Annotated in this window: 60 protein-coding genes and 4 pseudogenes (1 of these 64 only partly in view); 35 read left to right on the forward strand and 29 right to left on the reverse strand. The window is 55.5% G+C overall.

What is annotated here, in order from left to right; translation table 11 throughout:
* Positions 1 to 307, forward strand: a pseudogene (locus tag AB1E33_RS27165) (IS5/IS1182 family transposase); the annotation flags it as partial.
* Between the two features lie 212 nt (positions 308 to 519).
* Here AB1E33_RS27165 and AB1E33_RS27170 read toward each other — a convergent pair.
* Positions 520 to 1,275 (reverse strand): sulfite exporter TauE/SafE family protein, encoded by a 756-nt coding sequence (locus AB1E33_RS27170; RefSeq protein WP_372580356.1) that lies wholly within the window; start codon positions 1,273 to 1,275, stop codon positions 520 to 522.
* An 82-nt stretch (positions 1,276 to 1,357) separates the two neighbouring features.
* The gene (locus AB1E33_RS27175) at positions 1,358 to 2,578 is read right to left on the reverse strand and encodes an MFS transporter (protein ID WP_372580357.1); all 1,221 of its coding nucleotides are present in this window, start codon (positions 2,576 to 2,578) and stop codon (positions 1,358 to 1,360) included.
* Here AB1E33_RS27175 and AB1E33_RS27180 point away from each other — a divergent pair.
* A complete protein-coding gene (locus AB1E33_RS27180; protein WP_372580358.1) occupies positions 2,519 to 3,448 on the forward strand; it encodes an AraC family transcriptional regulator in 930 nt (309 codons plus the stop codon). The genes AB1E33_RS27175 and AB1E33_RS27180 overlap by 60 nt on opposite strands.
* On the opposite strand, the gene AB1E33_RS27185 is transcribed toward AB1E33_RS27180, so the two are convergent.
* Complete coding sequence (locus AB1E33_RS27185) at positions 3,438 to 4,274, reverse strand: nitroreductase family protein (protein WP_372580359.1); 837 nt, start codon at positions 4,272 to 4,274, stop codon at positions 3,438 to 3,440. The two genes, AB1E33_RS27180 and AB1E33_RS27185, sit on opposite strands and share 11 nt — an antisense overlap.
* A 216-nt stretch (positions 4,275 to 4,490) precedes the next feature.
* Here AB1E33_RS27185 and AB1E33_RS27190 point away from each other — a divergent pair, with 216 nt between their 5' ends.
* The 7 genes from AB1E33_RS27190 to AB1E33_RS27220 all read left to right on the forward strand — a co-directional run bounded on the left by AB1E33_RS27190 (position 4,491) and on the right by AB1E33_RS27220 (position 10,984).
* Entirely contained in the window at positions 4,491 to 5,219 is a 729-nt protein-coding gene (locus AB1E33_RS27190; protein ID WP_372580414.1) for a succinate dehydrogenase/fumarate reductase iron-sulfur subunit, read from the forward strand.
* Positions 5,212 to 5,544: a succinate dehydrogenase gene (locus AB1E33_RS27195; protein ID WP_372580360.1), complete on the forward strand. Its 333-nt coding sequence runs from the start codon at positions 5,212 to 5,214 to the stop codon at positions 5,542 to 5,544. Before AB1E33_RS27190 ends, AB1E33_RS27195 begins: the two co-directional genes overlap by 8 nt.
* Positions 5,541 to 5,882, forward strand: coding sequence for a succinate dehydrogenase, cytochrome b556 subunit (sdhC, locus tag AB1E33_RS27200; protein WP_372580361.1), 342 nt, complete (start codon positions 5,541 to 5,543; stop codon positions 5,880 to 5,882). The genes AB1E33_RS27195 and sdhC overlap by 4 nt, the downstream gene beginning before the upstream one ends.
* Positions 5,883 to 5,885: 3 nt before the next feature.
* Entirely contained in the window at positions 5,886 to 7,649 is a 1,764-nt protein-coding gene (locus AB1E33_RS27205) for an L-aspartate oxidase (protein WP_372580362.1), read from the forward strand.
* Positions 7,646 to 8,605 (forward strand): fumarate hydratase, encoded by a 960-nt coding sequence (locus AB1E33_RS27210; RefSeq protein WP_372580363.1) that lies wholly within the window; start codon positions 7,646 to 7,648, stop codon positions 8,603 to 8,605. The genes AB1E33_RS27205 and AB1E33_RS27210 overlap by 4 nt, the downstream gene beginning before the upstream one ends.
* Positions 8,602 to 9,270 (forward strand): fumarate hydratase C-terminal domain-containing protein, encoded by a 669-nt coding sequence (locus AB1E33_RS27215; RefSeq protein ID WP_372580364.1) that lies wholly within the window; start codon positions 8,602 to 8,604, stop codon positions 9,268 to 9,270. Before AB1E33_RS27210 ends, AB1E33_RS27215 begins: the two co-directional genes overlap by 4 nt.
* 76 nt (positions 9,271 to 9,346) lie before the next feature.
* Positions 9,347 to 10,984, forward strand: a complete 1,638-nt coding sequence (locus tag AB1E33_RS27220; RefSeq protein ID WP_372580365.1) for a thiamine pyrophosphate-binding protein — start codon at positions 9,347 to 9,349, stop codon at positions 10,982 to 10,984.
* Between the two features lie 19 nt (positions 10,985 to 11,003).
* On the opposite strand, the gene AB1E33_RS27225 is transcribed toward AB1E33_RS27220, so the two are convergent.
* Both AB1E33_RS27225 and AB1E33_RS27230 read right to left on the reverse strand, forming a co-directional pair.
* On the reverse strand, positions 11,004 to 11,747 hold the full coding sequence (locus tag AB1E33_RS27225; RefSeq protein ID WP_372580366.1) for a sulfite exporter TauE/SafE family protein: 744 nt from the start codon (positions 11,745 to 11,747) through the stop codon (positions 11,004 to 11,006).
* A 4-nt stretch (positions 11,748 to 11,751) separates the two neighbouring features.
* Positions 11,752 to 12,645: a LysR family transcriptional regulator gene (locus AB1E33_RS27230; RefSeq protein WP_372580367.1), complete on the reverse strand. Its 894-nt coding sequence runs from the start codon at positions 12,643 to 12,645 to the stop codon at positions 11,752 to 11,754.
* Positions 12,646 to 12,805: 160 nt separating this feature from the next.
* On the opposite strand from AB1E33_RS27230, the gene AB1E33_RS27235 reads away from it, so the two are divergent.
* The 7 genes and pseudogenes from AB1E33_RS27235 (at position 12,806) to AB1E33_RS27265 (ending at position 21,481) form a co-directional block, all read left to right on the forward strand.
* A complete protein-coding gene (locus AB1E33_RS27235; protein WP_372580368.1) occupies positions 12,806 to 13,777 on the forward strand; it encodes a Bug family tripartite tricarboxylate transporter substrate binding protein in 972 nt (323 codons plus the stop codon).
* Positions 13,778 to 13,849: 72 nt separating this feature from the next.
* Entirely contained in the window at positions 13,850 to 14,341 is a 492-nt protein-coding gene (locus AB1E33_RS27240) for a tripartite tricarboxylate transporter TctB family protein (RefSeq protein ID WP_372580369.1), read from the forward strand.
* Entirely contained in the window at positions 14,338 to 15,861 is a 1,524-nt protein-coding gene (locus tag AB1E33_RS27245) for a tripartite tricarboxylate transporter permease (protein WP_372580370.1), read from the forward strand. The genes AB1E33_RS27240 and AB1E33_RS27245 overlap by 4 nt, the downstream gene beginning before the upstream one ends.
* A gap of 409 nt (positions 15,862 to 16,270) precedes the next feature.
* Positions 16,271 to 17,073, forward strand: a pseudogene (locus tag AB1E33_RS27250) (IS5 family transposase).
* A gap of 399 nt (positions 17,074 to 17,472) precedes the next feature.
* Positions 17,473 to 18,420, forward strand: a complete 948-nt coding sequence (locus AB1E33_RS27255) for a 1-phosphofructokinase family hexose kinase (RefSeq protein ID WP_372580371.1) — start codon at positions 17,473 to 17,475, stop codon at positions 18,418 to 18,420.
* Between the two features lie 407 nt (positions 18,421 to 18,827).
* Positions 18,828 to 20,102, forward strand: a complete 1,275-nt coding sequence (locus AB1E33_RS27260) for a TAXI family TRAP transporter solute-binding subunit (protein WP_372580372.1) — start codon at positions 18,828 to 18,830, stop codon at positions 20,100 to 20,102.
* Positions 20,103 to 20,719: 617 nt separating this feature from the next.
* Positions 20,720 to 21,481, forward strand: coding sequence for an SDR family NAD(P)-dependent oxidoreductase (locus tag AB1E33_RS27265; RefSeq protein WP_372580373.1), 762 nt, complete (start codon positions 20,720 to 20,722; stop codon positions 21,479 to 21,481).
* 3 nt (positions 21,482 to 21,484) lie between these two features.
* Here the strand turns inward: AB1E33_RS27265 and AB1E33_RS27270 are convergent, their stop codons facing one another.
* The 8 genes from AB1E33_RS27270 to AB1E33_RS27305 are packed head-to-tail and all read right to left on the reverse strand — an operon-like array spanning position 21,485 to position 28,525.
* Positions 21,485 to 21,802 carry an L-rhamnose mutarotase gene (locus AB1E33_RS27270; protein WP_372580374.1) on the reverse strand — a complete coding sequence of 106 codons (318 nt, stop codon included), beginning with the start codon at positions 21,800 to 21,802 and terminating at the stop codon, positions 21,485 to 21,487.
* Between the two features lies 1 nt (position 21,803).
* Positions 21,804 to 22,619 carry a sugar phosphate isomerase/epimerase family protein gene (locus tag AB1E33_RS27275; protein WP_372580375.1) on the reverse strand — a complete coding sequence of 272 codons (816 nt, stop codon included), beginning with the start codon at positions 22,617 to 22,619 and terminating at the stop codon, positions 21,804 to 21,806.
* Positions 22,620 to 22,656: 37 nt separating this feature from the next.
* A complete protein-coding gene (locus tag AB1E33_RS27280; RefSeq protein ID WP_372580376.1) occupies positions 22,657 to 23,502 on the reverse strand; it encodes a fumarylacetoacetate hydrolase family protein in 846 nt (281 codons plus the stop codon).
* A gap of 26 nt (positions 23,503 to 23,528) precedes the next feature.
* Positions 23,529 to 24,275, reverse strand: coding sequence for an SDR family NAD(P)-dependent oxidoreductase (locus tag AB1E33_RS27285; protein ID WP_372580377.1), 747 nt, complete (start codon positions 24,273 to 24,275; stop codon positions 23,529 to 23,531).
* A 24-nt stretch (positions 24,276 to 24,299) separates the two neighbouring features.
* Positions 24,300 to 25,589 carry an L-rhamnonate dehydratase gene (gene rhmD / locus AB1E33_RS27290; RefSeq protein WP_372580378.1) on the reverse strand — a complete coding sequence of 430 codons (1,290 nt, stop codon included), beginning with the start codon at positions 25,587 to 25,589 and terminating at the stop codon, positions 24,300 to 24,302.
* A gap of 41 nt (positions 25,590 to 25,630) precedes the next feature.
* Positions 25,631 to 26,608: an ABC transporter permease gene (locus AB1E33_RS27295; RefSeq protein WP_372580379.1), complete on the reverse strand. Its 978-nt coding sequence runs from the start codon at positions 26,606 to 26,608 to the stop codon at positions 25,631 to 25,633.
* Positions 26,605 to 27,429: an ATP-binding cassette domain-containing protein gene (locus AB1E33_RS27300; RefSeq protein ID WP_372580380.1), complete on the reverse strand. Its 825-nt coding sequence runs from the start codon at positions 27,427 to 27,429 to the stop codon at positions 26,605 to 26,607. Before AB1E33_RS27300 ends, AB1E33_RS27295 begins: the two co-directional genes overlap by 4 nt.
* The gene (locus tag AB1E33_RS27305) at positions 27,410 to 28,525 is read right to left on the reverse strand and encodes a sugar ABC transporter substrate-binding protein (protein WP_372580381.1); all 1,116 of its coding nucleotides are present in this window, start codon (positions 28,523 to 28,525) and stop codon (positions 27,410 to 27,412) included. The genes AB1E33_RS27300 and AB1E33_RS27305 overlap by 20 nt, the downstream gene beginning before the upstream one ends.
* Positions 28,526 to 28,697: 172 nt before the next feature.
* Between AB1E33_RS27305 and AB1E33_RS27310 the strand changes: the two genes are divergently transcribed.
* The 3 genes from AB1E33_RS27310 (at position 28,698) to AB1E33_RS27320 (ending at position 30,298) form a co-directional block, all read left to right on the forward strand.
* A complete protein-coding gene (locus tag AB1E33_RS27310) occupies positions 28,698 to 29,735 on the forward strand; it encodes a LacI family DNA-binding transcriptional regulator (protein WP_372580382.1) in 1,038 nt (345 codons plus the stop codon).
* A gap of 7 nt (positions 29,736 to 29,742) precedes the next feature.
* Positions 29,743 to 29,937, forward strand: coding sequence for a hypothetical protein (locus AB1E33_RS27315; protein WP_372580383.1), 195 nt, complete (start codon positions 29,743 to 29,745; stop codon positions 29,935 to 29,937).
* A 166-nt stretch (positions 29,938 to 30,103) separates the two neighbouring features.
* A complete protein-coding gene (locus AB1E33_RS27320) occupies positions 30,104 to 30,298 on the forward strand; it encodes a hypothetical protein (RefSeq protein ID WP_372580384.1) in 195 nt (64 codons plus the stop codon).
* On the opposite strand, the pseudogene AB1E33_RS27325 reads toward AB1E33_RS27320, so the two are convergent.
* Positions 30,298 to 30,717: pseudogene (locus AB1E33_RS27325) on the reverse strand (transposase); the annotation flags it as partial. The gene AB1E33_RS27320 and the pseudogene AB1E33_RS27325 sit on opposite strands and share 1 nt — an antisense overlap.
* Positions 30,718 to 30,868: 151 nt before the next feature.
* On the opposite strand from AB1E33_RS27325, the pseudogene AB1E33_RS29635 reads away from it, so the two are divergent.
* A pseudogene (locus AB1E33_RS29635) lies at positions 30,869 to 31,158 on the forward strand (transposase); the annotation flags it as partial.
* A gap of 401 nt (positions 31,159 to 31,559) precedes the next feature.
* Positions 31,560 to 32,081, forward strand: coding sequence for a hypothetical protein (locus tag AB1E33_RS27330; protein WP_372580385.1), 522 nt, complete (start codon positions 31,560 to 31,562; stop codon positions 32,079 to 32,081).
* Positions 32,082 to 32,292: 211 nt separating this feature from the next.
* On the opposite strand, the gene AB1E33_RS27335 is transcribed toward AB1E33_RS27330, so the two are convergent.
* A complete protein-coding gene (locus tag AB1E33_RS27335; RefSeq protein ID WP_372580386.1) occupies positions 32,293 to 32,505 on the reverse strand; it encodes an IS66 family transposase in 213 nt (70 codons plus the stop codon).
* 128 nt (positions 32,506 to 32,633) lie between these two features.
* Here AB1E33_RS27335 and AB1E33_RS27340 point away from each other — a divergent pair, with 128 nt between their 5' ends.
* The 3 genes from AB1E33_RS27340 to AB1E33_RS27350 all read left to right on the forward strand — a co-directional run bounded on the left by AB1E33_RS27340 (position 32,634) and on the right by AB1E33_RS27350 (position 34,685).
* Complete coding sequence (locus AB1E33_RS27340; RefSeq protein WP_372580415.1) at positions 32,634 to 32,717, forward strand: hypothetical protein; 84 nt, start codon at positions 32,634 to 32,636, stop codon at positions 32,715 to 32,717.
* Positions 32,718 to 33,030: 313 nt separating this feature from the next.
* Entirely contained in the window at positions 33,031 to 34,257 is a 1,227-nt protein-coding gene (locus AB1E33_RS27345; protein WP_372580387.1) for a multicopper oxidase family protein, read from the forward strand.
* Positions 34,258 to 34,346: 89 nt separating this feature from the next.
* Positions 34,347 to 34,685, forward strand: a complete 339-nt coding sequence (locus AB1E33_RS27350; RefSeq protein ID WP_372580416.1) for a hypothetical protein — start codon at positions 34,347 to 34,349, stop codon at positions 34,683 to 34,685.
* Between the two features lie 116 nt (positions 34,686 to 34,801).
* Here AB1E33_RS27350 and AB1E33_RS27355 read toward each other — a convergent pair whose 3' ends face one another.
* Positions 34,802 to 35,020 carry a GDCCVxC domain-containing (seleno)protein gene (locus AB1E33_RS27355; RefSeq protein WP_372580388.1) on the reverse strand — a complete coding sequence of 73 codons (219 nt, stop codon included), beginning with the start codon at positions 35,018 to 35,020 and terminating at the stop codon, positions 34,802 to 34,804.
* 429 nt (positions 35,021 to 35,449) lie between these two features.
* Here AB1E33_RS27355 and AB1E33_RS27360 point away from each other — a divergent pair, with 429 nt between their 5' ends.
* Both AB1E33_RS27360 and AB1E33_RS27365 read left to right on the forward strand, forming a co-directional pair.
* Positions 35,450 to 35,554 (forward strand): MerR family DNA-binding transcriptional regulator, encoded by a 105-nt coding sequence (locus AB1E33_RS27360; protein ID WP_372580389.1) that lies wholly within the window; start codon positions 35,450 to 35,452, stop codon positions 35,552 to 35,554.
* Entirely contained in the window at positions 35,511 to 35,822 is a 312-nt protein-coding gene (locus AB1E33_RS27365; RefSeq protein WP_372580390.1) for a MerR family DNA-binding protein, read from the forward strand. The genes AB1E33_RS27360 and AB1E33_RS27365 overlap by 44 nt, the downstream gene beginning before the upstream one ends.
* 106 nt (positions 35,823 to 35,928) lie before the next feature.
* On the opposite strand, the gene AB1E33_RS27370 is transcribed toward AB1E33_RS27365, so the two are convergent.
* The 6 genes from AB1E33_RS27370 to AB1E33_RS27395 all read right to left on the reverse strand — a co-directional run bounded on the left by AB1E33_RS27370 (position 35,929) and on the right by AB1E33_RS27395 (position 39,005).
* On the reverse strand, positions 35,929 to 36,405 hold the full coding sequence (locus tag AB1E33_RS27370; RefSeq protein WP_372580391.1) for a DUF411 domain-containing protein: 477 nt from the start codon (positions 36,403 to 36,405) through the stop codon (positions 35,929 to 35,931).
* Positions 36,406 to 36,498: 93 nt separating this feature from the next.
* Positions 36,499 to 36,990 carry a c-type cytochrome gene (locus tag AB1E33_RS27375; protein WP_372580392.1) on the reverse strand — a complete coding sequence of 164 codons (492 nt, stop codon included), beginning with the start codon at positions 36,988 to 36,990 and terminating at the stop codon, positions 36,499 to 36,501.
* Between the two features lie 4 nt (positions 36,991 to 36,994).
* On the reverse strand, positions 36,995 to 37,894 hold the full coding sequence (locus tag AB1E33_RS27380; protein ID WP_372580393.1) for a cytochrome C: 900 nt from the start codon (positions 37,892 to 37,894) through the stop codon (positions 36,995 to 36,997).
* 9 nt (positions 37,895 to 37,903) lie between these two features.
* Complete coding sequence (locus AB1E33_RS27385) at positions 37,904 to 38,482, reverse strand: c-type cytochrome (RefSeq protein ID WP_372580394.1); 579 nt, start codon at positions 38,480 to 38,482, stop codon at positions 37,904 to 37,906.
* 55 nt (positions 38,483 to 38,537) lie between these two features.
* Positions 38,538 to 38,843 (reverse strand): hypothetical protein, encoded by a 306-nt coding sequence (locus tag AB1E33_RS27390; RefSeq protein ID WP_372580395.1) that lies wholly within the window; start codon positions 38,841 to 38,843, stop codon positions 38,538 to 38,540.
* A gap of 36 nt (positions 38,844 to 38,879) precedes the next feature.
* Positions 38,880 to 39,005 (reverse strand): hypothetical protein, encoded by a 126-nt coding sequence (locus AB1E33_RS27395; RefSeq protein ID WP_372580396.1) that lies wholly within the window; start codon positions 39,003 to 39,005, stop codon positions 38,880 to 38,882.
* Between the two features lie 1,206 nt (positions 39,006 to 40,211).
* Between AB1E33_RS27395 and AB1E33_RS27400 the strand changes: the two genes are divergently transcribed.
* The 3 genes from AB1E33_RS27400 (at position 40,212) to AB1E33_RS27410 (ending at position 42,230) form a co-directional block, all read left to right on the forward strand.
* Positions 40,212 to 40,889: an ankyrin repeat domain-containing protein gene (locus tag AB1E33_RS27400; protein WP_372580397.1), complete on the forward strand. Its 678-nt coding sequence runs from the start codon at positions 40,212 to 40,214 to the stop codon at positions 40,887 to 40,889.
* A gap of 162 nt (positions 40,890 to 41,051) precedes the next feature.
* Entirely contained in the window at positions 41,052 to 41,561 is a 510-nt protein-coding gene (locus AB1E33_RS27405) for a nucleoside deaminase (RefSeq protein ID WP_372580398.1), read from the forward strand.
* A 342-nt stretch (positions 41,562 to 41,903) separates the two neighbouring features.
* Positions 41,904 to 42,230 (forward strand): nuclear transport factor 2 family protein, encoded by a 327-nt coding sequence (locus AB1E33_RS27410; protein ID WP_372580399.1) that lies wholly within the window; start codon positions 41,904 to 41,906, stop codon positions 42,228 to 42,230.
* A 377-nt stretch (positions 42,231 to 42,607) separates the two neighbouring features.
* Here AB1E33_RS27410 and AB1E33_RS27415 read toward each other — a convergent pair whose 3' ends face one another.
* The 4 genes from AB1E33_RS27415 to AB1E33_RS27430 all read right to left on the reverse strand — a co-directional run bounded on the left by AB1E33_RS27415 (position 42,608) and on the right by AB1E33_RS27430 (position 47,330).
* Complete coding sequence (locus AB1E33_RS27415) at positions 42,608 to 43,450, reverse strand: outer membrane protein (protein ID WP_372580400.1); 843 nt, start codon at positions 43,448 to 43,450, stop codon at positions 42,608 to 42,610.
* A gap of 15 nt (positions 43,451 to 43,465) precedes the next feature.
* Positions 43,466 to 44,989: a sulfatase-like hydrolase/transferase gene (locus AB1E33_RS27420; protein WP_372580401.1), complete on the reverse strand. Its 1,524-nt coding sequence runs from the start codon at positions 44,987 to 44,989 to the stop codon at positions 43,466 to 43,468.
* Between the two features lie 139 nt (positions 44,990 to 45,128).
* A complete protein-coding gene (locus AB1E33_RS27425; RefSeq protein ID WP_372580402.1) occupies positions 45,129 to 46,835 on the reverse strand; it encodes a sulfatase-like hydrolase/transferase in 1,707 nt (568 codons plus the stop codon).
* 60 nt (positions 46,836 to 46,895) lie between these two features.
* Positions 46,896 to 47,330 carry a hypothetical protein gene (locus tag AB1E33_RS27430; RefSeq protein WP_372580403.1) on the reverse strand — a complete coding sequence of 145 codons (435 nt, stop codon included), beginning with the start codon at positions 47,328 to 47,330 and terminating at the stop codon, positions 46,896 to 46,898.
* Positions 47,331 to 47,538: 208 nt separating this feature from the next.
* Between AB1E33_RS27430 and AB1E33_RS27435 the strand changes: the two genes are divergently transcribed.
* Positions 47,539 to 48,441, forward strand: coding sequence for a LysR family transcriptional regulator (locus AB1E33_RS27435; RefSeq protein ID WP_372580404.1), 903 nt, complete (start codon positions 47,539 to 47,541; stop codon positions 48,439 to 48,441).
* A 228-nt stretch (positions 48,442 to 48,669) separates the two neighbouring features.
* Here AB1E33_RS27435 and AB1E33_RS27440 read toward each other — a convergent pair whose 3' ends face one another.
* A complete protein-coding gene (locus AB1E33_RS27440; protein ID WP_372580405.1) occupies positions 48,670 to 49,146 on the reverse strand; it encodes an Lrp/AsnC family transcriptional regulator in 477 nt (158 codons plus the stop codon).
* 119 nt (positions 49,147 to 49,265) lie between these two features.
* On the opposite strand from AB1E33_RS27440, the gene AB1E33_RS27445 reads away from it, so the two are divergent.
* Positions 49,266 to 49,652 (forward strand): RidA family protein, encoded by a 387-nt coding sequence (locus AB1E33_RS27445; RefSeq protein ID WP_372580406.1) that lies wholly within the window; start codon positions 49,266 to 49,268, stop codon positions 49,650 to 49,652.
* Positions 49,653 to 49,938: 286 nt separating this feature from the next.
* Here the strand turns inward: AB1E33_RS27445 and AB1E33_RS27450 are convergent, their stop codons facing one another.
* Positions 49,939 to 51,366 (reverse strand): MFS transporter, encoded by a 1,428-nt coding sequence (locus tag AB1E33_RS27450; protein ID WP_372580407.1) that lies wholly within the window; start codon positions 51,364 to 51,366, stop codon positions 49,939 to 49,941.
* A 73-nt stretch (positions 51,367 to 51,439) separates the two neighbouring features.
* On the opposite strand from AB1E33_RS27450, the gene AB1E33_RS27455 reads away from it, so the two are divergent.
* Positions 51,440 to 51,844, forward strand: a complete 405-nt coding sequence (locus AB1E33_RS27455) for a helix-turn-helix domain-containing protein (RefSeq protein WP_372580408.1) — start codon at positions 51,440 to 51,442, stop codon at positions 51,842 to 51,844.
* A gap of 343 nt (positions 51,845 to 52,187) precedes the next feature.
* Entirely contained in the window at positions 52,188 to 52,352 is a 165-nt protein-coding gene (locus AB1E33_RS27460; RefSeq protein WP_372580409.1) for a single stranded DNA-binding domain-containing protein, read from the forward strand.
* A 552-nt stretch (positions 52,353 to 52,904) separates the two neighbouring features.
* On the opposite strand, the gene AB1E33_RS27465 is transcribed toward AB1E33_RS27460, so the two are convergent.
* Positions 52,905 to 54,302, reverse strand: a complete 1,398-nt coding sequence (locus AB1E33_RS27465) for a tetratricopeptide repeat protein (RefSeq protein WP_372580410.1) — start codon at positions 54,300 to 54,302, stop codon at positions 52,905 to 52,907.
* An 81-nt stretch (positions 54,303 to 54,383) separates the two neighbouring features.
* Here AB1E33_RS27465 and AB1E33_RS27470 point away from each other — a divergent pair, with 81 nt between their 5' ends.
* Both AB1E33_RS27470 and gntH read left to right on the forward strand, forming a co-directional pair.
* A complete protein-coding gene (locus tag AB1E33_RS27470) occupies positions 54,384 to 54,692 on the forward strand; it encodes a hypothetical protein (RefSeq protein ID WP_372580411.1) in 309 nt (102 codons plus the stop codon).
* A gap of 3 nt (positions 54,693 to 54,695) precedes the next feature.
* Positions 54,696 to 55,074, forward strand: the 5' end (the start) of a protein-coding gene (gene gntH / locus AB1E33_RS27475) for a guanitoxin biosynthesis MBL fold metallo-hydrolase GntH (RefSeq protein ID WP_372580412.1). 1,076 nt of this gene lie beyond the right edge of the window; the window shows 379 of its 1,455 coding nt (coding positions 1–379); its start codon is at positions 54,696 to 54,698; the stop codon falls past the right edge of the window.

A 55,074-nucleotide genomic window follows, 5' to 3' on the forward strand; every position in this document is an offset into this window, starting at 1 on the left:
CTCGTGGCGCCCATGCCGTCATTCCGCCGCGAAAAATGCCAAACCCTGGAAGCCCACTAGCGCCGGGGCCGTCGCCCGAAATGAGGCAGTGCGAGCGACAAAATACTTGGGCCGCGCCCTGTGGCGAAGATTGACCGGGTATCACCGCTGAAGCCGCGTCGATACGAAGATGCATTGCGTGAAGCTGATGGGCCAAAGCCTTATGGCGAGGGACTTCGACCGGCAGGTCGCGGACCTCCAAATCCGCGTCACATTCCTCAACCGCTACACCGCCCACGGAGTACTTGTCACAGAGGCCGTAGGATAAATCCGTCCGGGGATAGGCGAAGCACGTTCTTCACCGGATTTGTACAACAAAGCTGACTGGCGTTTGAAAATCAGGGTGACCAGATGCCAGCTTACTTGCAAGCGCTATGCGCGCGAAAAAGATCGTGCCAGACGCCCCTCTGCTGGAACGAAACGCCGCCCGCCCGAAGACCTGCGCCAGCGTTTGAAATATTGGGCCGAAATAGCGGTTCATCACATCAGAGCGCGTCTGATCATATTCAAACCCATCAGGAGAAACACAAAGAGAAACAGTCTGCGGAAGGTTTGTTGATCGATGCGCGCCCTGAGCATTTCGCCCAGCTGATATCCGATGAAGGTCGGCACAAGCAGAAAGGTTGATAGGGCAAGCATTTCGGCATCCGTCAGATTCTGCGCGATGTACCCGCCTGCCAACGGCAGGCTTCCGAAAAAAATCAACAGGCCGGTGGCGCGCACAAACTCCTGCTTCTCGACGCGGCGGGCCGACAAATAGATCACCATGGGCGGCGCCCAAACTGCCGTCAGGCCGCCCATGACGCCCGCAATCGCGCCCAGAATGATCTGTGTTTGGGGGGCAAGGCGTTCCGAGACATAGGGCACCCAGTTGGCGGTGCTGAACAGGACGAACACGACCACAACAAATCCCAGGATCGCCAGAAGCGTCTGTTCGGAAACACTGTGTGTAAGGTTGATCGTCAACCAGACGCCGATGACCAAAGCGGCAATAAACGGCAGGTATCGGACGAGCGCCGCTCTGATTTCTCCCGAACGATAAACCTGCCAGGCGTTCGAGACAATCATGGGAACCAGAATGAGAGCGATGGCATGTCTGGGTGTCGTTGAAAATGTCAGGATTCCCAAAGCCGTCGTCGGCAGGCCAAGACCGATAGTACCTTTGACTGCGCCAGCCAACAGAAGTGCCAGAACGGGAACGATCAAAACCGTCAGGTCGTTTGCCAACGAGGTCATGCGGTCGACATTTAGCAGGTGGTCGAGTGTTGTCCACCGCGCGGATATGCGGCGTGTTCAATGCTCATGTTCAACAGTCGTGTTACGTGGTCGTGGAAATCCGTTTGGATTTGGCGTCCGTAGGCAGAAGGCTAACGACAGCAAAAACGGCAGCAGCCGTTGCCGCCAGTATCCAGAACAGCCTGTCAAAGCCCCAGTGCGCGTGGATCCAGGCAATCAGCGGCAAAGACAGCGCCAAAACCGAAAACGACACCACATAGCGAACGCCGTATACACGCGCCCGATACGGCCCGGTTGCAAGTTGTCCGATCAAGAAATCGTTGATCGGGATCTGACCGAACACGCCCAGCATGAATCCCAGCGCCACCGCGTATGCGGCCCATCCCTCAAGCCCGGGCATGATCAGAAACAGAACGCATTGGAATGCCGCCACCGCCTGAAACACAATGCGGGTCTGGAACCTGTCCAGCGAGAGGCCGACCAAAAGCTGCGCCAGCGAAGCGCAGGCAAAAACCAGAAATGTAAGCCCTCCAATCACTGCGGCGGCCTCTGCTCCCAGATGCCCAGCCAGTCCCCTTGAAATTGCGTCAAGCCGTTCGTCGAAAACCTTGGGCAGCGCAAAGGTGGTTGATTGAAAGGTGATGCTGCCGAGCGCAGCTGAAACGAAGATAATGGCCGACACTCGCTTGATATGCCTGACAAATACGCCGGCGGTCTTGCGCGCGCTGGTTGCGGTTGGCGTGATGTTCGAGACCGCCGCCGCGACCCTCAGGTACAGCAGCCCGGTCAGGATCGCGAAGACTCCGGGCAGGATAAACGCTGCGCGCCAGTTCACGGTCGAGATCAGAATCCCTGTCAGCAGCGCCGCGCCGCCGACGCCTAGATTTCCCCAAACACCGTTTACCGCGATGCGCATACCGATGTTTTTCCATCGTAAGGTCACGATGGCCAACCCGACCGGATGGTAGATCGCGCCAAAGAGGCCGACCAGCAACAGGCCCACGCTGATTTGGACCGGAGATTGCGCAAGCCCGCACAGGATGGACGAAACGCCAATTCCGAAGAAGAACAGGCACATCATCCCGTCGCGGCTCCATTTGTCGGCCAGCCAGCCCGCAGGTAACGCGCCCACGCCAAAGGCGATAAAGCCGGGCGTGGCGTAGGGGATCAGTTGCGCATAGCTCATCTGCCACTCTCCGGCCAAGGCCAGCGCGGCGGCCGTTGCGAAGATCAGCATGAAGAAGTGATCGAGAAAGTGACCAACGTTCAAAAGCAGAAAATAGGAACGGTTGGTTCCCGTCATTGCGACATCTCCTTGACGGGAACTATGCTTGTTACCAAAAATCTATGTCAGGACAAAAACTGTAGAAAAATGGACAAAGTTACTTCCAACCTTCGCAGCACCGATGCCCGCGATTTTCAGCATGTGTCGCCGCGCGTTTCGGCTATGGCCAAGGACATTCCCGACGGGCACGTGATCGCCGGGCATTGTCATCCGCGTGATCAGCTGTTGTTTGCAGTAGCTGGCGTCATGCGGGTAGAGACCGCGCGAAACGCCTGGATCGTGCCTCCGGATCGCGCGCTTTTTCTGCCCGCAGAGGAAATGCACGCGGTCGAGGCGCGCGGAAATCTGAAAATGCGGACCCTGTACATCACCCACGATGCGGATTCGGAACAGCAGGTCAAGGTTCTGCGGGTAACGCCGCTGATGCGCGAGTTGATTTTGGCCCTAATCCAAAATCCGGTGGATTACTCCGGCAATTCCCGGGCCGAGCGGATCGCCGATCTGATCCGGCTGGAGATGGAAGCCGCCGAAAGCCTACCCGCGAACATCCCCCTGCCCAGTGATCCGCGCCTTCAGAATCTTTGCGCCCGCGTTCTGAGGGATCCGTCGGACGTGTTGTCCATGGATCTATTTGCGGCTGGTACCGGTGCGTCGACAAAGACCTTGGCCAGACTGTGCCAGTCCGAACTAGGAATGACCTTTGGCGCATGGCGTCGGCGCGTAAGATTTGCCGCCGCTGCGGAACGTCTGGAACAGGGCGTGCCGATCAAGATCGTAGCCCGCGATGCCGGATATCGAAGCAGCAGCGCGTTTGCCTATGCGTTCCGTCAGTATTTCGGACTGACCCCGTCAGAGTTTCGTTCCGGGTTAACAGTGGTCAGAATTTGAAGCCCTTCGAGCGGATGAATCCCCCGAAACCAGCCCTTTCGGACATGCTGTATTGGCGGGCTTTGTCCAGGCTCCAGCCATAGGTGTCGGTTTTTCCATAGTCATCTGACAGGCGCTGGTGCGTGTAGGGTTGTTCCGCCTCCCGCCGTCGGTCGTAGTCCTGTACTTTGTCCCGCAGGCCGTCTTCGCAATACCGGTCGGTGTGCACGGTCAGTGGCAGCGGCAACCTGCGGCTGTTGGTCCGCGAGCCCGGCATAGGGTATCCAAGGGCAAGTCCCGCAAAGGGGAAAACATGATCGGGTAGCGCAAGAAGATCGCTTACTGTCGCCGCCTGATCGCGAAAGGCGCTGATCGGGCAGCAGCCAAATCCCAGCGCCTCGGCTGCGGCGACAAAGGCGGACAGCGCGATGGCCGCGTCAGCGGTGGCGTTAAAGAAGGCATCCAGATGATCATTGGCAAACTCAAACCCGTGCCAGTCATGCAGCAAGCGCTGCCGTCGATTGTTGCCGCAGAAGATCAGCAAATGGGGGATATCCTTTGTCCAGCCCTGATGCCGGACCACCGACAACAGGTCGGATCTGAGCGCCGGGTCTTCGATGACGATGATGTCGCGTTGCTGAAGATCGCTTTTGGTTGGCGCGGCCATGGCTGTGGCGCACAGGATGTTGATCACTTCGGACGGAATCGTGTCGGAGATAAAACTGCGGCATGATCCCCGGTCAGCCAGCGCCAAAAGCGGAGACAGGTCCACCGGTGCGGTTGTTGGCGTAATGTCGACACCGAATTTGATCTTCAGGGCCTGTAGAACGTTTTGATTTCGGTTCATGGTTTCTGATTGTTCTGGTTGAGGTGGCGTTTCCGGCGATTGCGTCGGTCACATGGATTGTAGCGTAAACGATCCATTCCGCATCAGGGATTTGTCAGGCTTAATAGTAAGCGGAACTTAACCATGAGATTAGAATTTATCTCTTTCAGTTAGAAAAACTCATGATGTAAAGAATGTGTCGAGCTAGTTTGAATCCAAGAGGCAACATTGGAACAAGTGGAACAAAAGCTTCTGGAGGTGACCATAAGACGTGGTGGCCCGGATGAAAGCAAGGACGAGGTTTTTAGAGTTCCCGCTCAGGAAAATCAGACAATCCTTGATGTTGTTTCATGGATTCAGCAATACAGCGACCCGACATTGACCTATCGGTTTGCCTGTCGCGTGGGCATGTGCGGCAGTTGTGCGATGATGGTCAATGGTGAGCCGCGCTGGACTTGTCGGACCCATGTGAAAAAGGTTCTGGACGGTGACAAGGTTCATATCGCGCCTTTGCGCAACTTGCCTGTGATCAAGGATCTGGCTGTCGATATGGACCCGTTCTTTGACAAATGGGTCGCAGCGGAAGGCAAACATCATCCAACCCAGACCCGCAATGACCCGATCCAGCAGATCGACCCTGAAAGTGCCGAACGATCCGAGGCGAATGCCGGGATCGAATGTATTAACTGCTCTGTCTGCTATGCGGCTTGCGATACAGTTGCGGGAAGTCCCGATTATCTGGGTCCGGCGGCACTGCAACGGGCCTGGACGTTGTTCAACGACACCAAGAACGAGAACCAACAGGCGATACTGGACGCCGTCTCCGGCACCGGGGGATGCCACAACTGCCATTCGATGGGCAGTTGCACGCATTACTGCCCGAATGAACTGAACCCGCTTGCGGCGATCGCCGGGTTAAAACGCGAGACCGCCAGTTCCTTTTTCAAGAGGCGCAAGAATGCTTGATCTGAGACTTTACTTGGCGCAGCGGATCAGCGCGATGGTCATGGTACCCTTGGTTCTGGGGCATATCGCCGTGATGATCTATGCCATTCAGGGCGGGTTGAGTACGGCTGAAATCCTGTCGCGCACACAAGGGTCCGTGTTCTGGTTCCTGTTCTATGGTATTTTTGTGATTGCAGTGTCGATACATGCGGCCATCGGTTTGCGGGTCGTTGCGCATGAGTGGTTTCGGATGTCCGGCTTCTGGCTGCATGCGCTGACCTGGTCTGTCTGTCTTGTGCTATTGTTCATGGGGGCGCGTGCCGTATCGGCCGTGACGATGTTGTGAAACGTCCGCCGCGTTCGCACCCGCTGTGGCTGGCCTTTGTCGTGCATCGTTTGTCTGGCGTTGCACTCGCCCTGTTTCTGCCCGCACATTTCTGGGTGCTGTCGATGGCACTGACCCAGCCCGAGCGATTGGACGGGTTTTTGCAGTTTGCGGAGAACCCGATGGTGAAACTGGCTGAGTTCGGTCTTGTGTTCCTACTGTCGGTTCACATTTTCGGCGGGCTGCGTTTGCTGGCGCTGGAGTTTCTGCCTTGGAGCAACCGGCAAAAAACATTGGCCGCGGGCGCGGTCTGCCTATCCCTTTTCGTGTCTGGAACCTTCTTTCTGCAAGCGATATGAGCCATGCCCCTGAAATCCAATATTGACAGACATGACACCGATATCTTGATCCTCGGCACCGGCGGAGCGGGCTTGTTTGCTGCTTTGCACGCTCAGCAATCTGCCCCGGCGGGCACAAAAATCACCATTGCGGTCAAGGGTTTGATCGGCAAATGCGGGTGCACCCGCATGGTGCAGGGCGGCTATAACGTGGCGCTTGGCGGCGGTGATACGGTCGAGCGGCATTTCATGGACACGATCCAGGGCGGCAAATGGCTGCCCAATCAGGACATGGCCTGGCGTTTGTGCGAGCAGGCCGTAGTCCGGGTGCGCGAACTAGAGAACGAGGTCGGCTGTTTCTTTGACCGCAACCCGGATGGAACGCTGCACCAAAAGGCCTTTGCCGGGCAGACTGCGGATCGAACTGTGCACAAGGGCGACCTGACCGGGATCGAGATCATCAACCGCCTTATGGAGCAGGTGCTTTCGCGCCCCATCGAAAAGTTGCAGGAACACCGGGCCATCGGGTTAATTCCGACAAAGGATGGCTCGGCGCTGGCCGGCGTGCTGACGATCGACATGCGCACCGGCAATTTCCGATTTGTGCGGGCCAAGACGGTGTTGATGGCAACTGGCGGCGGTCCGACCATGTACAAATACCACACGCCCTCGGGCGATAAGACAATGGACGGGCTGGCCATGGCTCTGCGCGCGGGGTTGCCCCTGCGCGACATGGAGATGGTGCAGTTTCATCCTACGGGCCTGCTGGCGGGCGATCACACCCGCATGACCGGAACCGTTCTGGAAGAAGGGCTGCGCGGGGCGGGGGGGCAGTTGATCAGCCACTCGGGTCAGAGGTTCATGTTTGACTATGACGGTCGTGGCGAACGCGCCACCCGCGACGTGGTCAGTCGTGGCATCTATGCCGAAATGCGCAAGAACAATAACCCCGAACAAGAAGGCGTGTTCATCTCGATGGCCCACCTGGGACCTGACAATGTGCGCAAAAAGTTCAAGGGCATGGTCAATCGCTGCGCCGACAGCGGTTTTGATCTGGCCGCCGGCAAAGTCGAGGTGGTGCCAACCGCGCATTATTTCATGGGCGGCGTGATTGTTGATGTCGACACGCGGACCGCGCTGGAAGGTCTCTATGTTGCGGGCGAGGATGCGGGCGGGGCGCATGGGTCGAACCGGCTGGGTGGCAACGGGGTCGCCAACTCTACCGTTTATGGCGGGATTGCGGGGGACACTATGGGGATGGATATCCGCAAGATGGAGGCTCTGCGTGATCCGGACGAGGATGTTCTGAGCTCCGAGATCGATCGCGCGCGCCACCCGTTAACAAAGCCGCCTGCGCTGGTTCAGCCGCTGCGGCAGAAACTGCAAGAAGTAATGTGGGACGACGTGGGCGTAATGCGCAACGAGATCGGGATGGAGCGCGGCCTGAAGCGGATCGCCGAAATTTCCGACGAGTTGACGGAGATCGGCGTCGCCCCCGACAACCTGGCCTTTAACTTGACCTGGCATGACTGGCTGAATATGCGCTCGCTTTGTGATATATCCGAGGCAATCACCAAAGCCGGTCTGTCACGCGAAAACTCGCGCGGGGCGCATTTCCGCGAAGATTTCCCCGGACCCGGTGATATGGACGCGTCCAATTACACCGTGGCCAGACAGAGCGAAGGCGTGGTCGAGGTCACGCGAGAGTCAGTTGATTTTTCCATCGTTCGTCCGGGCGAGACAATCCTGCCCGAAGACGAACCCGAAACCCTGGTAGCGCAACAATGATAGCCATCGATCTGATACAGAAGACAGCTGAGCAACTCATGGACAAAGCCGCCATCGAGATCCCCGAGGATTACCTGACCGGCCTGCAAGAGGCCGCCAGAACCGAGGATGGCGACTTGTCGTCTTTTGTGTTGCAGGCCATGCTGGATAACTATGAGGCCGCCAAGGAAGACCGCCGCGCCATGTGCGGTGATACCGGCGTGCCCCGCTGGTTCGTCAAAATGGGTAATGAGGCACGGGTCGAAGGTGGCATGACCGCCCTTGAGACTGCGTTGCGCCGCGCCACGGCGAACCGCACCAACGGCGTGCCGCTGCGCCCCAACCGGGTGCATCCGCTATGGCGAACCGATCACAACAACAATGTCGGCATTGGAGCGCCTGAAATCGAATACGGATTTGAACCCGAAGGCGACTGGATCGACCTGATCACGGTGCACAAAGGCGGTTTGTTCGGAACCGATTACCGGATGCTGTTTCCAAGCGACGGGATCGAGGGGATCAAACGGTTCTACCTTGATTGCCTTGTCGCATTCGGTAAACGCGGTCTGGCCTGTCAGCCCGCGATCATCGGCATCGGGCTGGGCGGGTCTAAGGACACTTGCATGGTGCTGGGCAAACGCGCCGCAACTTTACGCACAGTGGGCAGCCGCAATTCCGACTCCAATATCGCCGCGCTGGAAGATGAGTTCAAAGAACTGGGGAATTCTATTGGCATGGGCGCGATGGGATTTGTCGGCAAGAATATGGTGATCGACTGCAATATCGAGGTGGGCTATTGCCACACCGGCGGGATGCAAATGTCGGTCCATGCGTTCTGCCTGTCGTCACGCCGGGCGGTGGCCCGCATCTGGCCGGATGGCCGGGTCGAGTATCGCACCGACCCCGATTGGTTCACCCCATATCAGCGCCGCGAAACGGTCGACTGGGCACCGGAAGAACTGGAGGCCACGGCATGAAACCGCGTGAAGTCCGCCTGTCCACCACCCCCACTGCAGAAGACCTCGCCGCGATGCGGCTTGGCGATATCGTCTATCTCGACGGTCTGCTCTATACCGCCCGCGAAGGCGTCTATATGCGCGCGCTTGAGGACAAGGCCAACATCCCAATGGAACTGCCCTCGGCATCAGCCACGAATTTTCACTGTTCCCCGGCCGCCACGATCCGGGCCGATGGCAGTTTTGACATGGGTGCGGTGACGGCCACCGCTTCGTTCCGGTTTGCCAAATGGTTGCCCGAATGGATGGCCAAGACAGGCGCGAAGATTATCATCGGCAAGGGCGGCATGTCCTCTAAGGACTACAAGGAATACTTCGTGCCCAACGGCGCGATCTATCTGTCGACCGTAGGCTACGGTACCGGCGCGCTTCTGGGCCGGGGCGTTGAAAGTGTCGAAGCGGTACACTGGAACGAAGAGCTGGGCCTGGCTCAGGCGATGTGGGTGATCAAGTGCAACAAAATGGGGCCCTTTATCGTTGCTTCGGATCTTGACGGCAATTGTCTGTTCGAACGCGAAAACGAGAAGATTAGTGAAAATTTGCATCACGTCTACGAGGGCACCAGACCGGCGGTCTTGAAACGATTTGGTGAAACAGACGACCGCAAGGACGAATTGATCGGTTAAGGCCCGCACATTCAGGCTCAAGTCGAATCAGATCGACGATCAATACATCTGGCGATGACCCGTTACGGAGAGAGAGATGCAGATCAACGAGCGCAGTGATATAGAGCCAAGTGAAGCTGGCGCCAGTTTGATGCGTGGTGCGGATGCTCTTGTGGACACGCTTGTTCAATATGGCGTGGATACGATATTTGCGCTGAGTGGTAACCAGATCATGCCGATTTTCGATGCCTGCTTTGGTAAGCCCATCCGGTTGATTCATACCCGCCACGAAGCCGCAACCGGTTTCATGGCCGAGGCCTATGCGCAAATCACTGGGCAGGTGGGTGTTGCGCTTGTTACGGCTGGTGGCGGGCTGACAAATGCCATCACTCCCTTGTTCTCGGCGCGGGCGTCGCAAACTCCATTGTTGCTGATTTCCGGTGACAGCCCCACTTCGCAGGATGGGACTGGGTCATTTCAGGAAATGGACCAAATCGAAGTCACGAGGTCTTTGACCAAAGCCTCTTACAGGGCGACTAGCCCAGATCAGTTGCGGTGTTTGGTTCGAACCGCATTGGACACGGCCAGATCGGGGGTGCCGGGGCCGGTCCATTTAGCCGTTCCCGAAGATTGCGCACGGGGTGATTCCGGTCAAGAACCGCTTTCCAATCTGTATAAAACGGCATTGGAATCTCCTGACCTGTCCAATCTGACACAAAGACTAGCGCAAGCTGAGACTCCACTGATTCTGCTGGGACCAGCATGGTCCAGCGCACGCGATCCAGAGTTTGCGATTGCGTTAGAGCGCGCACTGAACGTGCCGGTTCTATCGTTGGAAAGCCCCAGAGGATTGGCTGATCCCGCACTCGGTCGTTGGAAAAGACTAGCGCAGGAATGTGATCTGGTCATATCACTGGGTAAACCTGTCGATTTCACACTTCAGTTCGGGGATACGCCAACGTGGCCAAATGCATCTTGGTTTTTCGTCTCGCCAGACCCGCAAGAAAGACAGCGCGCGAAATTAAATCTTGGGGACCGATTGGTCGGATGCCTGAGTGCCGATCCCCGTGAATTTCGGCGGGCGCTAATTGAACAGATCCCCGTTAGCCCAGCCAGCGCGATCGACTGGCTTTCGTACTCGCGTAAAACAATCCAAAGTCGCCCAATGGCACCCGTTGCGAATGGAAAGTTAACCTCGGCCAGCCTCTGTTCGGCAGTAGAGCATCAGATCTCAAATTCAGAGCAAAGCATTGTTATTTGCGATGGAGGAGAATTTGGGCAATGGGCGCAGACGATTGCGAGTGGGCAACGGCGAATCATCAACGGTGTTTCCGGAGTGATCGGTGGTGGGCTTTGTTATGCGCTTGGCGCTCGCGCCGCAGCGCCTAAGGCAGATATCTTTTCTCTGATGGGCGATGGGACCGCGGGGTTTCATCTGACCGAATTCGAAACCGCAATCCGCGAAGATCTGCCTTTTGTCGCTATCATCGGAAACGACCAGCGTTGGAATGCTGAACACCTAATTCAGATGCGCAACTTTGGTGCCGACAGGTTGCACAATTGCGCTTTGTCCCCGGCCAGGTATGACGTTGCCGTTGCGGGACTCGGCGGATTTGGTGCCCATGTTACAACTGGTACGGAACTGAATGCAGCTTTGTCCGAGGCAATGGCCTGCGGGCGCGCTGCCTGCATCAATGTTGAAATTGACGGGGCACCAGCACCCGAATTTGGTTAAAATTCTTGCTTGTTTGAGATCAGTACAACTCTCGTATTAATAGTATTATCCCGGACACAAAGCACAAACCGATCAACAACCGCTGAAACGTCACATCAGGAACTCGCTTGAAAATGGCGATTCCGATTTGTGCGGAGGCTAGTGCGACCGGGATTGCAATCATTGCGAAACGTAGTGTTTCCGGCGTGTAAGCGCCGCGCAGCGCAAGTAGGCCAGCACTGAGCGTTAGCACGCAGACATTGAAGGGCTGCAAAACAGCGCGGGTTTCCGCTTTGGGCCATGACCGCATCGAGCACCACATCGTCGGTAGCGCACCGGAAAGCGATGCAAGACCGCCTAGGATGCCACCAAGAAAGCCAACCGCGGCGTCAACGATGGGAGTTGGCCGATCAAAACTTGGCAGGCTGCGGCGCATCGAGAAATATCCCCCATAAATCAGCAGGAACCCGGCGATCACCAGTTTGAGAGTCGACACGTCGACATACCGTAGCCCCTGCACGCCCAGGGGAATGCCTATAATCGCGGGGCCAAGGAATCGCATCAGCCGTCTGGGATTGTCAAAAATGGCTTGCCGAACCACCCAAAGCCCTTGCAACCCGGTCAGGACCGACAGCAACAGCACGAGCGCAACGGCTTGGACTGGCGGAAGAAGGCTCAAGAAGAATCCTAGCGCAAAAAGCGAAGTTCCAAATCCGGCAAGACCGTTGATGAACCCACCCGCCGCAGCGCCTGCGGCAATTATCGCCATGTTGTTGAAGTCCATATTTCTAGTTCCGCGCCATATCAGTGATGTCCAACCGCCCGATTGATACGGCTTCCAGGATGATGTTGTGCAGAATTTCGAGGATTCGCGTTTTGGGATTGTCCATTCTGTAGACCAGTACGAGTTGCCGCGATGGCGCATCATCCCCCAGGTCAATACGCTTTACAGGCATCGGATTGGGGCTGCGTACACAGGTCTTTGGGACGATGGAAACTCCAAGATTGGCAGCCACCATGCTTGAAATCGCTTCGAGGCTTTCAAGTTCCATGGTTTCTTCGACACGCAGATTTTTTGCCTGTAGCCAATCCTCGATCAATTGTCCCACAACAGCGTTGCGGTTGAATCTGATGAACGGATTATTGGTCAGCAGCTCATATGGATCGTCGCTGTCTACTCCGGGCGACGCAAGCAATTGCATCGGTTCATCAACCAGAAACTTCGCTGAAATCGTGCCTGGCAGAGACACCGGGCGAGAAATAATAGCAGCATCGAGCCGGCCTCTTTCGATTTCGGTCAGCAACGGCAGCGTCAATCCTGGATCCACACGCAGATGCAGCGTGTTGAACCGCTTTTTCAAAAGGTTGATAACCAACGGCGTCAATCCGGTTAAACTTGTAGGGATCGCCCCAAACGAAATTTCGCCACGCAACCCTTCGTCCCCCAACACCGAAGGAACAATGTCATCATATGCTTGGACGACTTCCTTGGCTTTTTCGACGATTGCCCTGCCAACCGGTGTAAGCTCGGGCGTTCGGTTTGATCTGTCAAACAGCGCGACATTCCAAGCGTCTTCGAGCGCACGCATTTGTTGGCTGACCGCCGCATGAGTGACAAAAACCTCATCGGCGGCAGCACTGAAGGTTCGGTTTTTTTCCACCGCGATGAGGGTTCGAAGCATTCGGATCGACACTTGGCAGTACTCGCTTTGGTAAGTTTTTTTTACAATTAATGTAATGTGTTTTTGCTTATGTAAAGTTCATCTTAATAGTAAGAATGATTGCACCAAACGCAAGCCAATCTCTTCTAAAAAATCCGAACGAGATGCCAGGGAGCAAAAAATGAAACTCAAGAATTTCTTTGCAACGACTGCAGTCAGCGTCCTTGCGACCGCCGCCGCAGCGGAATATCCCGAACGCCCAATCAATATGGTTATCCCCTATGGCGCCGGTGGCGCGACGGATATTTCGGCGCGCACCATCGCCGAACCGCTTGGTCAGGCCGTGGGCAAACCACTGGTCATGGTCAATGTGACGGGCGCTGGCGGCGCAACCGGATCGGTTAACGTTCAGAACGCGACGGCGGATGGCTATACGATGCTGTTTGCCCGCGTCGGGTCGCATTCGGTTAACCCGGCAATGAAAGCCACACTGCCTTACACACTTGACGATTTCCGTTTTGTGACGGTTTACGAAATCAATCCGGTCGCCTGTGCCGTCACCCCTGCTTCGGGGATCGAAGACATGGATGACTTGATCACGAAGGTCAACGAGGGCGGTGTCACCTATTCCTCCTCCGGCGTTGGATCGTTGCTGCACCTGGCGGGCGCCATGGTGCTGAAAGAGTTTGGAGTCGAAGATCCACTGACGCAAGCCACGCATATCCCGCAAAAGGGCGGCGGCGCGGCTGCGACGGCGGTTCTGAATGGCACGGCAACATTCCTGTGCACCAACTCATCGGCTTTGGCGAGCTTTGTGGCCAATGGTCAGCTTATACCCATTCTCGTCACAACTGCCGAGCCGGTGCCCGGCTTCGACGCACCGACGGCCGCGGATCTGGATAAACCCGAACTCCACCAGCTTGTTGGATGGACAGGCATTGCAGGGCCGGATGATTTGCCGGACGACGTCGCAGAGAAATGGGGCGCCTGGATGGCCGAAGCCACGAAAGACGAAGGCTTTGTTGAGCAGATGACCACACGCGGCTCGGTCATTGAATTCATGACACCTGAAGAAGCCAATGAGTTCATCGACACGCAATACAACACATTCCGGAAATTGGTAGACGAGTTGGGAATGCGGATCGAGGGCTAATACCCCTCAGTCTTTCGCTATTCTAAGTGCGTCTGGCGCAACTGCGCCAGACGATCACATCGGAGATGCCCAATGGATGAAAAAGCCTTGCAATTGCGGCTGGGAATCGGGGCTTGCGTTGCCTCGGCCGTGCTGGTTCTGTTTGCGATACCAAACTTTGTCACCGCGCCGAGCAATGTGCTCAATGTTGTCCTCTCACCGTTGTTTTGGCCCTATACCCTGTCTGCGTTGACCGGTGTGGCGGGTTTGGCACTGATCGCGGCCTCCTTGCGTATGCCGAACACAGGCGAGCCGGTGAACGAAGCATCAGATGAACGCGGTGCCGCAATTCTGCGTATGATCGGCATCATTATCATCATGTTGGTATCCCTGTACCTGTTCAAACGTCTGGGTCTGGTCTGGACCTGCGTGCTTGCCTTTCTGGCAACAGCCTTTCTGGTCAAAACACGCCATCCGATTACAGCGATCGTCTGCGCAGTGATCATTCCACTTCTGCTCTATGCGTTTTTCACGCATGTCGCCGGGGTTGCGATCCCCCAGGGTAATTTTGTGAGGCTGCCATGAGTTTCCTCGACAGTCTGGCGGCAGGACTTGCACTTGTCGGCAACCTCGAATCCTTCCTTGCGCTTGCTCTGGGCGTTGCCATCGGCGTCATCGGCGGGGCCATTCCCGGTATGTCCGCGACGATGGCGGTGGCGCTGACGTTGCCGTTTACTTTTTCGATGCAGCCCATCACCGGTATTCTGTTGCTTCTTGGGGTATACAAGGGCGGCATTTTTGGCGGATCGATTCCCGCCATCTTGATCAAGACACCCGGCACTCCGGCGTCGTCCGCCACAATCCTCGATGGATTCCCGATGGCGGAAAAGGGCGAGGCTGGCCGAGCTCTTGGCATGGCGCTTTGGGCCTCTTGTACGGCCGACGTGATTTCAAACCTGTCGCTGATCTTGTTCGCCGGATGGCTCGCGTCATTTGCACTGTCTTTTGGGCCACCCGAGTTCTTCACCCTGATCCTGTTCTCGCTGACCATCATCGCGGGCGTATCCGGCGACAGCTTGTTGCGGGGGGCATTGTCCGCATTGCTGGGCTTAATGCTGGCCACGGTCGGTCTTGACCTTGTTTATGGGACGAACCGGTTCACCTTTGGTGATCCAAACATGATGGGCGGCCTGAATTTTATCGCCGTGTTGATTGGGCTTTTTGCGATCCCCGAAGTGCTGGCAATGGTCTGGAACCCAACGGCACATCTGGGCAACGCCCGAAAGCTGGGCAGCAGTTGGGTGTCTTTTGCGGACTACAAGAAGAGCTTCAAGTCTATTGTCAGAGGCAGTTTCATAGGGGTGTTCCTAGGGTCTATTCCCGGTATCGGTGCGGCACCCGCGGCCTTTTTGAGCTACTCCGAAGCGCGTCGAAAATCCCCCGACAAAGAGAATTTCGGAAAAGGCGAGGTAGAAGGCGTAGCCGCGTCCGAGGCTGGCAATAACGGCGTCGCGGGCGCAACTCTGATCCCGCTGCTAGCGCTTGGTGTGCCAGGCGACGTGATCACAGCCATCATCATCGGTGCCTTCATGATTCACGGGTTGCAGCCCGGTCCGATGATGTTCGTTCTGAACGCAAATATTATCTACGGGTTGTTCATCGGCCTGATCGTAAGCTCGGTGTTTCTGTTCTTCATCGGATCGCTGGCAATTCGCGGGTTCAGGTTTGTCGCGGACATACCCAAACGAATTCTCGTTCCGGCGGTTCTGATCCTGTGCATTTATGGCGTGTTTGCGGTTAACAACAATGTATTCGACATCGGCGTCATGTTTGCCATGGGTTGGGTCGGCTACGGCATGATGCGATGCCGCATTCCGGCTGCACCCTTCCTGATCGCGTTCATTCTGGGTCCATTGCTTGAGGATAATTTCCGTCAGTCAATGCTCATGTCCGGCAGCGATTGGAAAGTGTTGTTCCGTGGACCGATCACTTGGTTCTTTTGGGGCGCGACGGCGCTAACGGTTGTTGCCATCGTTCGTACGAGCGTTCGTGCGATAAAGAACATGAATATAGTGCGATCCTCAGTTGATGTGACAATCGAGTAACGTCTGAGTTGCATTGTTGGCGTTACCTTTGCTCTTTCACCAGCTAGGGATGTGTCGCGAAAAACCCTCATCAAAAGTGGCAGCGAATCCGGTATCAGAACAAACCTGGCCGGCTTCCGCCTGATTGCGAGAACAACACGGCGAAACAACCAATGGCATGGAGGTCCGCTTTTACTGACGCCATTCATCAAGTTCGCACCTGTAGAGAAATGATGCTCCCCAATTGAACTGGTCCACCGCTATGCTTAGGAAACGGAGGATCAACATTCTGGCGGCGATCAACGAACTGGCATCGCTCCAGTTGCATGGTCAGAGCCTTGTTCAGAGACGGGATGACCTTGAAGTGGCTTTGTTGCACCAATTGGGTGATGGGATTCATGTTATGAATCCAGTGTGGTAGCTGACAGCCATGAGCAGCTGGACACCGACGACTTACAAAACCAAGAATTGGTCAGACTACAACGCAGCCCTAAAGCGACGAGGTTCGCGCCGGGCTGAACTGGAAGGTGCCAGGCTTTAGCACCTTGTGTCGACGACAGAAGACCTTGCCGGTTGCCATTCCCTATCGCGGCTCAGCGGGGCTGTTGCACCTTCTGATAGACAGCACAGGCATCAAGGCGGAGGGCGAAGGTGAGTGGAACGCAAGCAAGCATGGTGGCCCCAAACGCCGGATTTGACGCAAGATACACATCCACTGCCCGGCAGGCGATTGCAAAGCAATCTGCCGAGAGGGGAATCGATGAGGAAACACGAGAGATACGTGCCGTCGAGGTCACCAGTAGCAGTATCGGTGACGCACCTATGTTACCTGACCTGCTCGATCAGATCCCACCGAACGAAGAGATTGGCAGTGTCACCGGGGACGGCGCTTACGACGCGCGCAAATGCCACGACGCGATCGCAGCACGCAATGCCCATGCCATCATTCCACCGCGCAAGAATGCGAAGTTATGGAAATCTGACACACCCGGAGCCAGGGCACGAAACGAAGCTGTTCGATCCTCAAAGTACCTCGGTCGCGCATTGTGGCGGCAAATCACCGGATATCATCGCCGAAGCCGCGTCGAAACAAAGATGCATTGTGGGAAACTGCTGGGTCAACGCCTCTCCGCGCGAGACTTCGATCGACAGGTCGCGGAAATCCAAATCCGCGCCGCGATCCTCAACGCCTTCACGACACTTGGCATTCCAAAGACAGCGGCCGTAGGCTAAATCCGTCCAGTGTCAGGGAAGGCCCGAACTCAACACGACTTGTGCAACAAAGCCACGCACTACAGAAAAATGTCTGCAAAGATCCCAAACTGCCGGACACTGCGCCGCATCCGAGGTCTTCTGTTGGGTCCACAGTTCGTATTGGGAGACGAAGCAGAATCCTGGACGATCAAGTGAACCAGTCACTTGTCGCGATTGGTGGCAAGGTCCACGCTTGGCAGATTCCGAGGGGATTGCCTGTCGGGGCTGTCCCAAATCTGAACTGTCTTGCGGCTCGGCGATTGAATGCCTTTCAAGCGCCGCCACGCTGATATTTCGAGAAAAGAGGGTGGAAGCTGATGAAGCAGTTGGGTAGGAAGGTTGTGCACGTTATCGCTAACACTGCTGGGTGAATTGGCAATGACTACTATTCTGACGATCACGCTCAATCCAACCGTCGATTTTGCAACGACTGCTCCGCAAGTGTTGCCGGGCCCAAAGCTTCGCTGCTCTGAAGCCGAGTTTGATCCAGGCGGTGGCGGCATCAATGTGGCCAGAGCCGTCCGTATGTTGGGTGGCGAAGCAACGACATTGATTGCTATTGGCGGTCCAACGGGTGCGCAACTTTTGGAATTGTTGGCATTTGAAGGTGGATCGACCGTTGCGATCCAAGGTCCCGGCGAAACCCGACGATCCGTATCTGTAATTGACGAAAGCAATGGCGAGCAATACCGGTTTGTCCTGCCGGGGCCGGTCTGGGACGAAAATGACGTTGAAAGGGCTTTGGTCGCGGTAGACAGGGCAGCTAGTGCGGGATCACTGGTCGTGCTTTCTGGTAGCCAACCGCCGGGTGTCGCGAAGGATTTCCCATCGATTTTAGCAAGCCATGTAGAAGGCCGGAACGCACGACTGGTCGTGGACACCTCGGGACCAGCCCTCAAACATCTGGCCGAGACGCCGCACGAGGCGGTTTATTTGCTTCGTATGAATGTTGAGGAAGCCGAGGAGCTTGCAGGTCGCGAATTACCTGCTGTTGCCGATACCGCCGCGTTTGCGCGGGAGCTGTTGAGCCGTGGGGTTGCGCAACTGATAGTAGTTGCGCGCGGCATTGACGGCTCAGTGATGGCTTGCGGGGATGAGGCTTGGCACGCGGTTCCACCCGAGGTCGAAGTTGTAAGTGCAGTAGGTGCAGGAGACAGCTTTGTTGGTGGTTTTACACTTTGGGCGGCGCGAGGAGAGCCATTTGAGGAATGCCTAAGAACAGGTGTCGCTGCTGCTGCGGCGGCGGTAACATCGGAAGCAACCCGTTTGTGCGACAAAATCCTTACCAAAAAATTGCGCAGCAGGACCAAACTGACAAAAGTCTGACGAAGCTTGCGGCCTTGTATCTGAAGTCTTGCATCAATTGGCCGTGAGACATTGTGCGTAAGGCAACAAATCCCCTCGCATTGAGTAGATAAATTCCAAGCAACTCAAAAGCTGCGTCCACAGTTGCCGGCTTCGCGCTCTGCGCAATATCAACAATCTATGGCCGCAGAAAATTGCGAGGACATCAGACAGTCAGACACTCGAATTGGCCATACATGCAGGACGCAAAGAACGGCAGGAGAGAGCCCAATCCGGACGTTCTGGCTTGGTCCGACATCTGCGTTTTTGTGATGACCGACGCTCTGTTCGCGCGAATTCTTAATACCGGAAGCAAACTCTCAACAATTGACAAAGAGTTGCAACAAAACAGATCATTGGTGGAAACTCCTTAACTTCAAAGAAGACCAATGCGACTGTTCTTTACCCTTCTTGTACCCGTCTTTGTCGTTGCGTTGGTTATTCTTCTTATCAGCAGCCTTCTTCCGCCCGAGGGCATTCGGCTTGCCACTGGGCCAAAAGACGGCGGGTATTGGCGGATAGGGTTGGAGTATCGGTCTAAGCTCGCCAGGGACGATATTTCTGTAGAGCTGGTAGAGACAGCCGGCTCTGTCGAGAACATTCAATTGCTCATTGACGGAGATGTAGATGTCGCCTTTGTACAGGGCGGAATACCTCTTCCCGGCGGACACGATCTTGAGTCTCTTGGGGCACTCTTTCCGGAACCGCTAGTGATTTTCAGACGTTCCGCAACACAAGTTGGACGATATCCCGGAGATTGGCGCGGGATTCGTTTGGCTGCTGGTCAAGTCGGATCAGGCACACGAGCCGCGGCTCTAGCCCTAATAGAAGCAGCAGGCCTTCAAGACTCGAGCATCGAATTGCAAGAAATTGGTGGATTCGAAGCCATAGCCGCGTTGCGTGCTGGCGAGGCGGACGCAGCCTTGTTTGTGTCGCCTCTTGATGCGCCATACCTGACTGAGGCTATTGTCGATCCCGAGTTGGATCTAGTCCGAATGGCCTTGATCGACGCCCTATCTTTCAAATTTGTCAGCGGCCACTCCGTTGTCGTACCAGCCGGGTCAACCTCTCTGGCCCCGCCCCGACCCGCGCAGAACGTCAAAATACTGACATTGACCGCATCAATGATTGCAACAAACGAACTGCATCCGGCGGTTGTCGACCGCCTCGTTCATAGCGCAAACAAAATCCAAGGTGATCGAACCGTACTGCAAGAGGCCAAGGAGTTTCCAAACACCAATTCCCCTCCTGCGCCGATTAACGACGTCGCTTGGCACATGATCAACTCTGGGCCCAACATTCTTCATGACATCTTTCCATTTTGGGTCGCCGCTCAGTTTGGTCGGGTACTGCTTTTTCTCTTGCCGCTGTTCTTCCTTGCGCCGTTGCTGCGTCTCGTTCCGGCTCTTTATGTTTGGTTCCAAAACCGAAGGGTTTGGCGACACTACCAACACATAGCATCGCTGGAAGCAGAAATTGAGTATGCTGCGACGGATGACGAAGTCGAAGCCGTTGCGAAGAAACTCGACGACGTAGCTGCGACACTCGCGAATCTGAACTTGCCTCTCGCATACCGTCAGAAGGCTTACGACGCGCGGCTGCACATCGAACTGATTGCTCAGGAAATCGTACGCCGCCGCTCTAGTAGGGGTGAAAAACCGTAGTCGTTTTTTGTCACAATGAATCATAGCGTTACGCTCAATAGAGGCTGGGGTCACAGCTGCCGGTTAGTGTCCACCTTGGTGGCTGGATCGGTATTTTGCATCAGCGAACACTGCCTCGGCAATAGACCGGTTTGTCCGCACTGCCGACATCTGGCGCGTTGGGAGGGCTTCGATGCCTGACAGAAGGTGTCAGATGACGGCTCTGAGTCCAAACCGGCGGATGCTGCGGTGTTTCCGAATGTCGGCATTGCGATGGTTTTGGGTTTCTCCCTTGTATCCTTAGATCATAATTCCTTGGGCTTTCCCTGTGGCTCCCCGGTCTGCTCTATCTTGTTCTTTTTAGGACCCAGATAGCCTGTACTCGTACATACCAAGCGGCCAGATCATGTGTTCGGTCCAAGGTGCGCTATCTATGTCCAGGGTATCCTGATTGCCTGGCTGAAATTGTGGCACCCGACAATAAAACGAACTGGTTTAGGCAAAAGAAACCCAAGAATTCAGGCCTTTTCTGGTCAATTTGGTTTCATGTAAGCTTGGAAGAGGTTATGATTTAACTGTCTGTTTTATATATATTCTTGCCTTTCGGCGAAACATTGCAGGGACCGGAGGAGAGCTCCATGCGACTTCAATCGAAAAATGTCATTGTCACAGGGGGGGCATCCGGGATTGGACGAGCGATTTGCGAGCTCTTTGCCAAAGAAGGTGCCACGGTTGTTCTTGGAGACCTGGACACCGCCGGCGGGCGAGAGACAGTTGCAGCCATTAAGGATGCGGGCGGGAATGCAGAATTCCTGGCCACTGATGTTTCGAAGGAATCCGATGTCAAAAGACTGATTGACCGGGCCGTTTCCCTGCTTGGGGGCGTTGATATCGTCGTCAACAACGCAGCCGCCTTTGTGTTCGGCGAAATCGAGGATGTCGAGAAAGCGGATTGGGAAAAGGTGATGGGCGTAAACGTGGTCGGCTCAGCGAATATGGTGCGCTTTGCCCTGCCGTATCTGAAGGAAGCTAAGGCGGGCGCCGTTGTGAACATGGCGTCGGTCAGCAGTTTTGTCGCATCACCGGCCTTCATTCCCTACAACACATCCAAAGGTGCGCTGCTTCAACTAACCCGGTCACTGGCCATGGACCTTGGCGCATTCGGCATTCGTGTGAATTGTGTCTGTCCGGGCGCAATCCATACAGCGGCTACTGAAAAGCACCTGGAGTTCGACGGGCGAGATCGCGAGGAATTCATCGCTGAAGAGGCAGATGCGAGTTTCTTCAAACGTCAGGGCACGCCGGAAGAGGTGGCTTACGCGGCCCTGTTTCTGGCATCGGACGAGGCGTCTTTCGTGACTGGTGCCAACCTCGTTGTCGATGGTGGTGCGACGGTTTGAACGTTACTCCTCCATTCGCCAGATCAGCGGCAGCAGAAACGGAAAGCCCGTCGCCTGGTCAACCTCAACTTTCATGATCGGCGTCATGTAATCATCCCAGCGTTTGTTGGCCTCGCCCTCGGTCAGAATACGGATCGAACGCTCAAGATCGTCGGTTTCGAAATACCCAAACAGCGTCAGGCCATGGCGGAAGATCGAATAGTTGCGAATGCCGGCTGCACGGGTTTCCTCAACAACATCCGGCCAGATCTGGTCATGCCGTTTCTTGTACTCTTCTTCGTATCCTGGGCGAACCTCCAAGACCCACGCATAATGTGACATCTCATGCCTCCAGCCAGCTTCGAAGACAGTCGCGCATTTTCACGGATTCCGAGAGCACATCGTCATATTGCGATAGCGTGCCTGCCTCGTGCTCATATTCCGAGGTCAGCCAGCCATCGTATCCTGCCTCGCTCAGCGCGCCAAAAAAGCCGGGGAAGTCAACGACGCCTTCTTCCATCTTGGTCTGGATCAATCCCGGTCGCGCCTGACGCAGGTGCACATGGCCAGTTATGTCGGCGAGGGGATCGATCTCTTCCTGGCGAAACCCCATCGCAACGAAATGCGACGGATCGAGAACAATCTTCAAACCCGGCACCGCTTCGACAAGCTCCCTTGTCCGGGTCGGTGAATTCAGGATGCTGCCCGTGTGGGGCTCGATCAGAACTTTGACGCCTGCCTTAGCACCCGCCGCGACCATTGGTTTCAACGCTTCGACCGAGGCTTTCGTTGCCTCGCCTCGGCTTTGCCCCGGATTGATCATTCCGGGTAGAATAAAGACAGACGGGACACCGGCGGCCTTGGCGAAGGCGACGGCCGATTTTAGATCATTCAGGTTTTGCGGGTTCGCAGACCCCGCCAGGTTGCGATCCATCAAATCTTCACCGAAGAGGTGAAACAGGTTTGCGATTGGTAGAGGAAGGCTGGCTGCCAATTCAGTGCCGTACTTCTCCGGCTTGTTCAACAGCCGTCCTTTGTCGAGCGAGGGCGCAAAGAAGTAACCCAAGTCAATCGCGCCAAACCCTATCGCTGTGGCAACAGCTGCTGCTTCTGGGAGTGTGAGATGCGGGAAGGACCAGCTTGCTACGCTCAATTTCATGTCAAAACCCCATCATAGGTTGCATACCCATCGGCTTTCAGGCTGCGACAACCGATTGCCGTTGAACCCCCAGACCCTCAATGCCCAATTCGATCCCATCGCCCGGGCGCAAGTACATTGGGTCAGGCTTTTGCCCCATGCCAACTCCGGGCGGTGTTCCGGTAGAGATGATGTCGCCAGGTTGCAAACTCATGAATTGAGAAACATAGGCGACAACCTTAGCTATGCCGAAGACCATGGTTTTTGTCGAACCATCCTGAAACCGCTTTCCATTGACGTCGAGATACATCGCTAGATTCTGAGGTTCGGGTACCTCGTCGCGTGTGACCAGCCAGGGGCCAATGGGTCCAAAAGTGTCAGCTGACTTTCCTTTGACCCACTGACCGGACCGGTGCAGTTGGAAGTCCCGCTCAGAGACGTCGTTGACCACGCAGTACCCGGCAACATGATCCAGCGCATCTTTTTCATCAATGTATTTGGCGTGTAGTCCAATCACGACGCCAAGCTCGACCTCCCAGTCTGTTGCGGAAGATCCTTTGGGGATTTCGACGTTGTCGTTTGGGCCGCAGATCGATGAAGTCGCCTTGAAGAACAACACTGGCTCCTCAGGCACCGCCATTCCGGATTCCGCCGCATGATCGGAGTAATTCAGCCCGATGCAGATGAATTTACCCACGTTTGCAATACATGGGCCAATGCGGACATCTTCCGGCACATTTGGCAGTGTTTCCGCGTCAAGCGAAGACAGCCGAGCCAGGTTTTCCGGTGAGATCGCGGCACCATCGATATCGCCAAGATGTTCTGAGAGGTCTCGAATTACCCCATTTGAATCCAACAGAGCCGGTCTTTCGTTTCCCTGGATTCCATAGCGCAGAAGTTTCATTCAGGTGCATTCCCCTTGGTTGCAGATCAATAGGTCGCCCGTCCGCCGGACAGATCGAACACACCACCGGTCGTGAAACTGCTGTCTGCCGAGGCGAGCCAGGCGATCATCGAAGCCGCTTCGTTCAACTCCAGAAAGCGCCCCCGCGGGATTTTCGACAGCATATAGTCGATATGTTCCTGACTCATCTGGTCAAATATCCGGGTGCGGGCAGCGGCGGGCGTAACGCAATTGACCGCAATATTGCAGTCGGCAAGCTCTTTTCCCAGTGACTTGGTGAACCCGATCACACCGGCTTTGGACGAGGAATAGGCCGCTGCATTGGGATTGCCTTCCTTACCCGCAATCGACGCGATGTTGACGATCCGGCCATAGTTCTGTTTACGCATGTCAGGCGCGACCACTTTGTTGACGTGAAAGGTGCCAAACAGGTTGACCGCCACGATCTGCTGAAACTCCTCAACCGAGTAGTCGGCAACGGGACTGTTTGATCCCGCAATTCCAGCTGAGTTCACAACGATGTCCACGTGTCCGAGCGCATCAGTTGTCGCACTGTATGCAACCTGAACACTCTGCCAGTCGGCGATATCCACCTTAATCGCAATGTTCCCATTACCAAGGGCCTCAGCCGTATCGCGTGCAAGGGAATGATCGGTGTCCCAAATGGCAACGCTGGCCCCGCCTTTGGCCAGCAACTCAGCCACGGCTTTGCCGATGCCTTGCGCTCCCCCGGTAACAATCGCGGTTCGGTTTTTGAAGTCTAAACTGTTCATAGGTTTTACCTGTCCAATTCCAACTTATTTCGAGCGATCAAAGGGCCGAACCAGTTTCAGGGCGTCGTGGTTCAGCTCAAGCCCGAACCCCGGCGTGTCCGGCAGCGAGATATAGCCGTTCTCGGGCAACGGTTCGCTTTGGAACATGGTGCCGAAATTTGGTTCGATCCTGTCTGCCTCTTCACTCATCATCATGAATTCGGCCAGTGCGATGTGTTCCAGTGCCATCGCCATGTAGTAGCCATAGACGCCGCATCCGTGAGGGATCACATCCACCGAGCGGGTGTTCGCCAATCCGGCCACGCGGATGAATTCAGTCGGCCCGCCCATCCACATGACATCGGGCTGAATCAGTGCGACACCCGCGTCGATCAACTGCTGATACCCATATCTGGTGTATTCGTGCTCGCCCGTCGCCAGCACGGTGCCGCCCGCGCGGGTGGTCATCTTCTGCGCCAAGCGCTTGTGGCCCTCGTAGTCATCCGGCATCAGTGGCTCTTCAAGCCACTGAAAGTTGTAGGGGGCCATACGACGTGCCAATTCAGCGGCATAATCGGTCGTCATGGCCATGTAGCAATCCAGCATCAATGGAAAATCCGGACCCACCTTGTCGCGCCAGCTAGCAATGAAAGCGACGTTGTCCGACATACCTTTGACGCCGCGCCCGGGGCCGAAGGGCAGCGGAATCTTGGCGCCGTGGAACCCAAGGCTCTGTGCAATGTCAGGTCGCGATGTCGTCGCATAGACCGGAACCCGATCTTTGGTGCGCCCTCCCATCAGATCAAAGACCGGCGCGCCCAGCGTCCGCCCATATAGATCCCAAAGCGCTAGGTCGATGGCACTGATCGCATGAACGCCCAGCCCCTTGCGACCGTAGTGGATCGACGCGCGCCACATCTGCTCCCAGATCAGGTTCCGATTTGCTGCCGCCTGACCTTCGACAAATTTTGACAGATGGTGTTCAATCACAAAGGCGGCAGCTCTGCCACCGGTGCTGACACCAACGCCGACGCGGCCGTCTTCATCTTCGATCTCGACGATGACCGACGGTACATTGGAAACTCCCCAGCTTTGGCGTGAGCCCGAATAGGCAGGGTAGATCGACATCGGGTTGGCAATCGGCGGGTGTGTTGATGCATGATCCCATGACCCGTCCGGTGACGGGCAGCCCGAAATCCAATGCGTATCCGGCGTGTCGTGAACGTCGCTTGCACCATAATGATCGGCATTACTGACCAATGCGCGAACCTCACGAATGACCGGCTGCCCAGACCGTGGAGCCACATCGCCCGATTTTGGTGGGTGAAAGTACATCAAAATTCCCTTGTCTATACCCGTAACATTGCCGATGTTTGCTAACTGTCGTCGCTTCGACCGCTACGGATTTCGTCGTAAAGAACGGCGGCGAGCAAGATGAACCCTTTGACAACCTGCTGCCAGAAGGATGGCACCTGTGCTAAGGTCAAGCCATTGTTTATCATGAACAAAAGGATTAGACCGATGGCTGTTCCAAGGATCGTACCGCGCCCTCCTTTCAGGCTGGCACCCCCCAGAATAACCGCCGTGATTACATCCAGTTCGAATCCCATTGCCGCAGCGGGGCGCGCGTTTCCGGTGCGCGCCGCCAGCATCAGCCCAGCAAGGGCCGCCGTTGCACCACAGGTGATGTAGATTGCCAGCTGCCAGCGTTTGGTCGATATGCCCGACAACCGCGCAGCCCGCAAATTAGAACCGATGGCGTAGACATAGCGGCCAAATGTCGTGCGGGGCATAACAAGCGCAAAGACCAAATACACCAATATCAGGATCAACACGATATAGGGGATGCCTGCCCATTTTCCGGTTCCAAGACTAAGCCATGTCTTGTCGGTAATTATGATCTCCCGCCCGTCCGAGATCACAAAGGCCAGCCCCCTGATGATCGCAAGGGTCGCAAGCGTTGTGATCAGGGGGTTGATCCGGAAATAGGCGATCAGAGTGCCATTGACCGCACCGATACAAATTCCTAGCACGATTGCGGCCATGAATGCAGGCCCAACTCCTGACCCAATATCCAGCAGATAGGCTGCCAACATCCCCGCCGCCGCCATGGTCGACCCAATAGAAAGGTCAAAACCACCTGCGATGATTACTACCGTCTCGCCGGCTGCAGCAATTCCGACAATCACAAGTGCTTTGGCGACATTGAGCAGATTGTTGGTGGTCAGAAAGTACGGAGACGCAAAACATAGCACAACAAAGACGGCGATGGTCGCCAGTACCAGTCCAGGATTGATCGCTGCCGCGCCGCGACCCCAGACCCTGGAATTCATCAATGCACCCAGCAATTTCATGCGCCGACCTCTTCAGTGATTCGATCGCCCGTCATCATTTCCGTCATCATCGCCATCGTTTGTGCCGGGGGATGCTCGTGCGGTTTCATTTCGCCTGCAATTCGGCCGCCGCGCACAACGACGATCCGATCACATATGCTGAGAATGTCTGTGAAGCGATGGCTGACCAGCAAGATCGATACACCGCGGGTTTTCAGTTCAGAGATCAACTCCCAAAGCCTGCGGATTTTTTCTGCCGAAAGCGCCGCAGTCGGTTCGTCCATCAAAAGCGCGGAAGGGGCAAACTGTAGCGCCCGGGCGACGGCTACCATTTGCCGTTCGCCACCCGACAGCATTCCGACTTCGCGCTCGACGTCGAAATCCAACCCCATATTGGCGATGTCCTCTGCCGCCGCGCGCGTCATTGCCTGTTTGTCGAGGACGCTGAATGGCCCCAGCCGTTTCTTGATTTCCCGGCCCAAAAAGATGTTCTGTGCCACATCCAGATCTTCGCAAAGCGCCAAATCCTGATAGATCATCTCAATCCCGTTGCTGCGCGCATCCAGAGGGCTATTGAACCGCACTTTCTGCCCACGAAACCGCATGCTCCCACCGCTGGGTGGATAGACCCCGGACAGGACCTTCACCAAAGTCGACTTGCCCGCACCGTTATCACCGATGATCCCAACAGACTCCGCCTCACCGATCTGCAGATCAACACCAGAGAGCGCATCGACATTGCCGAACGATTTTGTGATTCCAGACAGTTCGATCAGTGGGGAACGGGCGCCAGATTTGACGCCCGTATCAGATACTTCGGAGTTATTCGGCAGGGTAGACATCGTTGATGCTTTCGGCGTCGAGGAAGATGTGTTCAAGATGGACCTCTTGCGGTACTGCCTGACCCTCCAGAATGTCGGCCGCGACCGAAACTGCGTAGTCAGGATACTTCTCGGGGAAGTATGCCACACAGCCGAGGAAGTTGTTTTCCGCAACCGGAGTGCGTGTCGCTGCCACACCGATATCGTCACAGCCGATCCCAACCGCGACACCTTCGCGCCCGGCTTGCGCCAGCGCATTCGACATGCCGAATCCGCGCGGGTCATCAATGGCGGTGGCCAGAACAAATCCGGCCCCCGGGTGGGCAGTGAGCCAGTCGGTGACAATAGTCAGGGCCTGATCCGTCGTTCCGGCATCGATCAACTCGTCATCGATCCGGTCTTCGGGCAACGCTCCGCAAACGGTCTGTACACCGTCGACAAACCCTGACAGACGCTCGTTCGCGGCATCCCCTTCACCGGGGTTAACTCCCACCAAAACCGAAACATCGTCGCAGCGCCCAAGGGCCTTGGCATGTTCTGCCGCAGCCTGTCCGCCTATCAGTCCGCTGACATAGTTGTCGGCACCAAGGAATATGGCGTTTGGATGAACGACATCCACGGACATGACGGGGATTCCTGCCTCGTTGAAGATGTTCATCACCGCCGCCGCTGCACCGGATTGCCAGTTTGACTCGATGACAACATCGGCCCCTTGCTGTACGATCAGCTCGGCGCAGGAGACGGCCTTGTCAGCCTTGAAGTCATTGTCGCAGTAGACGACCTCGAACCCCAGTTCATCAGCCAACTCGTAAAGACGCTGGTTAATTGCATAAGAGAATGGAATTGCCGCCCAGCCTTCTGCAAAACCAACTTTCGATCCATCAGGCAGAGCGCGCAGATTGGGCGCGTATGGCGCAGAAGCGTCACCCTCGACAACGTCAAAGGCTTTGGATTCAGTGTTGTAAGACCAAAGGGCGCGTTCTTCTGGCAGAAGTGCACCCGCGATGCCGCCCTGGGGGCGTGCTTCGAAATCTGCCGCTGCGACCGATTGCGCCAAAACCGCACCGCAGAACAAAAGACTTGCCTGCGCCACATTAGCTGATGTTAAGCTTAACATTTCTGTTCCTCCATGTTTATGTCGCATTTCCCGGGGCGCCGCTTTTTGCATGGGCTTTGTTTTTCGGTTATGGCCTAACAGGTCTATGCAGACAAAATCCTGTAGTGTTAAGCTTAACATCAAACGGCCTTTTGTCGAGTCGTTTTAAAACTAGGACAACAGCAGGGCAGCAATGGCGACCGAAAAAGGCGACTTTCTCAAAGGCAAAGCGAACCTCATAAAGGTTGCCGAACATGCGGGCGTTTCGGCCATGACAGTGTCGCGTGTGATCAATCAACCGAGCAAAGTCGCCGATGCAACCCGGCAAAGGGTGGAAGCAGCGCTTGATGCTCTGGGCTATGTGCCAAATCTTGCGGCCAACACCCTTCGGCGCAAACGCAGTGGCGTGATCGTCGCGATGGTTCCGACCATCGACAACTCGGTCTTCAGTGACACGATCCAGGGGATTTCTGATGCCTTGGAAACAGCAGGGTATCAATTGCTGCTTGGCTGCACATCCTACAGCTTGGAAAAAGAGGAGAAGCTGACAAGGGCATTTCTGGGGCGTCGGCCCGATGGTGTGATACTGACCGGGTCGCTTCACACGGATGTAACCCGAAATCTTCTGAGCAATGCTGGCATTCCGGTTGTCGAAATGTGGGATATTGCCGAAGGTCATATCGACATGGCGGTGGGTTTCGATAACTTCCAGGCCGGGTATGACATTGCAACTTATATGCTGGGACGCGGCTACAAGAACATTGGTTATGTCGCGGGCACGGAAGATCATGAGGCACATGAGAACCGAGCCGCAAAGCGCAGTGCCGGCATTTACGCGGCCTTCGAGGACGCATGCCTGCCGCCTCCAGTTCGCAAGAACGTAGATGACCCGCTGAACATTGAATGCTGCGGCGCGAAGGCGGCGGATTTAGTGGCATCTCACAAAGAAATCGACGCACTTATTTGCGCCAACGAAATTATCGGCGTTGGTGCGATCAAGGCGTTACAGCTCGGTGGTTTGGTAGTTCCTGACGATGTCAGCGTCGCGGGGATAGGTGACGCGAGCATTGCCGGACTCATCCACCCCGGTCTGACAACAATTCGAATTTTGGGCAACCGTATTGGTCAGCGGTCAGCCGAGGTAATTCTGGAATGTCTCAAAGATGGGAGCGCAGCCAAACACCAGGAAGATATTGGGTTTCATCTTGTCGTTCGTGGCAGCACCAAGTGACCTTTTAGTGAGCAGCGTCATTGGCCCGGTGCGATCAGATCACCTGGAAACATTTGGAAATACTACGCCCATACGTTTGGACCAGCTTGAAGAGGTTGACCGCGCCATCGTGCGTGGCCAGCCCACTTTGAATGAGAAAGAGCTATGCAGGCTTGGCGGGGGCAAGATAGAGGCGGTGATTGAAAACATGAAGGAACATTGAGCTATGAACAGCTCAGCTTTTCCATCCTGGGCAATAAGCATCCTCGGCATTGATCGACTCGCGGAAGGACGTGAAGCGACCTAGTAAAATTGCGGTGCTTGCATCGAAGAAATGAGGCGATGCATGGTCACTCGCTTTTGCATCTGGTTGTTACCCGAACAATGCCGTGGAGATGATGAATGCGCGAGACTTCCTGCGTGCCAAGTTGGGCTATAGCGAAAACCTTGCAACTGCGATCGCGCAGATGCCGATTGATGAAGAAATTGAAGTGCGCTTGCAGCCAGACGGGCAGTATGCCTTCAGCATCAAGCAAGAGTGTGACGTCGATGATCTCGAAGTGGGGCTCTATGCATCGGGATAAACCTGGCGGTAGCCGTATCGCCCAAACTGGCGCGCCAGCTCGATCATATCAGCTACCTGGTGTTCCTCATCGGCACGCCCTTGTGGCGATCGCCATTGTGTAGACCGATGCCGGCCCAAGACACGGCAAACGCGACGCTCGGAAACCTTCATCTTACTACGAACTTGGTCGATGCATGCACGGCGGCGCGAGGGGCTCAGAAGTTTCCTTTTGCAGCCTCGGGCAAGATCAGCTTGTCCAGCGTCAGGTCCGAAACAGCTCGCCGCAGTCGCTCGTTCTCTTTCTGGAGCCGCTTCAGTTCCTTAAGTTGTTCAGTGCCCATTCCACCGTACTTCTTCTTGCAACGGTAGTAGGTTCTGTTCTCTCACACCGATCTGTCTGATTGCACCAATTCGAGGTATGCCTTACTCCATCAGCACCTCAACCTGCCGTAACTACACGAGAATCTTTTCGGGCATTGGTCTCCTCGTTGCCATCTGTGGTCCTCCGCTTTCCTAAACATAGGGGCGGACCTCTTCTTTGGGGGAGGCTCAACATAGCAGCCTCAAATTTGAGTATCAGGCAGGCTTGTCGAAGGCCAAGTGCTGCCCAAACACAGCCACGCGCAGCATCAGCCGCGAGAAATACGAATTCGTTAGAGATTTTGCGCGGCTCTGTATGGCCTCGGAATACAGCCCCTCCGCCCAATAGCGACGAAAGAAGGTCGAGATGCTCTTCGCCCATCTCAAACGCATCCTCGGATTGGGTCGTCTCCGATTACGTGGACCATGCGGCGTTCTAGGCGAATTTACTCCGTCGCTACCGCCCAAAACCTTTGCAAACTGGCAAAACTCAAACCCATAGTGCCCGCCACCAGATAACAAGGCGGGCCAGCAAGAAACACTCCAAGCCAATCACCGCAGTAGCTTGCTTCAATGCGCCAAAACCAACGTGTTTTTCAACAAAATCGACGAAAAGCGTGTCTTCGGCGACCTTCTCCCATGGGGAACGGCTTGAATGATATCACGCTCAAGCAAACTCAACGGTTCTCAAGGGGAAATTTCGATAACACTAGGGTGTGTCATACCTTGCCTTTTAACAGCCGTCATATTCTGGCTTTGAAAATCAATTAGTCTGGAGCCAATCATAGCCTCGGATCCGGCCTAATCGTTCTCTAAAAACTACTTAAGAGATAGTATATTGACTTTACACAACCTATAGTATGATGATGCATTTCGACCCTTTTGGGGGATCGGAAGCACATCAGAAAATGGAGAAAAATATGTCAGTGAAGAATGTTATTGGCTCCGCGGCCCTTTTGACTTGGCTTACTGCAGGTGCTGGGATTGCTTCTGAAGTAATTCCGTCTGCTGACGCCACGTTCAGCAAATGGGGCGAAGAGGAAGGCTGGACGATCTACGTCGACGAAAGCCGCGGCTCTTGCCTGATCGAGCGAGAAGATGAGAATTCCAATGTCGTACAGATGGGGCTGACCGAAGACCAAAAATTCGGCTATCTCGGCGTGTTTACTCAGGCTGACCTGAAATTCAAGGACGGCAAAGTCCACCTCTTGCTCGACGAGAAACCATATTACGCGGATGCCAGGGCGAAAACGAAAAACCTCGCCGAGGGCTATAAGGGTGGTTACATCCTTGCCAACAACCCGAACTTCGTCGACGACGTCATGAAGCGTTACACCATGATTGTGATGCCTGAGGACAAAGCCGCATTCCAAGTCAGCCTTGATGGCACGTTCAAGGCGATCGAGGCGGCCCGCAAGTGCAACGTGGAACAGGCAAACTGAAAACTGCGGTCTTTGCACGACATCCTCAGCATACGGGGGTGGCAATGCCGCTCAACGTGACGTCTGTTGCGGGTGCTCTGGCGTGACGAGATGACCATCGCTACGCTGCGTGAGCAGCGTAGCGCTAGTATTTGAGTTCATCGAGACAATTAATCTTGTGGTCGGCTATTTGGCCGAGGCCCCATGTCAGCCAAGCTTGCGGATCGACGCTTTAAACCGCGGCGGCTTCGATGAAGAAAAAATCGGCAGCCATACCTTTTCCGCCACCTTCTGAGGCTGCGAACATCCAGTTTTTGCTCCCAATGGCCACAGGTTTCACCGCGCGTTCCGCTGTGTTGTTGTCGAGCTCTAGGAAGTGACCATGATCATTGCCTAGGTCTGAGAACTGCAGCGGGCCAACGGCATCAGTTGGACAAGAGAACAAGATATGAAACGAAAAATTCCGCTATTGGCATAGCTCTCGTGACCGCGACTGTCGCTCTGGCCCACCAGGGAGTTCAGAACCCAGCGGTGAAAGCGCGAATGGATGGAATGAGTGCCATTGCTGCGAACATGAAAACCCTTGGCAAGATGGTGAAAGGAGCAACGGAGTTCAACGCAACTTCGGCAAGGTCAGCGGCTGCGTCCATCGCATAACACGCATCGGCGGCTCCGGGATTATTCGAACCCAATGAGACCGATCCAAGGTCCGAGGCGAAGCCAGAGATTTGATCTGACTTCGAGGAATTCACTGCCAAGTCGACTGAACTCGAAACCAATGCACTAGGGCTTTCGACATCCATCAACGAACCATCGGATTTGAATGCGGCGATGGGCGCACTCGGGGCGGTTGCAAGTCGTGTCACTCAGTCTATCGTATAGACAAATGACTTGTTCGAGACGCACTTTCCTTGCTTCGACAGCCGCCGCCGCACTTACGCCCTCGTGGAGTATGGCGAGCCCGCAAAGATTGACAGCAGAACCGGTGCTCGCCCAAATCCTCACAGGGGAATTCAGCGAGTATGGGCCGACTCCGTCGCTCGGCTTCAATGGCAGCACCCCTGGGCCACTGCTGACGGTCCGGCAAGGCGACGAACTTTCTGTGACCTTCGAGAACCGAACCGGTGAAGCCACGTCCGTTCACTGGCACGGCATTCGTATTACCAATAGGATGGACGGTGTACCCGGGCTTACTCAAGAGGCCGTTCCTGACGGCGGTGACTTCGAGTACCGATTTGTTGCCCCAGACGCAGGGACATTCTGGTACCATTCACACAGCCGGTCGTGGGAGCAAGTCGCCAGGGGACTGTATGGCCCTCTGATCGTGCAAGAAACCGCGCCTCCAGACGTGGATGCCGATATCGTCGTTATCGTCGACGATTGGCGGCTAGGTGAGAACGCCGAGTTCATCGACGACTTCGATGGGATGTTCCATTTCGCCCATGGCGGCCGCTTGGGGAATTATGCGAAGGTCATTCCCTCTCAGTCCTCGGTCCGACGGGGTGATCGCATTCGGCTCAGATTGATCAACACGGCGAATGCTAGGGTCTTTCCGGTCGCCGTAGAAGGGATCGACGGGAAACTTGTGGCTCTGGACGGTATGCCACTCGGTCGGGTCGAGGAGGTCGGAACAGTCACACTGGCTCCTGCGCAGCGGGCCGACATTATTGCCGACGTAGTGGACGATATCGAGTTCAGCTTCTGGTCCGGACAAGACAACTACCGCCTGGGTTTAATTACTGTCGATGGGTCGAATCCCTCTCCTCGAACTTCTGAGATTCAGCGACTGCCGTCGAACGGCATCGTAGCGCCAAGCGGTGAACCAGATCGCCGCGAAACCCTGCGGATGCAGGGCGGAGCAATGGGCGGGCGGCATCCGGGAGAGGATATCTGGTCCTTCAATGGGGTTTCGGACCTTCCAGAAAAACCATGGCTGAAGGTGGACCGGGGTACCGCTGTTCAGATTTCCTTGGTGAACGACACCTCATTTCCCCACGGAATTCATCTGCACGGGCAGCACTTCTTCGAAATCGCTGACGGCGGATCACTCGGATCACTCCGAGATACGTCACTGGTCAATGCCAGAGAAAGCAGAGACATCCTTTGCGTCTTCGACAATCCCGGGAAATGGTTGTTGCATTGCCACATGCTCGGACACTCCGCCACCGGCATGAAAACGTGGGTAGAGGTAACATGATCAGCCGGATCGCATTCTAAGCCGCAATTCTGCTCCCTACATTCGCGGTCGCCGGTCACTAACTCGACGATCGAGATATCGCACGGGGCCTGACGCTATATGCAGGGCAGTGTGCCTCATGTCACGGTGCCGAGCTTCAGGGCAACCGAACTGGCAACGACCAAACGTTGATGGAGTTTTGCCTGCCCCGCCTCACGACGAGACCGGGCACACTTGGCACCATGACAACCATATTCTCTTCACCTAAACCAAGCTCGGCGGGCAAGGGGCGTTGGCAGTGCGGGGCACAACCAACATCAAAAGCGGAATACCCGGATTGGCAGATATTAGCTCTGATGAAGAAATCTGGGATATCTTGGCCTACATTGGTACAACATGGCTTTCAACGGCGGTACGATTTCCGGCCACAGAGCGGCTCTGGCCTATAGTTGCCGTCGAGTACTACACCTCGCCTCTACTGCCCGGCCAGTCAAACCGGATCTAGGTGGATCGCGCCGTACTTTCGAGATTTGGAAGACGACGGGGTCTGTCAAATCCGTTCAACCTATCCGCAACAGCTGTCGCCCAGTTGAATGGGCGGGCACGACACAGTGGCATATGAGCAGTAGACGCAGCAGTCGCCTTCGAGCGGTTTCAATACTGTCCTGCACGACTTGCATTCATAAAACCACTGGCAGGCTTCAGTTGGCATTTTCTCAGTTTCAACGTGCCCACATTTCGGACAAGTCAATGTGCTTTCCAGTACCACGGTTTGCTCTGTCATTATGTCACATCTGCATAACTAGGTAATCGTTGATTTGACCTTCGTAGAGCACAATTACCCATGCGAGGCCCGTGATTGCGGTACTTCCTACAAGCCACCACTTTAGTCGCGCCGCCGACCCGCGGAGGTGAGATACCAGCCACGACACTGCGACAAGCGCCGTCGATATTGCCAGCACGTAGAGACTTGCCGCTGCAATTTTACCGAAGACAGCCAGCCAACTGCCGCCCAACCCCAGCAACATCATCGCCATAGGTAGTACACAGCAGGACGCCACACCTAGCGCAGATAGCGATCCTATGTAGCTTAGGCTAAGGTATTTCTGCATACCGTTCCCCCCAACCGGTCATCATAGCACGGCGTTTCAGCGATGACCCTGACAATGTATAACTCCTGTAGCTGCTACAGGATCAAGATGGATACCTTCACATGATTGCGATTGGAGAGGCCTCCCGGCAAAGCGGGGTCGGCATTGAAACCATCCGCTACTATGAACGCGAAGAAGTGCCGGAAATTAGGCTTCCCGCTTGCTGAGGCAAAGGCGCTGCTCGACCTGTCAGAGGTGGGCGATGAAGACTGCCAATCCGTAAAGCAGATGGCAGAACTTCATAACTCCAATGTACGCAGCAAAATCAACGAACTGAGATGTCTGGAAGTTGCGCTGGACGAACTCACTGCCAATGCGACGGTGGAAATCTATCCTGTCCATTGCTTTCCCAACTGCGAATTGTACATGACCAATAACCGCTCTTGGGCGAAGTATCTCCGGCGAAATTTCCTGGCTCCACTGGAGATTTCGTAGCGAGAATGTGTTGATCGACAACAGGTTATGCCGCTGTTTACTTGTGGTCCGCAAAAGAGCGAGCCAAGTAACCCGCCCCTTGCTTTTGCCGATTGCAAGACGCGGATCAGGCAGCCGCGTAGTACTGGAATACTTCAGTGGTGCCATCTTTGCGGATCAGGAAGACCGAATAGGCCTCCCTCTCACTCTCCGGCCCCATGCCGGGCGAGCCATAAGGCATGCCCGGCACGAACAGCCCGACGGCATCTGGGCGCTCGTCCAGAAGGTGCCGGATATCGGTTGGCGGAACATGGCCTTCGATGATGTAACCCTCGACAAGGCCGGTGTGGCAGGACGCCATCTCCTCCGAGATACCCTTGGTGATCTTATATTGCGACAAGGTCTCCCAGGAGGCGTTCTGCACCTCAATTTCGAATCCCTCGCGCTGCATGATGTCAATCCAGGCACCGCAACATCCGCAGTTTGGGTCCTTGAGGACCTGCACCAGCGGCTGTGTCGTTGCCAGGGCCGGCGAGGCCAGAGCGATGCCGGAGGCACCGAGGCCAGCCAGGAAGAGGCGGCGGTCGAGGGTCGGGGTGGTCATGTCATTTCCTTTCCGTTTTCGCGCCTGCGGTGTGACGATGGATCTTGTGACCGAAACCGCGGGCAAGTGTCATGATATGTGTCAAGTGGGCGGTCATGAGCCGCCCTGCATCTGTTCGATTTCGGTGCGCACCGCCTGCATGTCGCGGATGCGCTCGGGCCAGGTGGATTTGATATAGGCCAGGATGTCCCAGATCTGCTGGTCGCTCAGGCCGTCGCCGAATCCCGGCATGTCGCTGGCAAAACCCGACACGCCACGGGCTTCCAGCGCTGCTTCACCACCCTGTTTGGTGTAGTCAAACAGCAGCGCATCCCCGTGGTGCCAGGTATGGCCGGTCTCGTCATGAGGCGGAGCAGGCAGGGTGCCATCCTCATTTGTGGCGCGCCAATTGGGTTGCCCCTCCAGATCGGCGCCGTGGCAGGATGCGCAGAACTCGGCATAGAGCACTGCACCTTCCTCACCATTGGACTCTTCCGGTTGCACTGGCGGTCCCGCCTGTGTGCTCGACGGCGCGAGCCAGGCGACTGCAGCGCCGGTCGCGACTATCCCCGCCAGGACAAATGCAAAAATTGTTCCGGTTTTCATTGCCTCATCCCCCTTCATGTTCGTCCATCAGATATGTCGCGATGGCTGTCCGGTCGGCCTCGGTCAGGTAACTTGTGCCGTAAAGCACGACCTCGCCCATGGACCCGCCAAAGGCGTCGCCCTCGGGGGTGATGCCAGTGCGCAGGGCATAGGCCAGGCTTGCCGCGTCCCATCCCCTGGTCGTCAATGTCAGGTGATCGATGGCTGGTGACTTCTCACCGCCGGGCAGCGCATCGCTCCCCTGAAAGTGCTCCGTGTCCGATTTGCGCGCGCCTGCGAAGTTGCGCGCTGTATGGCAGGCTGCGCAATGGCTGGCCCCTTCGACCAGCTTGCGACCCCGGTTCCATGCCGCGCTCTTACCCGCGACCGGCTCTGTCCTCGGAGGGTCCAGAAAGACGGCACGCCAAAGTTTTAGCCCCCAGCGCTGGTTGAACGGAAAGATCATTTCGCGTGGGCGAGAGGGTGTGGCGACCGGTGGCACGGTTTGGAATGCTGCCCAGAGATCAGCAATTTCCTGATCCGAGAAGCTGGCATAAAAAGAATAGGGGAAGGCTGGGTAATAGGCGTGCCCTTCGGGTGAGACCCCTTCGCGGACGGCGCGGGCAAACTGCGCCTGACTCCAACCTCCAATCCCGTGCTCAGGGTCGGTGGTGAGGTTCGGCGAATACAACGTACCAAACGGGGTATCCAATGCAACTCCACCCGCCAGCGGTGCTCTGCCTTTTGCGAAATCGGTATGACACGCGATGCAGCCGGATACGCGAGCCAGATAGGCACCTCGGTCGACATTCCCCTGAAGGGCGAGAGGCGTGAGAGGCTGGCCGATCGGCCAGGCCATCAGGCCGGCAAGGCTAACTGCGGCGATAACAGCGCCAGCCAGCCCAAGACGATAGCACATACGCATCGTCCCGGTCTATTTCTCGACACGAAAGCGTGTATGGCAGGCCGAGCAGACCTGTCCCATCATGGTGAAAACCCCGTCAGCCGGCATCTGTGACAGGTCCATCATATCGGAGCCTGCACCGATGCCCATCATGCCACCCCCCATCATTGAGCCTCCCTGATCGCCCATGATACCACCAACAGCAGGCGCTTCGCCCGACATTTCCAACCCGTTTTCGGAAGCTTCCGCCAATCCGTCCGCCGTCACACGCAGCTTTTCGGCCATGGCTGAAAACGCGTCCCAGTCCTGCCAGATCTCTGGCTTCGCCTCGGATGGTGCATCAAGGCTGCCTTCGGGGAACAGTCTGGTCAGCGCCTCACCCGCATGGCGGCTGATATCTTCAGACCGTTCGCGCACTACAGCAGCATCATAGTCGACCTGCCCCCGCATCATCGGGGTCAGCACTCTCATCGCCTCTTTCATCACTCCCATGCCATCCATGCGTTCTTTGACAACGCCGGTAGCTCCGCCGTGCGCAAACACCGATTGGTTTATCACAGCCAGAACGGACGCAACCACGGCGCCCAGAAACAGTCTTTCAGTTTTCATTGGACTTCCCTGTCTGAGTTATCTCTTCACACCAGACGGTGTGTGTGGATACGGATCAGATCAGAGCTTTGGGTGGGGGCGGATCAAAGCTCGAAACCACCGGGATGCCCTTCGTCGCGCGCGGCAGACCATACCGTTCACTGCATCCCAATAAATCCGCGTTCAAATTTGACGGTTGGACGATCGCAGGGCCGCTGCAGAACGCCCCACCGTGACAATGGCCCTGGTGGTCCTTTGCAGCATGTTCAGCATGCGACTGAACCTCGAGGGAAACCACGGAAGGCTCATGTTTTCCATGGGCCTCAGCGACACCGCCGGACAAAAGCAGGGCGGCAACGAACACACCGACCGCGACGAGCATCAGCCCGATCCATCTGCGACTGTCCAATAGCACTGCTCAGCTCATCCCGTTGTCTTGGTTCAACTCTCTTACCGAGGCGATGATGTTCTCAACGTTCGCGCGGGTCAAGTCTTCGACCAGCGGCATCTCGCCGAACCACCAATGACGCGCGTGCATGTTCAACAGAGCGCTCGTGTTACTTGGTGTTCAGATGCCAACACCACTGAAGTTTCTTATTCGCATTGCGTCGGCTAAGCTTCCGCAATGTTAAACAGCTCTCAACGAAGGCTGGCCGCAGATGTGGCAAATTATTCCAAACTCATGGGTGAGGACGAAGTCGCCACATTGACAGCGCTGCGCCGTTTTCGCAGCGACATTCTTGCTCCAAGAGTTGGTGAGCATGACGGCCGGGTGATTAAGAGCATGGGGGACGGTTGGTTGGTCGAATTTCCCGGCGTGGTCAGTGGCATCGCATGCGCAATGGCTGTCCAAAAAACTGACAGATAATCCTCGGATCACGCTGAGGATGGGATTGCACAGCGGTGATGTAAGTTTTTCCGAAGAAGACGTTTATGGCGACGGGATCAACGTGGCCGCACGCCTTCAGGGCCTGGCTGAGCCCGGATCACTTGTGATTTCTGAAACTGCGCGGCGAAGCATTGATGCCAAGCTTTCAGATCAATTCAACAGTCTGGGTACTCAAAAACTCAAAAACATCGAAGATCCTTTGGTCGCTTATGGTTGGGTAATGTCAGCACCTGCCATACGGAGGCATCGTTTTGAGTTGACTGAACGACCTTCGATTGCCGTGATGGCCTTAGACAATTTGTCCGACGATGCAGACCAGGTTTTTTTCCGAAGGTGTTGCCGAATATGTCATTTCTGCGCTGACCAGGTTTCATTGGTTCTTCGTGATCTCTCGCAGTACAAGCTTTTCCTACCAAGGTCGCGCTGTCGGTGCGGAGCAAACCGCCCTGGAACTCGGTGTGCGATACATTCTGGAAGGCAGCGTTCGAAAGGTCGGCAACAGGGTTCGCGTCCCTTCGCGCGACCGGAAGATCGCAAGCGCTTTCAACAGAGTTTGCGCGTGGCAGGTCTGAACAGGTGAATGCGACCCTTTCCTACCATTCGTCACAACCCGCAACGCTGCGTTGCCGCTTTCGCATTGCTGCCGTTCATGCGACGCGCGGCAACCGAGTTTGACAGGCGACAACCGTGCGCGACCAACTCGACCTCTCATAGCGGTCGATTTGGTTGTTGCAGCTGCCCCATATCGAGTTCAAGATTAGGAGCGCCACTGCTGCTCGCCATTACGATATGCGAGACTCAACCTTGTTCGCATATCTGTCTTGCTGACCTTCATTACGCAAACGGATGGGACGATTTGCTATGACTCGCCTCGCGCTTTTTGTGATCCTGATCAGCCTCACCGCTACTGTAGGGACGGCACAGACTCCGCCCTCCGCTCGCGAGATCGCTGCTTATGAAGGGCTCTTCAAAGCCGCTCAGGAGGGTGACGTCACAAAGATCCTGCAACTTGTGGAGGAGAGAGAAAACGTCAACGCCCGCGATCCTCGGGGCCGCACCCCGGTGCACGTGGCAGCATTTGCCTCGCAAGATGAGGCCTTGCGCGCGCTGGCTGAGGCCGGCGCTGACATGAACGCTCTTGATGGTCAGGCCTACGATGTGGTTACGATTGCGGCGGTGGCAGACGATCCTGATCTGATGTCGCTCGCGATCGAGCTTGGCAACGATCCGGGCCTCACGACCAGCCCCTACGACGGTACGGCGCTCATCGCAGCTGCGCATCTCGGCCATGTTGAGGTCGTCCGCCGACTGATCGCTGCTGGGGCACCACTCGATCACGTTAATAACCTGCACTGGACGGCAGTGATGGAGGCTGTGGTTTTGGGTGACGGGGGTGAAAACCATTACGCGGTGCTCGATGCCTTGCTCAAAGCCGGGAGCGACCGAACGCTTGCTGACCGGGAAGGTGTCACGCCGCTCCTTCACGCCGAAAGTCGCGAATATTCCGAGATGGCAGAGCGGCTTAGACAAGTTGACTGAGTGTCGCTCCGCAGACCGGAAGAACTAGATTTTCTTGCAGGAACACCGCTGGCGAACCGTAACGTTGAGCTGCGACCCCGTGCCCTTTAGACTCGGGCAGGAGCCAACTCAATGGTAAGGCGGCTACGCCCAAGATTAAGCCAGATCCGGTATTTGCGTCAAATGAACAAGCTTGAAAAAACGAATTTGGGCTGCTGGCCCGCATCGATCGTTCCAAGGCGTCGAATCCTGACTGCAACGGGTCTTGCCGCTTTGACGGTTGGATTGAGCAACCCTGTTGCTGGCCACACTATCACAACAGAGGCCGAGGCAATCTCACAACCGATTGACCCCAGCGACGAGAATTTCATGGAGCGCGCCTTCGATATGCGTCAGGCTGCAATTGACTATGGCGACCAGGCGTATGGTGCTGTTCTGGTTCGCGACAAGGTTATCGTTGGCCAATCCTGGAGCCGGGTCATCTTGGATCAAGATCCGACAGCCCATGCCGAAATGGCAGCGATCAGAGATGCAGCAAATCGTCTAGTCAGCCGGGATTTGGGCGAAACGGTCATGTATTCATCCTCTCGACCCTGCCCGATGTGCGAAGCAGCGGCTTTTTGGGCTGGCGTCAGCCAAATGATCTATGGGCGCGACATAAAAAGGGCCGGTTCCCCGAAATTATGCGAGTAGTTTGGCGTTTTTTTGCCGCCGAGCAGGCATCGCGATACATTAGGTGTCGATCGGTGGAGGTAAGAGCAACCCATACCGGCCGTTGATCAAGGTTCCCGCCGCCGCGGTGCTCTGCCAGACCAGTCGTTCAATCACGCACAACCCTGCGGATTTTTAACCGAACCTCGTGGAGGTGGTAAACTGGACCCTTGAAAACGGTGAGATCAAACGTTCAATAGGTGAACAATTAACGGAGGGCTCTACGGTCGCCCGAGACCCGAACTGGTCCCTAATTCGATTGAGGTAAATCAAAGCATTGCAGTCTCTGGCTTAGTAAACGTCTATGGTGAAAGGAGCTCGCCAATGAAGTTTTCAGAGAAATGGCAAAGTGCTTTTGACCAAAGAGATCGGGCCGCATTTCAAGACCTGATCGTCGACGGATTTTGTTATGTCAGACATCAATCCGGTGGCGAAATCACCAAAGAAGAAATGATCAATATTTGGACGTCTGATGGTCCCAGGCCGGTCAGGCGGGACTACAGAGTGGTTTACGAAAATGACGACATTCTCGTGACGCATTCTTTTATGGAGTTTCCTAGAGGCAGCCGTGAAGCGGTTATGGTCGTCATGCTTGTGAAAAACGGAAAACTGATCAGGATGGAAACGGGCGCGACTTCATTGAGTTCATAGGTTCAGGTGGCGGCGCAGCGACCAGGCTGACCGCAACCGAAAGATCTGTAATCAGCGTGTCCTGCTTGCCAAGACATAGAGCAGGGAAACACCCCACGGCTCGGGCATGATGATACCCCCTTGGGCGGCCTCGTGGCCCAGTAGGGGTAGCGTCCAGTTGTATTCTTAGGGCTCTCCAACCGGCTCCAATTCGTACAGGCCCCGGAGCACCGTTACCGGAAAAGGAAAGTTCTCAAAGCGGCGCACTATGGGTGTGGGCTCAACTCTCTCAGTTGCCTTTTCCTGCGCCTGCACAGCTCCGGAGGCACCCAGTTTCAGGCGAGTTGCGTGGAGCAGTTTGCACAGCCGAAGCAGATAATCGCGGGGCATGCCATGGTTCAGAACCTGAATTTCACGCCCAGTACCGGGCCGTGCTGAGAAACGTCATAGGCAAATGGGCCTGTCGACAGTGTGGTTCTGTAATCCATGCTGTAGTAACGCCACCCAAAGAACAGCGAGGTTTTCTCCCAGGGGCGCCAGTCGACACCGACATTGGCGCCGACTTGCAGGTCGTTTCCCCCGGCTCCAAAACCGCCAAGGTCAAGGGAAGCGATGGCTGTCCATTGGTCGTTCAGAACCCAAGTGCCTCGGGCACCAATCACAGGTTCCCACCAGCCTTCATCTCCGCCGAGTGTCGGTAGGGGCGCAGGTGCCGATATCGTCACTTCCTGTCGCAGCGAGTTGTAACGGACGCCTAATTGCAGATCGAAGGCGTAGCGCTGACCATTGTCACCAACTGCATCGACAATTTTATAGGCCGCCAGAAGCCCCAGCCATTTCTGCCGAATGTCGGCCTTGAAAGTAGCCCCGCCCGGAGTTGGCAGAGCGCCATCAGCCTCCAGTCCGATATAGTTGGCATCCAGGATGAACCCCCAATCGCCGCGCCAGGCCTCATAACGACCTGCGGCTGCAAAATCGAGAAGATTGATCGCGTCGCTTAAATCAAGATCAAGCGGAACGGTAGTTCCGGCTATGGTGGATGTTCCGCTCGTCCGCGCGGGTAGAAAGGCGTAAAGCGCCAGAGTGTGCCGCCATTCGGTTTCGCCTTGCCCTGCCAGCGGGATCGGCTCGGCATGAGCTTGATCGCCAAGAAACGACAACAGCAATCCGAAGGCAGATAATGCTCTTTTCGTGTTTTGCATTTTTTCTTCTCCCGGCGTTTGGGGCTCGCCGTTGCGCAAACCCCAAGATCGCTGTTAGTCATGCGCAGTGAGTGTGGCGTCTTCAGGGGTCATCGGCGCGCGGTGCGGAAATTGCTGCACCCGTCCCGTATGCTGACCCAGCAGATTCTGCATGGGCGCTACCGCAAAAAGGCCGGGGTAAAGCTGGCCGTATTTTTCGCCCGGGTCGCGTTTGATGTTATAAAATTCCATGCCTGGAAGACCACCGGAACCTTCCTTGATATGGATCTTGAAGTCTTCGTAGCGGATGGCGCCAAGCTTAGGCCCACTGTAGTAAGCCATGAAATTGCGACGTCCGTGGCCTTCGCCATTCAGCAACAGCGAAGTCTGGTCGACGCCATCGGTGATCCGGTCATTTGGGATATGGTCAGTTGCGCCGGCAATGCGCGCCGCTGTGGTGAACAGGTCTGTCACATGCAGTGTATCGATCGGATCCTGTCTGGGGTTGATCATGCCGGGCCACCAGGCCATCGCAGGGACGCGCACTCCACCTTCGAGGATTTCGCCTTTGGATCCTTGCAGCAAGGTGTAGCCCGAAGTTGGGTAAAAGGCATACATTGGCCCATTGTCGCTTATCCAGACGACAAGGGTGTTCTCGGCAATACCTTGGTCCTCAAGTGTGTCCAGCAGTTGGCGCATATGATTGTTGTGCAGCATCATGAACGAGGCCTGTCGATTGTTTTTATCTACACCGGGCGCGTCGAAAAACTCCTCTGACGGCGCCAGTTGCAAGGCATAGGACGCCCAGTAGATGAAGAACGGGTCTTCGTCTTGCGCGTGCTCTGTTACATAGCTTGTGATTTGCGAAATCGACTCGTTTTCAAAGGCTTCTTGACGCTCGGGCGACAGAACCCCAGCTGCGCCTTCTATCGGGGTGCGGCCTTCTCCGGCCTTTCCAACATAACCTGCAACCGACAGGTCGATCCCGGTGCGTGCCTTGTATTCCTCGTTTCCGGGGAAATCGGCAAAGGGGTAGGTTCCGCTGCGGTCATCAAAGGACGCCTGCCAGTAATCCGGCGCGCCATTGAATAATCCATAGTATGCATAATCATAGCCTTGGTTCTCGGGCGCATGTTCAGGCAGGTCGCCCAAATGCCACTTGCCCCACATGGCGGTGTTATAGCCTTCTTCCTTCAGGACTTCAGCAATTGTGACTTCCTCAGGTGACAGCCCGTCCTCCATGCCAGGCCACAGGACCGACAAAAGGCCGGTTCTCACCGGGTGTCGGCCCGTGTTGATGGCGATGCGGGAAGGCGTGCAGGAGGGTTCTGCATAAGCAGACCAAAAGCGCATGCCGTCAAAGGCCATCTTGTCGAGCTCTTCTGACGGCGTGCCGCGGTGCTTGCCGCCGCCCTGCCATCCAAGCTCACCCCAACCGATGTCATCTGTCAGGACATAGACGATGTTGGGCTTCTTGCCGTGTTTTGCTTCGAGATCCGCAAGTTTTGCGTCGATGGCTTCGTCTTCGACTGCCCATGCAGCGGCATTTCTATTAGCAAAGTCCAGATGTGGACCGTCGGGTTCAATTGCGTGGGTCATTTGAACCCCGGAGAAGAATAAGGCTGATGTCAGCCCAAAGGTGCGAGAAAATCTCATTGTTGTAGCCTCCTGATACGAATCTGGGTTTTTGGTGGCCTCGGTTTCGAGCACGATACGCGGTGAAGCCGGAGCGCTTGCCTTAGTTCCCCTGGCTTTCGACACCGGTAATTACATAGCGGGCGTCACCGTAGGTTTCCTTCCAGAGCTCAACCATGGCCTTAGTCTCGGGACGGATATTCTCAACATCCTCGTATGGCTCGCCCCGTGCCGGTTCCCAATCCGGGAACTTGGCTTTCAGGCGGCGGTGATGTGCCAGCATGCGACCGAACGAAGTGCCCGCCCAGACCCCCTGTCGTTTGAGCGGGTAGTCTTCACGTGGATCCCAAAACAGGTTGAACATCTGTGCCATGGCCGGGTTCACACCGGGGGCTGGCCAATGGATCTTCATGTTCTGTTTTACCGTCGCCTTGAGGCTATCCACCTCATAAAGGTGTACGTAGTCACGCCGACCGAAAGTATCGCCATTCATCAGAAGAGATGTCTGATCGACACCGTCCACGACCCGATCAGTTGGAATTCCGCCCATGGTGCCGGCGATGCGGGCAAAGGTGGTGTACAGGTCGGCGATGAAGACCATGTCGCCAAGAACCTCGCCAGGTTCGATTACGCCCGGCCAGCGGATGAATGCACCAACCCGATGGCCACCCTCCAGCGCGGTGCCCTTGGTGCCGCGAAACAACCAGTCGGTATAGCCGCTGTCGGGCAGTTCCTGTTTCATTGGCCCGTTGTCACCCATCACCATCACGATGGTGTTGTCCGCAATGTCCAGTTGGTCGATTTCTGCAAGAACTTCGCCGACATAGCCATCAACCTGCGTCATGGCATTGGCCCAACGACCGCAGTTGGCGTTCAGGTAGTCTCCGTTTGGAACCGCATTCAGAATGCTGACCGGAATTTGCGGCCAATAGTTCAGGAAGAACGGCTTGTCCCCGGCTGCAATGGTCCGCAGAGACTCCAGCGCCTGCTCCTGGAACTTCTCGTTGACGTCGATATACATCTGTTCGTCAGGACGTTCCCCCGGCTCGATGCCCCATTCACGCACCGGACCGTTCTTTTCGCCTTTGACCTGAGTAACCCAGTCATACAGACGGAAAGACTTATCGATTGCATATGGGTTCTCTTTCAGGCTTTCAGGCGTGAAGGACGCTGTCAGGCTCATGCGCTCGGCATCGCGGGTCAGGAAGCTGTAAGACACTTGATTGTGCATTGGAAAGGACGCGTAATCGAAGCCCTGATTGATGGGGTAAGCTTCCTTGATGTCGCCCATGTGCCACTTGCCAATGTGGTTCGTGGCATAGCCCGCGTCCGAGAGCAGTTCCGGCAAGGTAATCTCCTCGGCATTGAGGCCCACTCCCTCCGGAGGCGTCACCTTTGTCAGTTCCATGCCCGTCCGCACGGCATAACGGCCGGTCATCATCGCCACCCGTGTGGATGTGCAGATATTCTCGGCGTACATATGTGTGAACGCGGCGCCTTCCTTGGCAAGCTGGTCCAGAGCATCGGTGCGGCCGCCGCGGATCTTGTTCAGTTCGGGCATGCCAAATTCGCCAAAGCCCATATCGTCGATCAGGATGTAGACGATGTTAGGGGGCTTGCCGCCATTGGTTTCGCGCAACTCAGCCAGCTTCTTGTCGATATCAATATCCTCGGACGCCCATCTCTCACCGTGTTGCTTTTGCAGGATGTAATGTTCGGTATCGTGCTGAATGTCCTGAGCAACCACGGGGGTTGTTAAAGACAACGAAGCCGCCGCAGCAGCGATGTTGCAGATGTACTTCGGTTTCATTTCGCCCTCTTGTTTCTAAGTGATTGTTCGAAAGATGCGATTATGCTCGGCCGACGTGCTTTAATCGCTGATAGCGTTGTTCATGACATCGGCCTGGATACGGGCGTCGATAGCCTCGGCCACCGCGAGTTCCGCGTCCTCCATCGCGACAAGGGCGAAATCGATGGCAAGAGCGGCATTGAACTCCAACCGGTCAGCCCGATGTTCGGCATGGGTCGCATCGATAGCGTCTTTTTTTGCTTCGAATTCTTTGCGAACGCTGGTCGCCTTGTCGCGCATGGACTGGTTTAAGGCGGCCCAGGCTGAGGCGATCTCGTCGCTCTTGGATTGCACCACCGTCTGGAGCTTGTCCTGCTGCGCCTGAACATCCGCCTTCATGGTCGCCACTTTCAGCTCCCGTTTCTCCTTCTGTTCGGATTTGAAGGCATCGGCGCGCGCTTCAATGTCCCCGACTCGCACAGAAAGGTCTGCGAGTTTGTCGGAAAGTTTGGTCATTGGGCGCCTCCCTAGTTCAGGCAATCTCGACAACCCGGCAGAAGACATATCTCTTCCGGTGCCGCTCCGGTGTTTCCGGTGCGGAGTTTTTGCTGAGATCGGTTTCAGTCGTGATTGGTCTTGCAACCCATTCGGGTTTTCGCATGAACTGGTGGGCAAACCAACAGTACGGTTGGAATAACAAGAATTCTCAAATAGAATTTCAGATATGGATCAATTTGTTGCAATGCGTGCCTTTGTTCGTGTGGCTCAAGCACAGAGCTTTCAGGAGGCGGCGAAACTCGAGGGGATCACACAGAGTGCCGTGAGCAAACGAGTCGCGGCGCTCGAAGACTATCTGGGCGTCCAGTTACTCCGACGCAATCAGCGAAACGTCACGCTGACCACTCTGGGCCAGACACACTATGACGATTGCATCAGCCTGCTTGCGGATCTCGATGCGGCGGAAACTCGCATTCGCACCGACGCGCGCACCCCTGCCGGGGTTGTTAGGGTGTCGATGTCCCCAGTTCTATCCCGCTTGATTGTAGCGCCGCTGATCACCGAATTCGCTCAGGAATACCCCCGGATCGAAGTGGTATCGTTCCTGACCGAAGCGCATGTCGATATCGTCGGTCAGGGTATCGACCTTGCACTCAGGGCAAGGCATCTTGAAGATTCCGCGCTTGTCGCGCGCCGTATTTCGTCAAATCCACTCACCTTGGCGGCTGCTCCTTCCTACCTAGAAGCTGCCCCACGGCTAGAGAAACCCGAGGACCTGTCGAAGCACCGATGCTTGACTTTCAACCGAATGAAAACTTTGCACTCCTGGCGCTTCACGAAAGGGCGAAGGGTGCGGGAAGTCACGATTCAAGGGCAGTTGACGGCCGACCAGGGTGATACTCTTGCGGAATACGCAGCTGCTGGGGCTGGTGTCGTGCTCATGCCCGAATGGGTATTGTCCGATCATCTTGCCTCAGGACGTCTTGTGCGCCTCTTACAGGACTGGTTGCCGCCCAACATCCCGCTGCATCTGGTCATGGTAAGAGGCTCCAACGTCCCCCTACGTGTTCGCCTGCTGTCCGATTTTATCCGAAGATCGGTTCGACAAAGAGACTTGCTACCAAGGTGAATTGGACAGACTGCCTGACCTGCTTTGTGGTCACCCGATCTTGCGAATACCACTCGAATGGCTGGTTTGTGGGAGCCGCCCGGCAACGCTGAGTCTGGGCGTGAAGGACTGTTTTTTGTTCGCACGCTCAACTTTGCAAAGTCTGGCTTCTACGCAAAGCCGTCATTGAGACGGCCCGCAGCATTCTGCAGTATGGGCTCAATGCTGCATATTGCCCAAATGTCGGCTCTAGCGAGTTGGCAAGGGAACTACTGGCCACTCGGTTGTGACCTCTGCCTGCACGCCACGCTCGAGGTACGTGGAAAGCACAACGAAACTCTTCGTGCTGCGAACCCCCGGCAGTACATACAATTGCGACAGGAAGTCTTCGAGCGCATGGGCGTTTGCCGTTCGAACCTTGATGATCACGCAGGTATCCCCCGCGACCGAATGCACCTCCTCGACTTCGGGAAACTGGCGCAAGGTCAACATCCGCTCGCTCTTGCCCCAGCCGTCCGCATCGACATGCACGAAAGCTAGAAAGTCCTTGCCACATGACGGGCCATCAAGACGTGCACCAATGCTCTTTATCGCGTGTTTACGCAGTCTCTTGACACGTTCATATACTGCCGGGGCCGACAAACCGACGTGTTCGCCGATCTCGGCATAAGTCGCCCGCCCGTCTTCAGTGATAGCACCTAATATTCTTCGGTCAAAATCGTCCAAGGCACGCCTTGGCGGTACTACGCGCTGAAAATCAGCTGTTTCTTTCACCATATCGTCTAATCAGCCTTATCAACCAATAAACATTCGGCAATATATCTGTATATCAAAAGGAAATTCAGATGAAGGCAAAAGAAATCAACCCAACCGATGGCATTTACCCCGCGACCCGTGACTATGTTCACGCCATGGAAGTCTCAGGTGCCAGCAGACAGCTTTTTGTCAGCGGAACAATGGGCTTGGCAGGGGACGGTTCAGCACCAGCGAGCCTTGATGAACAGCTCGATCTGGTTTGGAAGAATATCCGTTGCATTCTGGCAGAGGCAGATATGTCAGTTGCGAATATTGTTCGGCTGACCAGCTACATGGCGCGACCAGAATTTGCCCGAAAAAATCAATCGGCTCGTGAGGAAGCACTAGAGGGCCGGGTCGTGCCAACAACCGCCTTTGTGGTGACTACCCTTGATCCTTCGTGGCTGATTGAGATCGAAGTTGTCGCCATGGTCTAAGTTCGTTGAGAGCAGACCCTGCTTGCCAATCAACAAGGTCTGCAAAATCGGCCCTATTTCCCTTGATAGCGCCACTTGGAACGGCTGGTTTCGGTGAAATCCGCGCTGCCGAGTCAATCTACGTGTCACAAAAGGTCAACCCGGCGATTCATTCAGACTCAGGGCGAAAGAAAATCAACAGGTTGAAGAGCGGCCAAGGATCAAATTATGGCCAGTACTTTGACACCAATTGACAGACAGATTGTTTTTTCGGGCATTGAGCCCATTTCACCGAATGCTGCGGCTTCTATGGATGTCCGGTTTCATACCTTTGCGTGCTGTTTCGGCTTCGACTCGAGAGGATTGCGAGCAACACCGCGCCAAAGGTCAGGACACTACATATCGCGAACGTTCCCGCCATAGCAAAGCTGATGATCTGCGCGTCATCTCTGATGCCGGTTTCAAAACGCGCCAGTGACCAGAAAACTGCGCTGACAGCTCCCGCACCTAGGACAAAGCCGAAGTTGCGGCTGAGATTGAGGATGCCCGAGGTCACGCCTCGATCATGTTCCGAAGCCGTCGCCATCACGGATGTGTTCAATGCGGCCAAAAAAACCTGATAGCTGGGCGAAAGCAGCATGAAAGCCATGACGAACCCGCTAAGCCCGAATACATAGGGAAGCCCCGCCATCGCGGCAGTTGCTATGACCATCGCTGATGCACCTACGAGCGCAGCACGATCGGCCCCGATTCTTTCTGTCAATCGCCCGGCCGGAATGCCGCTCAGAGAAGACGAAATTGGGCCGATGGACATTACCAGACCCATCTGAGTTGTCGTCAAACCAAGCCCATCTATCAAGAAGAACGGTCCCACCACCAGTATGCCCATCATCACCAGGGACACGATGGCGTTCATGGCGAGGCTGAAACGCAAATGTGTAGACCGCAGCAACTCAAGCGGGATGATCGGAGTGTTGGTGCGTGCCTCGATGACACGAAACGCTATGAGTGCACCAACCGCAACGACCGTGAGCATGGCCACAGTGGGATCAAGGCCATTGTTCATATCAGATATGAGGAAGGTGAGGGCGGCAAGAAAAATGGCCAGGGCGCCCGCGCCAGGAACGTCGATGCCCTTCTGCTCATCGGCGCGTCTACGATTTTGGACATAGGCAAAACACAGGGCGAGCGCGACCAATGCTACAGGGATTTGCAGCAGGTAAACTGTGCGCCAACCGAAAGCGGCCACAACAACTCCTCCAAGGGCGGGGCCTGAGGCTGTCCCGATGGCCGACATCGTTCCCATTGCCCCCATCCATCGACCGACCTGTCCTGCCGGAACGAAATCGCGCACCAATGCCAGGGGCATTGCCATCATTGCAGCAGCGTCCGCTCCCTGGATAAATCGGCTGGCAACCAGCATCGGTAGTGTGGGTGCCTGGAAAGCGAGAAATGCGCCCAAAATGTAGAGGCACAGTCCAGAAAGAAGCACCGAACGCTTGCCAAAGAGATCTCCTGCACGCCCAACCGGCACGATGAGTGCAGTGGTCGCCAGGACATAGATCGATATCACCAACGTCGGGTCGACACTCTGACCCTGAAATTCATACGACAGCTCCGGTAAAGTGACGGCAGCGGTGCTGGTCCCCAGGGCCGCCAGAACAATTGAAAGGCTGGGGCCGGACAGGGTAACCATCACGTTGTTTTGTCTTTCGGGTAGTGCAAGTTCTTTCACTCAACTGCTCCATTGTAAAAATTTAGCATCCAGCCTACGACTTGAAGTTAAGTTCAAGTCAATGGATGTTTGTGTGGAAAAACTCCTGGATATTGCAGAGGTGTCGGATCGGTCGGGTGTGAGTACGTCTGGCTTGCGGTACTATGAAAAAAAGAATCTTATCGAAGCGGTGGCTCGCAAAGGGTTGCGTCGCCAATACGAGCCAGCTGTTCTGCAGGAGCTTGCACTGATAAACCTTGCGAAATCGGCAGGCTTTACACTCGACGAAATTGGTTCAGTTTTACGCCGACCCGGAACAACTCTCATTCCGCGCGATGTGCTAGTCGACAAAGCCGAGAGCTTAGAGGATCAGGCCAAGCACCTGGTAATTCTCGCGAACATGCTACGTCATGTGGCGAACTGCCCCTTTGAGGACCATTTCGATTGCTCCCGTTTCAAGAAGCTGTTGAAAGTCGCGACCAGAGTCACGAACGACTGAGGAGCAGCAGACATAAAGTAGCCATTGGCGCAGCAGCAGATAATCCACACTTGGTCCGCCCTATTTCCCTTGATAGTGCCACTTGGAACGGCAGGACTTCGGAGAAATCGGCGCGGCCGAGGCAGTCTACGTGTCACAAAAGGTCAATCGGGCTCTTCATTTGCTGCACGAGTTTTCTACACTCCGGGATATCACAAGGATGCTGCTGGCGCAGCTGCGTTGAACAGACCCTCCGCCGCGTCAGAAGCGAGCTGCGCCGCTAGGTTCAATCGGAGCGGGCTGGATGGGAACAAGCAGATCCGGTGAACAGAGTGTGAGGTAGATGGTATCTCCGGTTTTCAGCATGAGATTCGAAAGCCAGCGCGACAACCTGAAAAAAGGTGATCTGGTCTATGCCGAGGCAGAAATCGAAATCACAAGCTGCGAGAAAAACGGAGAAACCATCTACGGCGTCTCGACCATTGCGAACCAGGTCTCGGTGGCTCCGACCGAATGCATCGGTAATTGAGAGGGCAGGGCGGTACAAGCTGCCCTTTTCCCTTGCTCCAAGTCCGAGCAACGCAAATGAGAATGGCCCTACTCGTGTATTAAGCCAATCTACATCCTATTATTCGCCTTATAGGGGAATCCCCCAATGGCAGGACACAAAAGAAGCCTCTACAAGCAACTCAGCGCTTCTTTCCTCCCCTTCTCGAAGTGCGGGTTTAACGGGGATCGGTCAATTTCATGCCGGTCCCCGCCTTTTATTTTGGGGTATCAGGTCGAATGGACTGCGGCGATGCTCGATGGATTGATGAGCTTAAATGAGCCATCTTCACAGAAATCCGCATCGGCAACGGCGCGCTCGACCCCAAACTTCTGCAGAAACGGCGCGATTAGGTTCGGATCCGTAGCATTGAGCCTCTCCCAAAGAAGAGGTCCTCCCCTAAGCTGCCGTTCTATCCGCAATTTTCGATGACCGCTTTTTGCTCTCCGTAATAATAGCAAACAAACAGAGAACTGCTTGCAGCAACAAACGCCTTGAGAACCTGACCCCGTTGTTTACCGTGTCCTATAAGAGCTATTTCGACATGTCCCATCCGGCATCAATCAAAGCTGACGTTATGCCTTCAAACATTTCGGGACGGGAATAAAACGCACCCAGAACCAAATCTGGCCTGAATTCTGGCCAGGACTGTTTCAGTTGATTCAGTGTTGCCTTCGCTTCTTTGGTTTCACCCAGCCTCAGATGGGCAGCCGCCAGGTAGACCAGAGAGAGCGCGCTGACAGGGTCGCCATTGTCACTCGCAAATTCCAGTGACGAGATTGCTTCCTGAAACTTCCCGATGTGAAAGCTGGCAACTGCGTGAATGTTCCTGTGTGCAAACCGATGACTTCCGATCTCTCTCGGATGGCTTGGGTCACTGACGTCATACGCTTCTTCAAAGCGACCCAGAACCAGTAGTATCACGCCGCGAAAGTCCAGAACGTTTCCGTCTTTGGGTCGAAGCGACTGGGCGAGTGCTGAATACCCCAGTGCACTGTCATAGTCGCCAGTGACGTATGACACCCATGCCATTGCGGATTGGCTCCAGCCGTTTGATGGCGCAATGTCCACCGCTTTCTGTGCCATTTTCCCTGCATCCGATATCAGGGCTTCGCGCTCTTCGTGGCTTCGTGTTTGAAGGACCTGAGTTCCCAGGCTGTGGGCCAATCCGGCATACCCACAGTAGAAATCAGGGGCCTCTTTGATAGCCATTCTGAATATGTCGCTCGCCGCGATTTGGTTATCAATACTTGCGATAGGAAACAGCAGACCCCGGGCTTGATCGCAATAATTCGATGCCTGGACCGTCGCGGGTGACTTACCCGCCAGAGCCTGTCGCTCTAGCGTGCGCGCGGGCGTTTGTGAGCTGACTTCATTGGCATTCTCTGAGCGCCCGCCCAAGCTGTAGACCAGAACTATGACAGATAGGGCGGCGACAGGAATGCCAATTAGCCAAAACAGCCTTGGCCTGTTTCCCGAATGAACGAACTGAAATGCTTCACTTGGCTCCGAGAGGTCCTCGAACCAGGGCGCGTACCCACCACTGTCGATATGAATGCGCAGATCATCTTCGGCACCAATCGTTTCGTAGTATTGTTGAAGCTTTCGCCGGAGTCGCCCGGCATCTACGCGAACGACGTTGATGTGACTGTCTTCGCTGGCAAAACTCTTGAAGTAGACATCCTGAGCAATTGTCTTTCCAAGAATAGCTTCGGACCTGCCTTCAATGGCCTCTTCAACTACGTAGCTCAGGAAGTTTCGCAGGCGTTCCGCCTTGGAGAACGTGTCACTGGCCAACACGCGTTCCAAAGCTTCCCTTACGTGGGCCGCATGCCGTTCCGGATCAAGTGCCAGATTTTGCTCAACCATCTCGCAATTCAAGTTTCGCTGTGTTTTCAGAACAATACTGCCGCCTGACCAACTGGATGTCACCCTAATTTCACGGTGTTATCCTTCCGCGATACGCCTTGTGCCCTCAAGCTCGTGCTCAGAGAGAAGCCAGGTGGCCGGACGATGACGGACGTAAATTTACTAGAACTCGCTTTCCCAGACCAAATCAATCGCATCCGTCAAATGCGAAAGACCCATCGTGGATTTGAGACGCTTTGCCAGGATTTCGAGTTGCTCTCGGCTGAGCTGGAGAGGCCGGAGATAGTCAATGAGACAACTCCGGCAGGTCTGAACGGCCCCGTCACCGAAAGCCTTGACGGCCTGGCTGAAGAGATTGCCGAACATCTGTCTCGGGTCGCCCAGGCAGAAATCGTCCCGAAAACCATTTCAGAAGTGGTTCCCATATACACCCAGGCTCGAATAAAGGATTGAGAAATGCTGCAAGACAGATGGAAGAAGTCGACTAAGTCACTCGGCGCTCTCGCCACCGCGGCGACACTATTCGCCACAAGTGCATTTGGTCAGGGGATTCCAGTACAAGATCCTTCATCACATGAAGACATTGCCGCTGCCTTGGGCGGCGGTGTTCCGATGGGGCGCTGGAAAGAGGGCCTCACCTTTGAGGGAATATCACCTCAGCCATGGTTAAAAAGCGCGGCCAACTGGTTCCCGCGCACCGAAAATGTTCAGCCCAATGAAATGCGGATCATCTTCATGGGATCGGCCCCGTTCATTCGTCCCGGACAGATGAACACCGCCATTCTTGTCGAACTGGGCAACGGCAAGATTTTCATGTTCGACATTGGTGAAGGCT

It is taken from the genome of Ruegeria hyattellae (assembly GCF_041537925.1).
Lineage (GTDB): Bacteria > Pseudomonadota > Alphaproteobacteria > Rhodobacterales > Rhodobacteraceae > Ruegeria_C.

Excerpts from the sequence above, each read along its gene's own strand:
- AB1E33_RS27170 (WP_372580356.1), bottom strand. The coding sequence starts at position 1,275 with ATGACCTCGTTGGCAAACGACCTGACGGTTTTGATCGTTCCCGTTCTG.
- AB1E33_RS27175 (WP_372580357.1), bottom strand. The coding sequence starts at position 2,578 with ATGACGGGAACCAACCGTTCCTATTTTCTGCTTTTGAACGTTGGTCAC.
- AB1E33_RS27185 (WP_372580359.1), bottom strand. The coding sequence starts at position 4,274 with ATGAACCGAAATCAAAACGTTCTACAGGCCCTGAAGATCAAATTCGGT.
- AB1E33_RS27195 (WP_372580360.1), top strand. The coding sequence starts at position 5,212 with ATGCTTGATCTGAGACTTTACTTGGCGCAGCGGATCAGCGCGATGGTC.
- AB1E33_RS27205 (WP_372580362.1), top strand. The coding sequence starts at position 5,886 with ATGCCCCTGAAATCCAATATTGACAGACATGACACCGATATCTTGATC.
- AB1E33_RS27210 (WP_372580363.1), top strand. The coding sequence starts at position 7,646 with ATGATAGCCATCGATCTGATACAGAAGACAGCTGAGCAACTCATGGAC.
- AB1E33_RS27215 (WP_372580364.1), top strand. The coding sequence starts at position 8,602 with ATGAAACCGCGTGAAGTCCGCCTGTCCACCACCCCCACTGCAGAAGAC.
- AB1E33_RS27220 (WP_372580365.1), top strand. The coding sequence starts at position 9,347 with ATGCAGATCAACGAGCGCAGTGATATAGAGCCAAGTGAAGCTGGCGCC.
- AB1E33_RS27225 (WP_372580366.1), bottom strand. The coding sequence starts at position 11,747 with ATGGACTTCAACAACATGGCGATAATTGCCGCAGGCGCTGCGGCGGGT.
- AB1E33_RS27230 (WP_372580367.1), bottom strand. The coding sequence starts at position 12,645 with ATGCTTCGAACCCTCATCGCGGTGGAAAAAAACCGAACCTTCAGTGCT.
- AB1E33_RS27235 (WP_372580368.1), top strand. The coding sequence starts at position 12,806 with ATGAAACTCAAGAATTTCTTTGCAACGACTGCAGTCAGCGTCCTTGCG.
- AB1E33_RS27240 (WP_372580369.1), top strand. The coding sequence starts at position 13,850 with ATGGATGAAAAAGCCTTGCAATTGCGGCTGGGAATCGGGGCTTGCGTT.
- AB1E33_RS27245 (WP_372580370.1), top strand. The coding sequence starts at position 14,338 with ATGAGTTTCCTCGACAGTCTGGCGGCAGGACTTGCACTTGTCGGCAAC.
- AB1E33_RS27255 (WP_372580371.1), top strand. The coding sequence starts at position 17,473 with ATGACTACTATTCTGACGATCACGCTCAATCCAACCGTCGATTTTGCA.
- AB1E33_RS27260 (WP_372580372.1), top strand. The coding sequence starts at position 18,828 with ATGCGACTGTTCTTTACCCTTCTTGTACCCGTCTTTGTCGTTGCGTTG.
- AB1E33_RS27265 (WP_372580373.1), top strand. The coding sequence starts at position 20,720 with ATGCGACTTCAATCGAAAAATGTCATTGTCACAGGGGGGGCATCCGGG.
- AB1E33_RS27270 (WP_372580374.1), bottom strand. The coding sequence starts at position 21,802 with ATGTCACATTATGCGTGGGTCTTGGAGGTTCGCCCAGGATACGAAGAA.
- AB1E33_RS27275 (WP_372580375.1), bottom strand. The coding sequence starts at position 22,619 with ATGAAATTGAGCGTAGCAAGCTGGTCCTTCCCGCATCTCACACTCCCA.
- AB1E33_RS27280 (WP_372580376.1), bottom strand. The coding sequence starts at position 23,502 with ATGAAACTTCTGCGCTATGGAATCCAGGGAAACGAAAGACCGGCTCTG.
- AB1E33_RS27285 (WP_372580377.1), bottom strand. The coding sequence starts at position 24,275 with ATGAACAGTTTAGACTTCAAAAACCGAACCGCGATTGTTACCGGGGGA.
- rhmD (WP_372580378.1), bottom strand. The coding sequence starts at position 25,589 with ATGTACTTTCACCCACCAAAATCGGGCGATGTGGCTCCACGGTCTGGG.
- AB1E33_RS27295 (WP_372580379.1), bottom strand. The coding sequence starts at position 26,608 with ATGAAATTGCTGGGTGCATTGATGAATTCCAGGGTCTGGGGTCGCGGC.
- AB1E33_RS27300 (WP_372580380.1), bottom strand. The coding sequence starts at position 27,429 with ATGTCTACCCTGCCGAATAACTCCGAAGTATCTGATACGGGCGTCAAA.
- AB1E33_RS27305 (WP_372580381.1), bottom strand. The coding sequence starts at position 28,525 with ATGTTAAGCTTAACATCAGCTAATGTGGCGCAGGCAAGTCTTTTGTTC.
- AB1E33_RS27310 (WP_372580382.1), top strand. The coding sequence starts at position 28,698 with ATGGCGACCGAAAAAGGCGACTTTCTCAAAGGCAAAGCGAACCTCATA.
- AB1E33_RS27330 (WP_372580385.1), top strand. The coding sequence starts at position 31,560 with ATGTCAGTGAAGAATGTTATTGGCTCCGCGGCCCTTTTGACTTGGCTT.
- AB1E33_RS27340 (WP_372580415.1), top strand. The coding sequence starts at position 32,634 with ATGAAAACCCTTGGCAAGATGGTGAAAGGAGCAACGGAGTTCAACGCA.
- AB1E33_RS27355 (WP_372580388.1), bottom strand. The coding sequence starts at position 35,020 with ATGACAGAGCAAACCGTGGTACTGGAAAGCACATTGACTTGTCCGAAA.
- AB1E33_RS27360 (WP_372580389.1), top strand. The coding sequence starts at position 35,450 with ATGATTGCGATTGGAGAGGCCTCCCGGCAAAGCGGGGTCGGCATTGAA.
- AB1E33_RS27365 (WP_372580390.1), top strand. The coding sequence starts at position 35,511 with ATGAACGCGAAGAAGTGCCGGAAATTAGGCTTCCCGCTTGCTGAGGCA.
- AB1E33_RS27370 (WP_372580391.1), bottom strand. The coding sequence starts at position 36,405 with ATGACCACCCCGACCCTCGACCGCCGCCTCTTCCTGGCTGGCCTCGGT.
- AB1E33_RS27375 (WP_372580392.1), bottom strand. The coding sequence starts at position 36,990 with ATGAAAACCGGAACAATTTTTGCATTTGTCCTGGCGGGGATAGTCGCG.
- AB1E33_RS27380 (WP_372580393.1), bottom strand. The coding sequence starts at position 37,894 with ATGCGTATGTGCTATCGTCTTGGGCTGGCTGGCGCTGTTATCGCCGCA.
- AB1E33_RS27385 (WP_372580394.1), bottom strand. The coding sequence starts at position 38,482 with ATGAAAACTGAAAGACTGTTTCTGGGCGCCGTGGTTGCGTCCGTTCTG.
- AB1E33_RS27390 (WP_372580395.1), bottom strand. The coding sequence starts at position 38,843 with ATGCTCGTCGCGGTCGGTGTGTTCGTTGCCGCCCTGCTTTTGTCCGGC.
- AB1E33_RS27400 (WP_372580397.1), top strand. The coding sequence starts at position 40,212 with ATGACTCGCCTCGCGCTTTTTGTGATCCTGATCAGCCTCACCGCTACT.
- AB1E33_RS27405 (WP_372580398.1), top strand. The coding sequence starts at position 41,052 with ATGAACAAGCTTGAAAAAACGAATTTGGGCTGCTGGCCCGCATCGATC.
- AB1E33_RS27410 (WP_372580399.1), top strand. The coding sequence starts at position 41,904 with ATGAAGTTTTCAGAGAAATGGCAAAGTGCTTTTGACCAAAGAGATCGG.
- AB1E33_RS27420 (WP_372580401.1), bottom strand. The coding sequence starts at position 44,989 with ATGACCCACGCAATTGAACCCGACGGTCCACATCTGGACTTTGCTAAT.
- AB1E33_RS27425 (WP_372580402.1), bottom strand. The coding sequence starts at position 46,835 with ATGAAACCGAAGTACATCTGCAACATCGCTGCTGCGGCGGCTTCGTTG.
- AB1E33_RS27430 (WP_372580403.1), bottom strand. The coding sequence starts at position 47,330 with ATGACCAAACTTTCCGACAAACTCGCAGACCTTTCTGTGCGAGTCGGG.
- AB1E33_RS27435 (WP_372580404.1), top strand. The coding sequence starts at position 47,539 with ATGGATCAATTTGTTGCAATGCGTGCCTTTGTTCGTGTGGCTCAAGCA.
- AB1E33_RS27445 (WP_372580406.1), top strand. The coding sequence starts at position 49,266 with ATGAAGGCAAAAGAAATCAACCCAACCGATGGCATTTACCCCGCGACC.
- AB1E33_RS27460 (WP_372580409.1), top strand. The coding sequence starts at position 52,188 with ATGAGATTCGAAAGCCAGCGCGACAACCTGAAAAAAGGTGATCTGGTC.
- AB1E33_RS27470 (WP_372580411.1), top strand. The coding sequence starts at position 54,384 with ATGACGGACGTAAATTTACTAGAACTCGCTTTCCCAGACCAAATCAAT.